This is a genomic window from Nocardioides sp. (genome assembly GCF_964228225.1).
Taxonomy (GTDB): domain Bacteria; phylum Actinomycetota; class Actinomycetes; order Propionibacteriales; family Nocardioidaceae; genus Nocardioides.
Genome location: NZ_CAXQZB010000078.1, coordinates 1 through 56227 on the forward strand (window position 1 = coordinate 1; position 56227 = coordinate 56227).

A 56227-nucleotide genomic window follows, 5' to 3' on the forward strand; every position below is an offset into this window, starting at 1 on the left:
CGGGCGAGAGCACCGGCGAGGTCACCCAGGCCGAGATGCCGGGCGTCCTGGTCGCCGGGGACGACGCGGCCCCCGCGCCGCCCCCGCCCTTCGAGGAGCCGCCCGCCCGACCCCTCTTCGCCCCCGACCCTCCCGAGGGCGCCCCGGTGCGCCGCAGCCGGCAGCCCGATCCCGGCAGGGACTCCCAGCAGTACTGGCCGTGGGACACCGAGGCCGGCTCCCGCACCGGCGGTGCCGGCGGGGGTGCCGGCGGCGGCTGGGTCGACACCGGGTGGCCCACCGGCACCGGGCCGGTCGTGGAGGAGGAGGTCCCCGGTCGCAGCTCGTTCCGGGTGGCCGCGATCCTGCTCGCCGCCCTCGTCGTCCTCGTCGCCGTGACCGTCGCCTTCAACCTCGGACGCGGCCGCACCCCCCTCGGGACCGTCCCGGAGGAGGAGTCACCCTCGGCCACCGCCTCCGCCCCCGCCGAGGTCGGCCCGCTCGACGTCGCGTCGGTGAGCGACCTCGACCCGCAGGGCAGCGACGGCGGGGAGTACCCCGAGCTCACCGGTCTGGTCGTCGACGGCGACCCCGCCACGGCGTGGCGCACCTCGACCTACAAGCAGGACTTCGGTCCGGGCGGGCTCAAGGACGGCGTCGGGCTGGTGCTCGACCTCGGTGAGGCCCGCAGCGTCGCCGAGGTGGCGCTGCGCCTGGTGGGGTCGCCCACGGACCTCGAGCTGTACGTCGTCGACGAGGCGCCCACCGGCGTACCCTCCGAGCAGGGGCTGTCCCCCGCCGCCACCGTCTCCGCCGCCTCGGAGGAGACGGTCGTGCTCGACGAGCCCGCGTCGGGCCGCTACCTCGTCGTGTGGATCACCTCGCTGCCCACGGTCCCCGACGGGTTCCGCAGCGAGGTCGCCGAGGTGGTCCCGCGCGGATGAGCACCTCCACCGGGCCGGAGGCCCCCACGGACTGGTCCGCCCTCGAGGACCGCGCGCTGCTCGCGGCGCACGTCGAGGGACGCGACGGCGCCTTCGCCGAGCTCTTCCGCCGCCACCGCGACCGGCTGTGGGCCGTCGCGCTGCGCACCACCGGCAACCCCGAGGACGCCGCCGACGGTCTTCAGGACGGCATGATCGCGGCCTACCGCCGCGCCGGCTCCTTCCGCGGCGATGCGGCGGTGACGACCTGGCTGCACCGCGTCGTCGTCAACGCCTGCCTCGACCGCCTCCGCGCGGCCAAGGTCCGACGTGCCCAACCGCTGCCCGAGGACCTCGAGGAGTACGGCGCTCGGCTGGCCGGCCCGAGGGAGGCGGCCGCACCCGAGCAGCCCGACGCGGCCGCGGTCCGGGCCGACGAGCGGCGACTGGTGCTGGGTGCGCTCGCGGCGCTGCCCGCGGACCAGCGTGCGGCGCTGGTGCTGGTCGACATGGAGGGCTACCCCGTCGCCGAGGCCGCCGTGATCCTCGGCTGCGCCGTCGGCACCGTGAAGTCGCGGTGCTCACGCGGGCGGGCGCGCCTGGCCACCGTGCTGGCACCCTTGTTGGCGGACATCGAGGCGGGTGAGCGGGGACACGCCCGGTCACGGAACCCCTCGGCGGAGCCGGACGTCGGACCCACGGACGCACGCGGGCCGCCCACCCCGCAGACCTGATCCCCCACCGACACGTACCGCCAGCACCAGCCCCGAAGACGACCACCAGGAACGAGGAGCCGTCGTGGCCGAGCACCTGAGCCCCGAGCAGGAGGCGCGCCTGCGCCGGCTGCTGGCGCGCTCACGCCACGACGAGCGGGTCCCCGACGACGTGGCCGAGCACCTCGACGGCGTCCTGGCCCGTCTGGAGGCGGGTGACCCCGAGCTGACCGGGCCCCGTGCGCGCAAGGCCGAGGTCTACGCGCTGGCCGCGCGCCGTCGTCGTACCGCCGCGACGATGCTCGCCGCGGCTGCCGCCGTCGCCGTGGTCGGCGTCGGCCTGGGGCAGGTCGTCGGCAGCAGCGCCGGCGAGGACTCCCTCATGGCCGAGTCCGACACGGCCGCCAGCGACGACAGCGCCGAGTCCGCCGACCGGTCCGAGGGCCGAGCCTCCGGCGAGGACCTCGACGCCACCGGCGGCGGGGAGATCGACGACCAGCTGGACGAGGGGCTCGACGAGGAGCTGGCCGCAGGCGCCGAGATGCTCTCGGACGGTGCCGTCTCCGACTTCTCCGCGCTGGAGGACCTCGTGGTCCTCCGCGGCAGGCTGGCCGACGTCCGCGAGGAGCGCTTCACCCGGGCCGCGACCCGCATCCAGCGCCTGGTGATCGGCGGCGACGCCGAGGTCGCCCCCCAGGACACCACCTCCCTGCGCCGCGCCGCGCCGCGGGTGCAGCGCGCCTGGCAGGGCTGCGCCCCGGCCGACTGGGGTCCTGGCACCCCTGTCGCGGTCCTCTACGAGCGCTCCCCCGCGGTGCTGGTCTTCCGTCCCGCCACCGGGGACGCCCAGGTCGCCGACCTGGTGCAGTGCGGCACCGGCGAGGTCCTGCGCTCTGTCACCCTCCCCGGCCGCTGAGCGCCGCCTGCCGGCGCCGGCCCGTCGCCTGCCGGTCGCCGGCAGCAGGTGTCCACCCGGTGAACGGGGGTGAGCCCGACCGCACTGCGCCCGGGGAAGGAATGCCGCTCGCCTACGATCGGTTCCACCCCCGTGCGGCCGACCGGTCGCCCACCGTCTGCCACCGAGGCGAGGAGAGCAGGACACCCATGTCCGACAGCATCCGCAACGTGATCATCATCGGCTCAGGACCCTCCGGGTACACCGCCGCCGTCTACGCCGCCCGGGCCAGCCTCGAGCCGCTGGTCTTCGAGGGCTCCGTGACCGCCGGCGGCGCGCTGATGAACACCACCGAGGTCGAGAACTTCCCGGGCTTCCGCGACGGCATCATGGGCCCGGCGCTGATGGACGAGATGCGCGCCCAGGCCGAGCGCTTCGGCGCCGAGCTGGTGGCCGACGACGTCGTCGAGGTCGACCTCACCGGCGACCTCAAGGTCGTCCGCACCGCCACCGACACCTACACGGCGCGGTCGGTGATCCTCGCGACCGGCTCGGGCTACCGCAAGCTCGACCTGCCCCGCGAGGACGAGCTGTCCGGGCGCGGCGTGTCGTGGTGCGCGACCTGCGACGGCTTCTTCTTCCGCGAGCAGCACATCGCGGTGGTGGGCGGCGGCGACTCCGCCGTCGAGGAGGCCACCTTCCTCACCCGCTTCGCCTCGAAGGTCTCGATGATCGTGCGCCGCGACGAGCTGCGGGCCTCCAAGATCATGCAGGAGCGGGCCTTCGCCGACCCGAAGCTGGAGATCGTCTGGAACTCCGCGGTGGACCAGATCCACGGCGAGGACCGACTCGAGGGGCTCACCCTGCGCGACACCGTCACCGGTGAGACCTCCTCGCTGCCGGCCACCGGCCTGTTCATCGCGATCGGCCACGACCCGCGCTCGGAGCTGCTCGCCGGCCAGGTGGACCTCGACGCCGACGGCTACGTCGTCGTCGACCACCCCTCGACGCGCACCAACCTGCCCGGCGTGTTCGCCTGCGGCGACCTGGTCGACCACCACTACCGCCAGGCCATCACCGCCGCCGGCACCGGCTGTGCGGCCGCGCTCGACGCCGAGCGCTACATCGCCGAGCTCGACCAGCTGGCCGCCGCGGCCCGCTGAGGCCCGCTGAGGCCCGGACCTGCACCACGACGGCCCGCCACACCCCGGCGGGTCGTCCCCGGGAACAAGCCGCGATGCGCGGTTGTTCTCCTGACATCCGACTCACGCAGAGTCGCACCACCGATCCGAAAGGCACCACCGTGGGCAACATCGCTGCCGTCACCGACGCCGAGTTCGACGCCACTGTCCTGAAGTCCGACAAGCCCGTCCTCGTGGACTTCTGGGCCGAGTGGTGCGGCCCGTGCCGCCAGGTCGCCCCGATCCTGGAGGAGCTCGCGGGCGAGCACGGCGAGAAGCTGACGTTCCTCAAGATGAACGTCGACGAGAACCCCGTGACGCCCTCGACCTACCGGGTCACCGGCATCCCGACGATCAACGTCTACCAGGGCGGCGAGGTCGTCCGCTCGATCGTCGGCGCGAAGCCGAAGGCCGCGCTGCTGCGCGACCTCGAGGAGTTCGTGGGCTGATCCCCCCGGGTCGTCGCGACCCGCTCCGCTCCACGCCACCGGGCGTCCCGCACCGTCGGGGCGCCCGGTTCGCGTCGGGGCCGCACCACCTCGACCACCCGGTCCACCGCCGCGCCCAGCTCCTCGCGCCAGGACACCGCCGCCCGGAGGTCGAGCCGCAGCCGCGGGGTCGAGGGGTGGGGGCGCTGCACGTGGAAGCCCTGGCGTCGCAGGTAGTCGGCCGGGATCAGGCACGGCGAGCCGATCGTCGTGCCGAACGCCTCCAGGGCACGCACGCCGTCGCGGTCGACCAGGGTGCGCAGCGCCGCCCGCACGAGCAGCCGGCCCACACCGTGGCCCCGGGCGTCGGGCACGACCCGCAGCGCGGCGAGCCGCAGGGCGTCCGGCGACACCGGTGCCGTCGGACGGGCGGCCGCCCCCGGCGCCAGGTGCGGGGCGAGGACGAGCACGAGGCCCACCGGCCGGTCGTCCTCCAGCGCGACGTACGCGCACTCGTCCCACTCCCGCCGGACCGCCTCGATCCAGGCCCACGTCGTGGCGGCGGCCACCGCGACCCCGGGCCGCTCCTGCCAGGTGTGGCAGGTCAGGCAGGGGACCGCCGCCGTCCCACTGAGCTCGACGCCGGCCAGCGCGGCGTGGTGCTCCCGGGTCATCGGCACCACCCGTCGGCTCACGCGTTCGAGTCTGCCACCCGGGTCCCACGTCCCACCGGGGAACTCGGAGGCGCACGCCGCGGGTGACCTGCGAGGATGGACCGGTGCGACAGATCCGACAGAGCCGCAAGCTGAACGACGTCCGCTACGACGTGCGGGGTCCGATCCTGGTGGAGGCTCAGCGGCTGGAGGCCGAGGGTCACCGGATCCTCAAGCTCAACATCGGCAACCCCGCGCCCTTCGGCTTCGAGGCGCCCGAGGCGATCCTCGCCGACGTCAAGCACCACCTCGCCGAGGCGCAGGGCTACAGCGACTCCCGCGGCATCTTCTCCGCCCGCACCGCCGTGGCGCAGTACTACCAGGGCCGGGGGCTGCGCGACACCGCCGTGGACGACGTGTTCATCGGCAACGGCGTCTCCGAGCTCATCTCGATGGTGCTGCAGGCCTTCCTCGACGACGGCAACGAGATCCTCGTGCCCGCCCCCGACGACCCGCTGTGGACCGGTGCGGTCACGCTCTCCGGCGGCACCCCGGTGCACTACCGGTGCGACGAGGAGAACGGCTGGAACCCCGATCTGGCCGACATCGAGTCCAAGATCACCGAGCACACCCACGGCCTGGTGATCATCAACCCCAACAACCCCACCGGCGCGGTGTACAGCAAGGAGATCGTGGCCGGGCTGGTCGACATCGCCCGTCGCCACGACCTCGTCGTGTTCGCCGACGAGATCTACGAGAAGATCCTCTTCGACGACGCCGTGCACCACCACGCGGCCACCGCGGCCGGCGACGACGTGCTGTGCCTGACCTTCAGCGGGCTCTCGAAGGCCTACCGCGTGTGCGGCTACCGCGCCGGCTGGGTGATGATCTCCGGGCCCAAGGAGCGCGCCGTCGACTTCATCGAGGGGCTGACGCTGATCGCGAACATGCGGATGTGCGCCAACGTGCCGGCCCAGCACGCCATCCAGACCGCGCTCGGCGGCTACCAGTCGATCGAGGAGCTGATCGTCCCGGGCGGCCGGTTCTACGAGCAGGCGATGCTCGCCGACCGGCTGCTCAACGAGATCCCCGGCGTCAGCTCGGTGCGCCCCAGCGGTGCGCTGTACTGCTTCCCGCGGCTGGACCCCGCGGTTTACCCCATCGAGGACGACCAGGAGTTCGTGCTCGACCTGTTGCGGGCCAAGAAGATCCTGGTCACCCACGGCACCGGCTTCAACTGGTTCGAGCCCGACCACTTCCGGCTCGTCACGCTGCCCGACGTCACGGTGCTGGAGGAGGCGATCGGCCGGATCGCCGACTTCCTCGCGACCAGGCGCTGAGGAGGTCGCCCGGGCCGGGGGGCCGCGCCGTAGGATCCGGCACGTGCGCGACATCACCTACCCGCCCATCATCGTCACCGCCAAGCTCGCCTTCCGCGCGCTGGGGCAGCGGTTCCAGATGGAGGGCACCGAGCACGTGCCCCGCTCGGGCGGCGTGCTGCTCGCGGTCAACCACATCGGCTACGTCGACTTCATCTACGGCGGACTGGCCGCCAACCCCTCGGGCCGCAAGGTGCGTTTCATGGCCAAGCGCGAGCTCTTCGACCACCGCTACACCGGTCCGCTGATGCGCTCGCTGCACCACATCGAGGTCGACCGGGCCGACGGCAACCGGTCCCTGGAGGTGGCGCTGGAGTACCTCAAGGCGGGCGAGGCCGTCGGGATCTTCCCCGAGGCCACGATCTCGCGCAGCTTCGAGCTCAAGGAGTTCAAGACCGGCGCGGTGCGGATCGCCGCCGAGGCCGGCGTGCCGCTGGTCCCGGTGATCCTGTGGGGCACCCAGCGGATGATGACCAAGGGCCACCCCCGCGACTTCTCGCGCGGCAAGACCATCGCGGTGCGGGTCGGAGCACCGATGCACCCCACCGGCGCCGATCCCGTCGCGGAGACCACCGAGCTGCGCGAGCGCATGGCGGCGATGTTGGAGGAGACGATCCGCTCCTACCCCGCCGCCGAGCAGCCCCCCGGCTCCTGGTGGCTCCCCGCGGCCCACGGCGGCTCGGCCCCCACGCCCGAGGAGGCGGAGCGCCTCGACGCCGAGGAGAAGCGCGAGCGCGCGGCGAAGCGGGCTGCCAAGCGCGCCCAGGAATCTTAATCTACCAAGCAATAAGTCTCTTTGTCGATAAATAGACCGGGCGAGCGTACACCGGACCGCCCTCACCGCAGTGCGGGTGGGCACGGTGGAACGTCGCACCAAGCATTCGGCAGGTGATTCCGGCCGAGCCGGCTGCCGATTGCTGGTGACGACGACGCTCGGCCCACGTGGGGCGGACCGGCGGAGCGAGCCCGTTCAGTCGGTCTTGTCGGGGTCCATGAGCGCGACGATGCGCCGCAGGTCGTCCAGCGACGCGAACTCGACGGTGATCTTGCCCTTGCGCTGACCGAGGTCCACCTTGACGCGGGTCTCGAAGCGGTCGCCGAGACGGTCGGCGAGCTCGGCAAGACCGGGGGCCACCGGCTTGCGGCGCACCTGGCGGGCGGCGCGGCCCGGCTCCCCCACCGCGACGATCTCCTCGAGCCCGCGCACGCTGATGCCCTCGGCGATCACGCGCTGGGCGAGGCGGTCCTGCAGGTCGGGGTCCTCGATGGCGAGCAGTGCGCGCGCGTGACCGGCCGACAGCACCCCGGCGGCCACTCGGCGCTGCACGGCGGGCGTGAGCCGCAACAGGCGCAGGGTGTTGCTGATCTGGGGCCGGCTGCGACCGATCCGCTGGGCGAGCTCGTCGTGGGTGCAGCCGAAGTCCTCGAGCAGCTGTGCGTACGCGGACGCCTCCTCCAGCGGGTTCAGCTGACTGCGGTGGAGGTTCTCGAGCAGGGCGTCGCGCAGCATGTCGACGTCCTCGGTCTGACGCACGATCGCGGGGATCGCCGTCAGGCCCGCCTCCTGGGAGGCGCGCCACCGCCGTTCGCCCATGATGAGCTCGTACGACTCCGGACCGCGCGCTCGCACGACGATCGGCTGCAGCAGGCCGACCTCGCGGATGGAGTGCACCAGCTCGGCGAGCGCCTCCTCGTCGAACACCTGGCGCGGCTGCACGGCGTTGGGCACGATCTGGCCGATCGGCAGCTCGGCGAAGTACGCGCCGTCGACCGGCGCCAGCGACGTCCCGGTGCCGCCCTCCCCCGCCGCGACGGAGGCGGGGGCCGCGGGTGCGGACGACCCCGCGGCCGCCGGGTCGCCGGTGCTCTCGACGGGCGCGGTGGGGATCAGCGATCCCAGTCCCCGCCCGAGGCCGCGCTTGGCGGGCCCACTCATCGCTGTCCTCCCTTGGTCGCGATCTCCCGGGCGGCCTCGAAGTAGCTGAGCGCTCCGGGGGAGCCGGGGTCGTAGGTCATCACGGTCTGGCTGTACGACGGCGCCTCGGAGACGCGCACCGAGCGCGGGATGTTGGTCTTGAGCACGACGTCGGTGGCGAAGTGGGCGCGCACCTCCTCCGCGACGCCGGCCGAGAGCCGGGTCCGGGCGTCGTACATCGTCAGCAGCACGGTGGTGACCGCGAGGCCGGGGTTGAGGTTGAGGCGCACCATCTCGACGGTCTCCAGCAGCTGCGCCAGGCCCTCCAGGGCGTAGTACTCCGCCTGGATCGGGATCATCATCTCGTCACCCCCGGCGAGGGCGTTGAGCGTGAGCAGGCCGAGGGAGGGCGGGCAGTCCACGAGCACGTAGTCGAAGCGCTCCTCCCCCGCGGTCTCGGCGTCGCCCACGAGGGGGTGCGCCTGGATCGCCTTGCGCAGGCGGGTCTCGCGGGCGACGACACTGACCAGCTCGATCTCCGCGCCGGCCAGGTCGATCGTGGCCGGGACGACCCACAGGGACTCCAGGTCGGGGCAGGGCCGGACCACGTCCACCAGCGGCATGCCGTCCACCAGGACGTCGTAGGTCGAGGGCACCCCACGGCGGTGCTCGACACCGAGGGCGGTGGAGGCGTTGCCCTGCGGGTCGAGGTCGATCACGAGCACCCGCTGCCCCATCTGCGCCAGGGCGGCACCGACGTTCACCGTGGTGGTGGTCTTGCCGACCCCGCCCTTCTGGTTGGCGACGACGAAGACGCGGGTGCGCGAGGGGCGCGGCGCCGCAGGACGTCGGCCGACGTCCTGCCGTGCGATCACGCTGTACTGGGCCGCCCGCGCCAGCGGGGTCGCCTCGTGGTCGAGCCGGTCGTCCCACGCAGCGAGGTCACCCGCGGTCGGCACATCTCCAGCACTCATCAACTGCTCCGTTTCACGTGAAACACTCCGTCCCCTGCCTGGGGATGAAGGACCCGAATCTGTGGACAGTCCCGCTCAGCGAGCGGGCTCCACCTGGGGAAAACTTGTGGGGGACGCCGATCCGTCACGTTCTCCGGGGAGACCGGGAGCGTACCGATCCGGCCTTGCCCTTGGCGACTTTGACGACGCGCACGACGGCCGTCTCCGGGACGCCGTCGGCACCACCGACCGCGACGACCTCCGGCCGGCCTCCACCCAGACGCCGCAGCACACCACCGTGCTCCGCCACCTCGTCCGCCGCCCGGTCACCCTTGAGCGCGAGCATCTCGCCGCCCACGACCACCAGCGGCAACGACCATCCCGCCAGCCGGTCCAGCGGCGCGACCGCACGGGAGGTGACGACGTCGAAGTCCTCGACGCCCAGGATCTCCTCGGCGCGCGCCCGGATCACCGAGACCCGATCCAGGCCGAGCTCGGCGACGACCTCCTGGAGGAAGGTCGCACGCCGCAGGAGCGGCTCGATGAGCACGACCTCCAGGTCCGGCCGCGCCAGCGCGAGCGGGATCCCGGGCAGGCCGGCACCCGAGCCGATGTCACCGACGCGGACACCGTCGGCCGGCAAGGAGGCGAAGGCCGCCGAGTTGAGGATGTGGCGCTCCCAGATGCGGTCATGCTCCCGCGGGCCGATCAACCCGCGCTCCACACCCACCGTCACGAGGAGGTCCGCGTACCGCTCCGCCCGGGGGAGGCGGTCAGCAAACACCCCCTGCGCCGCGGACGGCGCAGGGGGTGTTTCACGTGAAACATCGCCCACGGGTGGCCTCAGCTCGGCAGCACCACGACGAAGCGGCGGGGCTCGACGCCCTCCGACTCCGACGCCAGCCCGGCGGCGGCGACAGCGTCGTGCACGACCTTGCGCTCGAAGGGAGACATCGGCTCGAGCGACAGCGGCGCACCGGACTCCCGCACCTGCGCGACGGCGTCGGCCGCCACCTTCTCCAGGCGGGTCCGCTTGTCGGCCCGGAAGCCCGAGATGTCGAGCATCAGGCGCGAGCGCTCCCCGGTCTCGCGGTAGACCGCGAGCCGGGTGAGCTCCTGCAGCGCCTCGAGAACCTCGCCGTCACGACCGACCAGCTGCTGCAGGTCGGCGCCCACGATCGAGACCGCCGCCCGGTCACCCTCCACGTCCATGTCGAGGTCGCCGTCGAGGTCGGCGATGTCGAGCAGCTCCTCGAGGTAGTCCGCGGCGATGTCGCCCTCGGCCTCGAGCTGCTGCACCCGGTCGGTGCTGGTGGACTCCGCGGTCATCGGCCGCCTCCCTGCTTCTTCTGGTTCTGGCGAGCACCGGCAGCACGCTGACGCTCGGCCTTGGTCTGTCGCTTCGGCTGCTGGCGGGCGGCGGGACGCGGCGCCTCCTTCTCCAGGGTCACCTCGTCCTCCACCTCCTCGCCGCGGGCCAGGGCCTTCTCACGGTCACGCTTGGACTTCGCCGCGAACGCGGGCGTGCCGGGGGCCGGGTTGTTGCGGATCACGTAGAACTGCTGGCCCATCGTCCACAGGTTCGACGTCGTCCAGTACAGGAGCACACCGATCGGGAACGCCACACCGCCCAGGCCGAAGACGACCGGGAGGACGTAGAGCAGCAGCTTCTGCTGACGCGCGTAGGGGCCCTGGAGGGCGTCGGCCGGCATGTTCTTGCTCATCAGCTGGCGCTGGGTGGTGAACGTCGTCGCGGTCATCGCGATGACCAGGATGATCGCCACGATCCGGACGGCGTTGCTGCCCTCGGGGTTGAGGAACGTCCCGGCCAGCCGGATCGTGCCACCGATCGCGGACTCACCGAAGTTCTGGGCCAGCTCCTCGTTGAGGAAGCCGTGGGCCTTGCCGCTCTTCGCCGCCTGGTCGAGCAGGCGGAAGAGGGCGAAGAAGATCGGCATCTGCAGCAGGAGCGGCAGGCACGAGGCGAACGGGTTGGTGCCGTTCTCCCGGTACAGCTTCATCGTCTCCTCGCCCAGCTTCTGCCGGTCGTGGCCGTACTTCTTCTGCAGCTCGCGCACCTTGGGCTGGATCAGCTGCATGTTGCGCTGGGACTTGATCTGCTTGACGAACAGCGGGATCAGCAGCATCCGGATCACCAGCGTCAGGCCGATGATCGACAGCGCCCAGGCGGTGCCGCCGCGCTCGTCGAGGCCGAGGGTGGTGAACAGCCAGTGCCAGCCGAGCATGATCGCCGAGATGGCGTAGTACAGCGGCGTCATGATGAAGCTGCCGATCGCACCGAAGACGTCCACGGTTCAGGCTCCTTGGGAGTGCAGATGCGCCGCGTCGGTGCGGCGTCGGGTTCGAGGGGGCGGGACCTTGTCGACCCCGCCCGGGGCCCACGGGTGGCAGCGCAGCAGGCGCCGACCCGCCAACCAGGAGCCGCGCAGGCTCCCGTGCACCTGGACGGCCTCCAGGGCGTAGGCCGAACAGGTCGGCCAGTAGCGGCACACGTCGCCGTACAGCGGCGAGATCGCGAACCGGTAGGCCCGCAACAGGCCGATGAGCAGGTACTTCACGGCGTGCCCGCCGGCGCCGGGGCGAACCGTGACCAGGCCGCGTGTGCGTCGGCGACGACGCCGTCGCCCTCGGCCCCGGGCAGCGCCCGGACGACGACGCGGACCCCGGTGGGTCGTGCGGCGACCCAGGCGCGCGCGGCATGACGGAGCCGTCGCTGCACCCGATGGCGCACGACCGAGCCCCCGACGCGCTTGCCGACCACGAACCCGACCGTAGTCGGGGCCTGGGAACCGTCGGCCAGGACGTGCAGGACCACCGATCCCCCGACAAGACGACGGCCCCGCCGGGTCACCTCACGGAACTCGGCGGGGTCGGTCAGTCGATGGGTCCGGGGGAGCACCGGCGTCGGATCGCGGTGCGACCGGTCTCAGACGGCCAGGTCCTTGCGGCCCTTGCGACGGCGGTTGGCCAGGATGGCGCGGCCGGCACGGGTCCGCATGCGCAGCCGGAAGCCGTGCACCTTGTGGCGACGACGGTTGTTCGGCTGGTAGGTGCGCTTGCTCACGGGTGGTCCTCACGGGTGTGCGATCGGGAAGCGCCGGACGGGGCCGGCGAGCGGCGCTCGGCAGGACCGCGCAACCACGGCGCTGGTCCGTGGGCGTGAGGCACCTGTCGAATGCCGGATGACCGGCTCACGGTACGCGGGCGCACGCGAGGGGGTCAAACCGACGCGACCCCCGCCCGCGGCCCCGCGCACCCCTCGCCCCGGCCTGTGGATGACGGGTTGATCCTGTGCACATCCGGGCGTTACGTTCTCGCGGTCCCACGGCGGACTCCGCGAGGGGTCCCCGCCGCGGGGCGGGGCCACCACGATGCCCGGGCGGATCGCCGAGACCGACGCTGACCTGCAGCGATGACGTGATCGGACGTGCCGGCCACGACGTCGCGACGACCCGGCGACCGCTGTTCCACAGCCTGTGGATAAAACTGTGGACGTACTGACCGACCCGCGGCCCCCCGGCCGGCCCGACGACAGCAGGGATGACACGTGAGCGACGCCGACGCCGACGCCTCGGAGCGTCCGGAGCGACCGGGCCTGGCCGAGGTGTGGCATCGGATCCTCGCGGAGCTCCAGCCCAACCAGCAGGCCTGGCTGCGCTCGAGCTCGCCGGTCACCCTGCACGAGACCACGGCGATCATCGCCGTGCCCAACAACTTCACGCGCAGCCAGCTCGAGGGCCGCTTGCGCAGCCAGGTCGAGGAGCTGCTCTCCCAGCAGTACCGCTGCGAGATCCAGCTCGCCGTCACGGTCGATCCCGGCCTGGAGACCGAGGCCGAGACCGGCGAGGGCGTCGAGCCGCCCCGACCCGTCGCCGATCCGCACGCCGCCGCCCCGGCACTGCGCGTGGTGCCCGACGACGACGCCCCGCGCACCGCCCCCGCCGCGCCGGGCCTCGCCGGCACCGCGCCCACCGGTGCGTCGAGCGCGTCCGCGGTCTCGAGCGCCGGCGGATCCGCGCTCGAGACCCGGCTCAACCCCAAGTACACCTTCGAGACCTTCGTCATCGGCTCCTCCAACCGCTTCCCGCACGCGGCGGCCGTGGCGGTCGCCGAGGCCCCGGGTCGCGCGTACAACCCGCTCCTGGTCTGGGGCGACTCCGGGCTGGGCAAGACCCACCTGCTGCACGCGATCGGCCACTACGTCCGCAGCCTCTACTCCGGGGCGAAGGTGCGCTACGTCTCCTCGGAGGAGTTCACCAACGAGTTCATCAACGCGATCCGCGACGACCGCACCGACCGCTTCAAGCGCAAGTACCGCGACGTCGACGTGCTGCTGATCGACGACGTGCAGTTCCTGGAGGGCAAGACCCAGACCCAGGAGGAGTTCTTCCACACCTTCAACACCCTCCACACCGCGAACAAGCAGATCGTGCTGACCTCCGACCGGGCCCCCAAGCGGCTCGAGGCGCTGGAGGACCGGCTCCGCTCGCGCTTCGAGTGGGGCCTGATCACCGACGTGCAGCCGCCCGACCTCGAGACCAGGATCGCGATCCTGCGCAAGAAGGCGGCCATGGACCGGCTCACCGCACCGCCGGACGTGCTGGAGTTCATCGGCTCGAAGATCCAGACCAACATCCGCGAGCTCGAGGGGGCCCTGATCCGGGTCACCGCCTTCGCCGCCCTCAACCGGCAGGAGGTCGACATGAGCGTGGCCGAGGTCGTGCTGCGCGACCTGATCCCCGAGGGCGGGGAGCCGGAGATCACCGCGTCGCTGATCATCGCCCAGACCGCGGCCTACTTCGGGCTCTCGATCGAGGAGCTCACCGGTCCCAGCCGCGGCCGGCACCTCGTGATGGCGCGCCAGATCGCCATGTACCTGTGCCGCGAGCTCACCGACCTCTCCCTGCCCAAGATCGGCGCCGAGTTCGGCAACCGCGACCACACGACGGTCATGTACGCCGACCGCAAGATCAACCAGCTGCTCGCCGAGCGCCGCGCGGTGTTCAACCAGGTCACCGAGCTCACCAACCGCGTCAAGCTGCAGGCCCGTCAGGGCTGAGTCCCACGGGCCCGGCGCCGAGCACGAGGGGCCGCACGGGCTGTGGAGAACCGGGGTGCGATGCCCCGAACTACACGGGGAGGATCTGGGGACGCACCGCGTCGTCGTCCCCGGCTCCGTGGCTCGCCCACAGCCGGACCTGTGGTCCGCACCGATCCGCCCACAGCCCCTGTGGACACCGATCCGGCCGCTGACCTGCGACGACGCTGCTCGTCCACAGTTCCCACACCACCTATGACTACGACGAGTCTCCGGTGATGCCGAGATCCTCCGAACTCCACCCGGCCCTCCCCCTGTGGACGGACGGGCGGGCGTGGCAGGATGCCAGTCCCGTCCGTCCTGCCGTCCTGCGCGCCACACGGCCCCGTCCGACCGAGGTCCCACGTTGAAGTTCCGAGTCGATCGCGATCTGTTCGCCGATGCCGTCGCCTGGGCTGCCCGCAGCCTGCCGGTGCGCCCGAGCGCTCCGGTGCTCGCCGGGCTGCTGATCGAGGCCGGCGACGCCGGGCTGGTGCTGTCCACGTTCGACTACGAGACCTCCGCGCGCGCCACGCTCACCGCCGACGTCAGCGACGAGGGCACCGTGCTGGTCAGCGGCCGACTGCTCGCCGACATCTGCCGGGCGCTGCCCGCCAAGCCGGTCGACGTCGTGCTCGACGGCGCCCGGATCTCCCTCACCTGCGGGTCGGCGCGGTTCAGCCTCCAGACGATGCCGGTGCACGACTACCCCTCGATCCCCGACCTGCCGCCCTCCAGCGGCACGGTGCCGAGCGACCTGTTCGCCCACGCCGTCGCCCAGGCGGTCACGGCCGCGGGTCGCGACGACATGCTGCCGGTGCTCACCGGTGTGCGCATCGAGATCGAGGGCGACACGATCGCGCTCCTGGCCACCGACCGCTTCCGGCTCAGCCACCGCGAGATCACGTGGAGCCCGGCCCAGCCCGACGCCTCGCTCGCCGCGCTGGTGCCCGCCAAGGTGCTCTCCGACACCGCCAAGTCGCTCACCGTCGGCCCCGAGGTGACCATCGCCCTCGCCGCCACCGGCAGCGGCGAGGGCATCATCGGCTTCGAGGGCACCGGCCCGGGCGGCATCCGCCGCACCACCACCCGGCTGCTCGACGGTGAGTTCCCCAAGGTCCGCAGCCTGTTCCCGAACGAGAAGCTCACCACCGCGCGGGTCGAGAAGGCCTCGCTGATCGAGTCGGTCAAGCGCGTCTCGTTGGTGGCCGAGCGCAACACCGCCGTGCAGCTCGCCTTCGCCGACGGCGTCCTCACCCTCGACGCCGGCAGCGGCGAGGAGGCGCAGGCCTCGGAGTCGATCGCGGCCGACATCGAGGGCGAGGACCTCACGACCGGCTTCAACCCGCAGTTCCTGCTCGACGGCCTCACCGCACTCGACCAGGACACCATCGAGCTGGCCTTCACCCAGGCCAGCAAGCCGGTGGTGATCAGCGGCCTCGGCGACGACGGCGCGATCGACACCGGGTTCCGCTACCTGCTGATGCCGCGGCGCCTGCTCTCCTAGTCGGCCCGCCGCCCCGTCCCCGCTCGACCGCCCGCTCGCCCCCTGTGGAGGAAGCCATGCACCTCGGACTCGTCGGACTCGGCAAGATGGGCGGCAACATGCGCCAGCGGCTGCGCGAGGGCGGGGTGACGGTCGTCGGCTACGACCGCGACGCCTCCCTGGCCGACGTCGGCTCGCTGGCCGAGCTGGTCGAGGCGCTGCCCGCGCCCCGCGTGGTGTGGGTCATGGTGCCGGCCGGCGACCCGACGCGCAGCACGGTCGCGGAGCTCGCCGACCTGCTCAGCGAGGGCGACCTCGTCGTCGACGGCGGCAACTCCAAGTGGACCGACGACGCCGAGAACGCCGCGCTGCTGGCCGAGCGCGGCATCGGGTTCGTCGACTGCGGCGTGTCCGGCGGTGTGTGGGGCCGCCAGAACGGCTACGCCCTGATGTGCGGCGGTGCGCCCGAGCACGTCGCGCTCGTGCAGCCCGCCTTCGACGTCCTCAAGCCCGCCGACGGCGGATTCGTGCACGCCGGCTCCAGGCCCGGCGCGGGGCACTTCGCCAAGATGGTCCACAACGGCATCGAGTACGCGATGATGCAGGCCTACGCCGAGGGCTGGGAGCTGCTCGAGACCGTCGACCTCGTGGAGGACGTGCCGGCCGTCTTCGACTCCTGGCGCACCGGCACCGTCGTGCGGTCCTGGCTGCTGGACCTGCTCGTCGACGCGCTCGGCGAGGACCCCCACCTCGACGCGCTGGCGGGCTACGCCGACGACTCCGGCGAGGGCCGCTGGACGGTGCAGGCCGCCATCGACCACGCCGTGCCGATGCACGTCATCGCCGCCTCGCTGTTCGCCCGCTTCACCTCCCGCCAGGACGACAGCCCGGCGATGAAGGCGATCGCGGCCATGCGCAACCAGTTCGGCGGGCACGCGGTGAAGGCCAAGGACGCCTGAGCCCACCCGGGCCCTGACGGAGGTCAGCGCAGCGGTCGCCCGTCGACGTCGGTGACCTTGCGCATGATGATGAGGATCAGGTCGATCAGCGCCCAGACCCCCACGCCCCCGCAGGTGAGCAGCTTGGCCACGCCCAGGCCGGTGTGGCCGAGGTAGAACCGGTCCACCCCGAAGATGCCCACGAACCACGCGAGCAGGATCGCCACGAGGTACTCGCGGTTCGAGAACAGCCCGGGGATGTCCCGGGCCGGGAACACCGGCGCACCGGGGGCCACCTGCACCGGGGCGTCGGAGCGCAGGACGCCGTCCAACGCCATCCGCGCCAGGTGCTCGATCGGGTACGGGCCCTGCGACTGGCCCAGGGCGACGAGGTAGAACTCGCCGGACATCGGCGACCCGTACGGACCCGGTGCGCTGGTCGGGAAGTGCGTCATGGCCGCAGCGTAGGGCGTGCTCCCGCGCGACGGCAGGGCCCGCGACGACGACGGCGCCCGTCCCCCGGGCACGAGGCCGGGGCGACGGGCGCCGCAGGGTCGGGACTCAGGGCCGCAGGACGCGGCCCTGGCCGTCGCGGTGCTGGGAGCCGGTGAGGATGAGGATGCCGTCGACGACGCCCCATACGACGAACGCGGGGTAGGTGAAGAAGCCCACCAGGACGCACATCAGCGGCAGGCTCACGAGCGCGCCGATCAGCTGGATCAGCCCCAGGTCGTTGCGGCCCATGTAGAGCCGACCGACGCCGGGGATGCCGACCAGCGAGAGCAGCAGCTGCAGCAGGCCCGCGGTGAGCTTCTGCTTGTCCGAGTAGGGCAGGCCGCTGACCGGGTCGACGCCGTAGTCGATGACGCCGTACGGGCCCGGCGCCGCGCCGTACCCCGGGGCCGGGGCGCCGGGGTAGCCCGCCGGCGGCGGCGTGCCGTAGCCCGGCGTGGGCGGCGCACCGTACGGCGCGGCACCGGAAGCCCCGGGAGCACCGGGCGGCGGCGGCACCGGCCCGCCACCGGCGGGAGGCGTGGGAGGATGTGGCTGCGACGCGTCGTCGCCCCGGGACTTGTCGAAATCGACCATGACGGCATCGTAGGCGGCGTCGGCCCCGGCGCGGCGTGGCTCGTGCGGCCCGTCGCCGACGACCCGTCGACCCGCTCCCCCTGCCGATCCGACGCCCGCCCCGAGGAGGTCCCCATGCACGTCGCGCACCTGGCCCTCCACCAGTTCCGGTCCTACGCGAGCCTGGATCTCGCGCTGGAGCCGGGCGTCACAGCGTTCCTGGGTCGCAACGGCCAGGGCAAGACCAACCTCGTCGAGGCGATCGACTACCTCTCGCGGCTCAGCTCGCACCGCGTCGCGTCCGAGGCGCCGTTGATCCGGTCGGGCGCCCCGCAGGCGATCGTGCGGGCGGCGGTGGTGAAGGACGGGCGGACCGCGGTGCTCGAGGTCGAGCTCAACCCAGGAAAGTCGAATAAGGGACGAATCAATAAGTCGACATTACCGCGGGTGCGTGACCTCGTCGGCCTCGTGCGCACGGTCGTCTTCGCCCCCGACGACCTCGCGCTGATCAAGGCGGAGCCGGCCGTCCGGCGGCGGTTCCTCGACGACCTGCTCGTGCTGCGCACCCCCCGCCTGGCCGGCACGCTCGCCGACTACGAGCGGATCCTCAAGCAGCGCTCCACCCTGCTGAAGACCGCCGGCGCGGCCCGGCGCGGGGGCGGGGCCGAGCTCGACAGCACCCTGGAGGTGTGGGACTCCCACCTCGTCGGTCTGGGGCTGGAGATCCTGCAGCACCGGCGTGCCCTCGTCGCCGACCTCGACCCCTACCTCGTGGAGGCCTACGCCGCCGTCGCCGACGGCGCGGTGCGCGACCGCGCCGCGCAGGAGTACCGCAGCACCGTGCCCGACGGCGAGCAGGCCGGCGTCGCCAGTGCCGAGTCCTTCCACGCCGAGCTGGCGCGTCGTCGTCGTGACGAGCTCGACCGCGGCCAGTGCCTGGTGGGGCCCCACCGCGACGACCTCGTGCTGACCCTCGGACCGGAGGACGACGCCGCGCGGCTGCCGGTGAAGGGGTACGCCAGCCACGGCGAGAGCTGGTCCTTCGCCCTCGCGCTGCGACTGGCCTCCTACCGGTTGCTGCGCAGTGAGGGTGACGACCCGATCCTGATCCTCGACGACGTCTTCGCCGAGCTCGACGCCCGTCGCCGCAGCAGCCTCGCCGGTCTCGTGGCCGATGCCGAGCAGGTGCTGGTCACGGCCGCGGTGCCCGAGGACGTGCCGGCCGCGCTGGCCGGTGCCCGCTTCCGGGTGGCCGACGGCGAGGTGCACCGTGAGTCCTGAGGACACCCCGGTGTCCGGCTCGGCGGCGGAGGGCGAGCAGCCCGCCGAGGAGCCCGGCGAGCAGTCCGGGGCCCCCGCCGCGGACGGGCTCGACCTCGCGCGGGCGGCGATGCGCGCGGCCCGGGCGGCGGGTGGCGCGCCGGCGCGCCGACGTCGTCCCGGCGCCGGTGGCCCGGGTGGGCCGGACGCCACCCGGCGCGGCGGCCGCACCACACCGGGCGCCTGGTCCGGGCCGCGGCCCGACGAGCGTGACCCGCAGCCCCTCGGTGGCGAGATCGCCCGGCTCGTCTCGGCCGGGGGCTGGGAGCTGGACCTGCGGGTGCGCGGGATCTTCGCGCGCTGGGCCGAGATCGTGGGGGCCGAGATCGCCGAGCACGCACGTCCGGAGTCCTTCGCCGACGGCGTCCTGGTGCTGCGCACCGACTCCACCGCCTGGGCCACCCAGCTGCGGCTGCTGCTGCCCACCCTGCTGGTCCGCATCAACGACGCGCTCGGGGCGGGCACGGTGACCGTCGTCGAGGTGCAGGGACCGCGGGGCCCCACGTGGAAGCGCGGACCGCGCAGCGCGCGCGACGGCCGGGGGCCTCGCGACACCTACGGCTGAGCTCGATCGAGGTGCCCGATCGAGGTGCCCGGGCGGGTCCCGCGGATCTCCGGGCGACCTGCGGGTGACCTCCTGGGGACGACGGCGCCCTCAGCCGTCCTGTGCGTCCCTGAGGGACCCGGGGCCGAAGGGGGACCCACCTGACGGTGCGTTCGTGGCTCAGATCGGGCCCGGAACGGCTCTCGAACGGCATCAGGATCCCGAATCGACCCCGATCCGAGACCTCTCACGCGTGAATCCGACCCCCCGACGGGGTAGGATGACCGAGGGTCGATGCCACGACGCCTGCGACGACCGCGGCGGGGTGACGCGGCCTTCGTCATGTCCTGGCCGGCTCGCCCGGTCGCCTGCCGCGAAGAGGTCCTGCGTGTCCGAACAGTCTGCTGAGTCCGCCGAGCCGATCCAGTCCCCGGAGACCGCAGCCGCCGCGACCCCGGGCACCACGGGCGGGACCGTGTCCGCCCCGGTCGAGACCGAGTACGACGCCTCGGCGATCCAGGTGCTCGAAGGACTCGAGGCGGTGCGCAAGCGCCCCGGCATGTACATCGGGTCCACGGGTGCCCGGGGTCTGCACCACCTGATCTGGGAGATCGTCGACAACGCGGTGGACGAGTCCCTCGCCGGGCACTGCGACACGATCAAGGTCAGCCTCAACGCCGACAACTCCGTGACCGTCGTCGACAACGGGCGGGGTATCCCGACCGACACCGCGCCGGGCCAGGAGCTGCCGGCGGCCACCCTGGCCCTCACCGTCCTGCACGCCGGCGGCAAGTTCGGCGGCGGCGGGTACAAGGTGTCGGGCGGTCTGCACGGCGTCGGGTCGTCGGTGGTGAACGCGCTCTCCGACCACCTCAAGCTCGAGATCAAGAACCGCGGCCACCTCTGGGAGCAGGAGTTCAGCCTCGGCGCCCCCGACTACCCGCTGCGCCGGGTGCGGCCGCTCGAGGAGGGCGAGCGCACCGGCACCACCGTCACGTGGACCGCCAGCCCCGACATCTTCGAGACCACCGAGTACAACCTCGAGACGATCGCCACGCGCTTCCGCGAGATGGCGTTCCTCAACAAGGGCCTGCGCATCGAGCTGCGTGACGCCCGCCCCCAGGCCGAGGAGATCGCCGAGGCGGTCGAGGACGGCACCGCCGACGAGACCATCGCCATCGGTGAGGGCGCGGAGGTGCACGCCACCGAGGTCGACGGCCACAAGGCGCTGGAGCAGATCTTCCAGTACGAGCGCGGGCTGGCCGACTACGTCGACTTCCTCAACCGCCGCCGCACCCCGCTGAGCCCGATCATCCCCTTCGAGGCCGAGACCGGCGACGCCGTCGCCAACCCGATGAGCCTGGAGGTCGCCATGCAGTGGCAGGCCACCTCCTACAACGAGTCGGTGCACACCTTCGCCAACAACATCAACACGCCCGAGGGCGGCACCCACGAGGAGGGCTTCCGGGCCGCGCTGACCTCGCTGGTGAACCGGTGGGGCGAGGAGTGGGGCCTGATCAAGAAGAAGGAGGACCGGCTCACCGGCGACGACATCCGCGAGGGCCTGACCGCCATCATCAGCCTCAAGGTCTCCAACCCCCAGTTCGAGGGTCAGACCAAGGCCAAGCTCGGCAACACCGAGGCCAAGGGTTTCGTGCAGTCGGTGGTCAACGACCAGCTCGGCGCCTGGCTGGAGCAGAACCCCGGCGAGGGCAAGGAGATCATCCGCAAGGCGCAGGCCGCGGCCACCGCCCGCATCGCCGCCCGCAAGGCGCGCGACCTCGCCCGCTCCCGCAAGGGGCTGCTGGGCGGCGGGGGTCTGCCGGGCAAGCTGTCGGACTGCCAGTCCACCAAGCCCGAGGAGTGCGAGGTCTTCATCGTCGAGGGCGACTCCGCCGGCGGCTCGGCCCGCCAGGGCCGCGACCCCAAGGTGCAGGCGATCCTCCCGATCCGCGGCAAGATCCTCAACGTCGAGAAGGCCCGCATCGACAAGGTGCTGAGCAACACCGAGGTGCAGGCGATCATCTCGGCGCTCGGCACCGGCATCACCGACGAGTTCGACCTCGCCAAGCTGCGCTACCACAAGGTCGTGCTGATGGCCGACGCCGACGTCGACGGCCACCACATCAACACCCTGCTGCTGACCCTGCTCATACGGTTCATGCGCCCGCTCATCGAGCAGGGGCACGTCTACATGGCCCAGCCGCCGCTGTACCGGCTGCGCTGGGTCGGCCCGCCCACCGAGCACCACTTCGTCTACTCCGACGCCGAGCGCGACGCCGTCATGGCCGACGGCCTGGCGCAGGGTCGCCGGCTGCCGAAGGAGAACCCGGTGCAGCGCTACAAGGGTCTGGGCGAGATGAACGCCAAGGAGCTGTGGGAGACCACGATGGACCCCGAGAACCGGCTGCTGCTCCAGGTGACCCTCGACGACGCCGCCCACGCCGACGAGATCTTCTCGATCCTCATGGGCGAGGACGTCGAGCAGCGGCGCTCCTTCATCCAGCGCAACGCCAAGGACGTCCGATTCCTCGATATCTGAGTCTCTAGCCGCGTTCCTAGAGTCCTCTAGAGCGCTGCAGACGCACCCGGATCATCCGCGAGACCAGCAGAGAGAACGACTGTGACCCAGACGCAGAACCCCGGCGGCCCCACTCCCCCCGGCGGCCGTATCGAGCCCGTCGAGCTGCAGACCTCCATGCAGCGCGCCTACATCGACTACGCGATGGCGGTCATCGTGGGTCGTGCGCTGCCCGACGTGCGCGACGGTCTCAAGCCGGTGCACCGTCGCGTGCTCTACGCGATGTACGACGGCGGCTACCGCCCCGACCGCGGCTACTCCAAGTGCAGCCGCGTGGTGGGCGACGTCATGGGTCAGTACCACCCCCACGGCGACACCGCGATCTACGACACCCTCGTGCGCCTCGCACAGCCGTGGGTGATGCGCGCCCCGCTCGTGCAGGGCCAGGGCAACTTCGGCTCGGCGGGCAACGACGCCGCCGCGGCCATGCGGTACACCGAATGCCGGATGGACCCGCTCGCGCTGGAGATGGTGCGCGACATCGAGAAGGAGACCGTCGACTTCCAGCCGAACTACGACGGTCGCTCCGCCGAGCCGACCGTCCTGCCCTCGCGGTTCCCGAACCTGCTGGTCAACGGCTCGGCCGGCATCGCGGTGGGCATGGCCACCTCCATCCCGCCGCACAACCTGCGCGAGGTCGCGGCCGGCGCCATCTGGGCGCTGGAGCACCCCGAGGCCACCAAGCAGGAGCTGCAGGACGCGCTGCTCGAGCGGATCTCGGGCCCCGACTTCCCCAACGGCGCGCTGATCGTGGGCCGTCAGGGCATCGAGCAGGCCTACCGCACCGGCCGCGGCTCGATCACCCAGCGGGCCGTGGTGGAGATCGACGAGGAGCCCGGTGGCCGGGTGGTGCTCGTCATCACCGAGCTGCCCTACATGGTCAACCCCGACAACCTGGCCATCAAGATCGCCGACCTCGCGGTCACCGGCAAGGTGCAGGGCATCGCCGACGTGCGTGACGACACCTCCGACCGCACCGGCCAGCGCCTGGTCGTGGTGCTCAAGCGCGACGCCGTGGCGCGCGTGGTGCTGAACAACCTGTTCAAGCACACCGAGCTGCAGACCAACTTCAGCGCCAACATGCTCGCGCTGGTCGACGGCGTGCCGCGCACGCTCTCGATCGACGCGTTCATCAGCAACTGGGTGGCGCACCAGATCGACGTCATCCAGCGCCGCACGCGCTACCTGCTCGCCGAGGCCGAGCGCCAGGCCCACATCCAGCGCGCCCTGGTGAAGGCCCTCGACGCCCTCGACGACGTCATCGCGCTCATCCGCCGCTCCCCCAGTGCCGACGAGGCCCGCACCGGCCTGATGGAGCTGCTGGAGATCGACGAGATCCAGGCCCAGGCCATCCTCGACATGCAGCTGCGCCGGCTCGCGGCCCTGGAGCGGCAGAAGATCATCGACCGGCTCGCCGAGCTCGAGCTCGAGATCGCCGACTACGAGGACATCCTCGCCAAGCCCGAGCGGCAGCGCGAGATCGTCTCCACCGAGCTCACCGCGATCGTGGAGAAGTTCGGCGACGACCGCCGCACCCAGATCATCGCCTCCGACGGCGACCTGTCGATGGAGGACCTCATCCCCGATGAGGAGCTCGTCGTCTCGATCACGCGCGGCGGCTACGCGAAGCGCACCCGCTCCGACCAGTACCGGCTGCAGAAGCGCGGCGGCAAGGGGGTGCGGGGCGCGTCGCTGCGCGGCGACGACGTCGTCGAGCACTTCATCGCCACCACCAACCACCACTGGCTGCTGTTCTTCACCACCGCGGGTCGGGTCTACCGCACCAAGGCCTACAACCTGCCCGAGGCCGGCCGCGACGCCAAGGGCGGTCACGTCGCCGGGCTGCTGTCCTTCCAGCCCGACGAGTCGATCGCCCAGGTGCTGGCGATCCGCGACTACGAGCAGGCGCCCTACCTGGTGCTCGCCACGCGCAAGGGGCTGGTGAAGAAGACCCGCCTGGCCGACTACAACTCCCCGCGCCAGGCCGGCGTCATCGCGATCAACTTCCGCGACGACGACGACGCCCTGATCGGCGCCGAGCTGGTGGACGGCGGCGACGACATCCTGCTCGTCTCCCGCAAGGGCTCGGCGATCCGCTTCCACGCCAGCGACGAGCAGCTGCGCCCGATGGGCCGGGCCACCTCGGGCGTGACGGGCATGAAGTTCCGCGACGAGGGCGACTCGGTGCTCTCGATGTCGGTGATCCGCGCCGCGCAGATCGCCCACGAGAACGACGAGGCCGACGCCGCCACGCAGTACGTCTTCACCATCACCGACGGCGGCTTCGCCAAGCGCACCCCGATCGCGGAGTACCGCGTCACCAACCGCGGCGGCCTCGGCATCAAGGCGATGGCGCTGGGCAACGAGTCGCGCGGCGTGCTCGTCGGCGGATTCATCGTCCAGGAGGGCGACGAGATCCTCTCGATCACCGCCAACGGTCAGGTCGTGCGCAGCCCGATCAACGCCGACTTCCGGCCCACCGGCCGCGCCACCCAGGGCGTGCGGTTCGTCTCGCCCAAGGGCAAGGACTCGGTGGCGGTCGTGGCCCGCTCGGTGGAGAGCCGCGAGGAGGAGGGCGAGGACGGCGAGGTCGTCGCCGTGAGTGCCGACGTCGCCGACGGGGTCGAGACTGCGGCGCCCGAGGCCCCGGATGCCACAATCGAGCCCGACAGCACCCCGGACACCCCGGGTGGGGCGGAGGATGAGGACTGATGACGCAGGGATCGGCCGGTACGGGCACCTCGGGCCCCGACCTCGCCAAGGGCCGGGGCGGTGACGGCGACACCGCCGTGCGCGCCGGTCTGGCGGAGCGGGTGCAGGCCAAGCTCGCCGCGGCGGCCCAGGAGCACCAGGCCTCCGCCGCCGGCACCGACGCCCCGCGCGGGCGCGGTCCGCGCCGGGCCCGGCTGCGGCTCACCCGGATCGATCCCTGGTCGGTCATGAAGACCTCGTTCCTGCTGGCCATCGCCTTCGGCATCGTCACCGTCGTGGCGGTCGCGATGGTGTGGCAGGTGCTCGGCACCGCCGGTGTCTGGGACTCGATCAACACCACGGTCCGCGACACCATCGGCGGGCGCGACACCGCCAACTTCGACATCGAGGACTACGTCGGCACCAGCCGCGTCGTCGGCTTCACGATGCTGGTCGCCGCGCTCAACGTCGTGCTGCTCACCGCCGTCGCCACCCTGGGCGCGTTCCTCTACAACATGGCCGCCGCCCTCCTCGGCGGTATCGAGCTCACCCTCGCCGAGGACCAGTGAGCCCCACCCGGCGCCGGCCCTGACCGGTGCGGGGATGTTCCACGTGGAACGACGGGCCCCGGTTTGGGGGGCCCGTCGGACCTGCGGTAACGTTCCCTCCGGTCCGTGTCGATGCGGGCCGGTGCGGGCCTATAGCTCAGACGGTTAGAGCGCTTCCCTGATAAGGAAGAGGTCACAGGTTCAAGTCCTGTTAGGCCCACCCACTCACGTCCACCCCCTGGTGACCGAGGAGTCCGACATGAAGAAGATCCTGATCGTCGCCCTCGCCGCCGTCGGCGTCGTCCTGGCGAAGTCCAAGATCGAGAAGAGCCAGGCCGAGCAGGCCCTCTGGGCCGAGGCCACCGACGCCGTCAAGCGCGGCTGATCCACCCGCGGCTCCGGCCGCATCGGGGCCTTGGCGCAATTGGTAGCGCACCTGCTTTGCAAGCAGGGGGTTAGGGGTTCGAGTCCCCTAGGCTCCACCCGAGGAACCGCACGTCAGCCTGCGGTTTTCTTTCCTTTGTGGAGTGCTCTAGTTTCGTCCGACATCGGGCGCTAGGGGGACTGTAGGGGGAAGAGGAATCCGCCGAGGCTGTCGAGTGCATCGAGCGAGCCGTAGCCAAGCCTCTGTCTCGACGTCGACGTCTCGATAACCTGCGGGGTCATGCGCCCCTCGGATGAAGAGCTTTTCGGTCGAACCGCAAGCCTGGGGCTCACCCGTGCGGGTCTGCTTCTTCCGGACTCGCTACTGGTCGCAGATCGATACGCAGGGCCGAGATGCCCGTTTGTCCGTCGAGGCCACGCTTCCGCATCAGCTCCAGCATGTCCTCTTGGCGAGGCTGCCCGAAGGTCAGGCGGTACAGGGCAACGTCTGCCTTCACCTTGTTGTACCGCGCCTCGTCCGAACTGAGGAGGAAGGGGGCGACGTGGCGCTCGATCTTCGCGGGACCGGGGTAGACCCAGCCCGGGGTGAAGTCCCCATACTCGTGGCGGTAGTCGGTCGCGAGCTCGTAGAGGCGATCCCATGGGTTGCCATCGACCTCGGCAAGCGCAGCGGGGCCGTGCCGGTCAGCGACGTTCTTGCGGACCGCGTGTCCGCGGTAGCGGTCGACGCGTCCCTCGCGTTGTTCGAAGTCGACCGGGTTCGGCGGGGTGTTCCAATGAAAGATGGCGTGACACCACCAATGGAAGTCGATGCCCTCTTGGCCCACAGAGGTCGAGGCCAGGACCATCGGCCAGAAGGGGCTGTTGAACGAGCGCCGCACCTCCGGTTGGCGAGCGTCTTCTGCCTTCTGGTCGCGGGCGCCGTACCGCAGGGCGAAGCGGCCAACGAAGCTGAGCGGGACCGAGGCAGCCGCGGGGTCCTTCGCCCGGTAGGTGCTCGGCTTCAGCCCGATAGCCGCTGCCGCTTCTGAGGCGAGTCGACCGATTTTGGCGTCGTCGAATTCGCCGACGACGAGATCGGCCTGGAGATGGTGGAGGTATTCGTCGAGGACGGCTTCCAGGTTTCCGTTCGCGCAGTAGGTCAGCACCTTGCGCCAGTACGGCGTGCGCTCGGTGCCGAGTCGCTCGACGATCTTGGTGACATCCGGCCGGTTGAACAATGAACGGAGGCCGTTGGCGAGGGTGGCTGCGGCTTCGAACAGTCCTCGTTCGGTAACTCTGTCGACGTCCCGGCACAGGCGGTGAAGCACGCGTACGGCGATCGACCCTGGCGCAAAGAGCGCGATCTCAGCGAGCAGGTCTGCCGTCTCATGGTCGAGCGGACGCTCGGGTGAGGCCAGCTCGTCGCGGACGTGCTGGAGGTGCTGCAGCACACCGGCGTGACGCACAGTTGCGCCAGTGGACTCGTCCTCGTCATCGGACTCGGCGGCACCGGACAACGCGAGGGCGACTTCCTCGTCGCGCATCGTCGCCGGCCAGTTCCCCGCCATCGAGAACGCTGCACGCCACTGGGCGACGCGCAGGCCGGATTCGTCACCATCCGAGTCCGCCTGAGCCAATCCGGGCTCGGTATCGAGCATCGCCAAGAGGCGCGTCCTGACGTCAGAGCGAGCATCCGCGGCCGACACTTGCCCGCCACCGCGCTCGGCGACGATCTGCAGTGGGTCGGTCGCTTTAGCCAGGACGAGGAAGGGCCAATGCAGCATCAACGTTGACATGCCGTGGAGCCGGCCAGTCTGCTGGGTGACCGAGTAGTTGAGGTGCTTGACGATCCGCTTCCTGGCCTCGGGTGTGTACTCGTCGTAGTTGCTGCCAGCCGCGGCGTGACGCTCGGCCTCGAAGCTGAGGATCCCGGCAACGGCGGCAGGCGTCGCGGCCCACGACGAGAAGACGAGGCGCTTCGTCATCGACGAGGCGGCTGGGTCGGCGTATGCCCCGCCGGGTGAGAAGTAGGGGAGCGACGGCGGCACCCAGAGGAGCTGCCACCAACCCTGCCCGACAGTGGCGTCCGTGAGCGCGCGCATCCGCGCGTTCCCGGGATCCAACGGCTTGAACTGTTGGATTGCAGCTGCGTGGATGCGCTGAGTCGATGCGAAGGCCCTTCGCAGGTCGGAGCTGGGAGAGGCCTCGTCGAGCCGCCGGCCGAACTGATAGCCGTCGGCGAAATTGATGAAGTATGGCGCCGACTTCCAGAACTCTGCGGTCACCAGTCCGCGGTCCTTCTCCCGGGCAACCAATCGACCGACCTCCTGGAGGCGCGCGAAACCGACGAGGTCCGCGGCGCGTACATCGTCAGCCGGTCGACGGTGCTCAACCGTCATCGATCCGTCCGGGAGTGCCGGACGCTCAGCCCGACTCATCAGTTTGAGGAGGTCGTGGCGAAGGGCGTCCACCACCGACGCCTCACCCAGGCCGGAGGACACGAGGTCGCGGTACTCCTTGAGCCGGACGCGGATCATGTCGACGCTCACGTCACCTCGGCCTTTGGCCAGGAAGGTCAGCGTGTTGAAGAGGTCCTTCGCGTGGTCCTCCTCCTTCTCCTCCGCATAGGTGAACGGCTTGTACGGCGTTGCCGAAAGCAGGAGCACCTTGGCGGCGCCGTACTCGAAGAGGTGGTGGGCGAGCTCACCGGCCGCGGTGGACGGGTCGAGGAGGTGCCGAAACCGTTGGAATTCGTCGAGGATCACGAGGTCCGGCTCAAGCGTGTGCACACTTGCTGCAGCAAGAGCTCCGCGGAGCTCACCTTCGAGGCGGCGGTGGTCAGCGTCGAGGTGGGAGGGCACCGAGTCGCGTCTACCGATCGCGGCGATCATCTGGACGAAGCGTGTCTTGAGGCTCTCGGCTTCGCCGGCACTGATGAGGCGCTCGAACTGCTCGAGGATCGCGGGATCGAGTCCCGCCGGCCCGATCTGGCGCCGGAGGTCGTCGACCGTCCAGTCGAACCGCTCAATCTTGCGAACGTTGCCCTGCAGCAAGCGTCGACTGGCTCGCTGGCCCCAGCCGTCCATCTTGACCAGCTCTCGCATGGCCAGCAGGATCATCGCCCTCTCGCGAGACTTTCCAAGCTGGTGACCCGGGTCGAACGAGGTGCCCGGGGTGAACGACACGAGGTTGATCGGCTTGCCGACGTTTCCGGCTTGGCGGAGGCGGCGGCTGTGCTCGGCGAGCAAGGTCAAGCGGCTTGAGAACGGGATCTCGCCTTGGCCTGTCACATTGAGCCTGCGGAGGTTCTGCTTGGCGAGGTCCTCGTTTGAACAGACGTAGACGACGTCGATCCGCTCGACCGAAGGCTCGTCCTGGAGCGTCTCGATCGCGCGGGCGATGACGCCCTGCGCCACACGGGTCTTCCCCAGACCTGTCTCGTCGGCAACGAGAAAGCGCTTCGCGCCGACTGGTCCGTAGAACTGCTCGATCACGTGATCGACGCTGGCCAGCTGGAAGTCGGTGAGACCGCGAAGGTGCGGTTCCGCATCGTACCGGGTCATTCCGCAGCCCCTCCTAGCATCCGCTGCGCCTCGCGCACGGTCTCCCAGAACGCATCGAACCCGTCGGGCAACACTTTGCGGCCCTGCTCGGTGGACTGAAGCCGTCGAACGAGTCGATTGAGGTCGCCGAGAGCGGCCGGTCGCTCGGAGATCGCCCGCAACACGAGCTCGAGAATCCCGGGGCCGCCCGACTGGCCGTCGCTGAAGCCGCTGCCGTCCCCTTCTGCAGACTCGGCCAGCTGGGCGAGCAGGTGCGGGTTGCCGAGGCTGAGCAACAGGTAGAGGAAGCGAAGGAACTTGTCAGGGGTGTCGATCTGACGAGCGAGGATCTGGTCGAGTCGATCAGCGGGCGGGTTGATGAGCTCAGCGACGATGACGCACGCGACATCTAGGCCCGAATCGGTGGTGATCTGGACGACTAGGAACGGGGTGAGGTCCGCGGTGGCGATGCCGCTGAAGGCTCCAGCGAGTGCCTCGCCCTCTGCAGGGACGATGCTGTTGCCGGCCTTGGTCATCAGCCGCACGCTCGCTCGCCAGCCGGTGCGGAGCGGGTAGGGATTGCGTGCAGAGACGCGCACCTGGTGCCCTTTGGCTTCCGACGCCTCGCGATCGCCATCAACGACGGCGACGTGGTGCTCGATCTCGGCGATTTCGCGAAGCGCGTTCTCGACCTTGCGTCGCTCGTCCTCGTCGGGGTCGAGTGTGGCGCCACCCGTGGCGCGGTACGGCTCCAGCAGCACGCGGAACGGTGCGGTTTCACCCAGGAAAGAGTCGATTCCGAGGTGATCGCGATGGCCATGGAGCTCGATGATGAATTCGACGTTCCGCTGCAAGGCAGCGTCGGTTGCATTCGCCGAGCCGATGAACACGTGGGCGCTCGCCCATTTGGCCGTCGGCTCGACGACGAACATCTTGGCGTGGAGGTCACCGCCGAGGTTAGTTTCGTCGGTTTCTGTGACGACAGCCATCGAGTCGATGACGTAGGCGTCGAGGCGCTCGGCGACCCCGGGGGAAAGCCTCTCGAGCTCAGCCGCACGCGAGAGAACCGTGGTCGCGCCGTTGGGGTCCAGGAGAGCGAGTCCGGCGTCGTTGATGAAGGGAGAGACCACGAGGCGTCGACCTGGCGGCAGGTCTGGCATCGGACGGTTTTCGTCGAGGAAGTGGAAGTCAAGGTGTCGGACGGTGTCGGGCCACTGCCATTCGATACGGCGCGCCTCGCCCGCTAGTTGGCTGACCCTCTGGGCCCGCTCTGGCGCGAGCTCGCGAATCGTCCGAGTGGGCAGCGAGGCCAGGAGGTCGGCAAGCGGTGCGTTGGTGTCCTGCTCCCTCTCGCCGAGGGAGACTGAGTCAAGGCGAACAGCAAGGTCCCAGGAACGATCGTTGGTGAGGTTGCGGGTCAGCACCAACAATCGGAAAGACGCCTGTCCCGGGTCGTCGACGTACCTGACGAACCAGATCTTCGGGTGAAAGAGGCCGCCACGCGGGCGCTTCACCTCGTGGACCAGCGGCTCCAAAAAGGCGAGCAGGTCGGGCACGTGGCTGGGCGCAGCGATGTTGCCGCCCTGACAGAAGACATCGAGCCGGTCACCGGTCGCTCGGATCGCTTCGAGGAGAGCGATCGGATCGGCGGAGGATCCTGAGTAGGAGTACGAGGTGAAGGCGAGCGCTGGGATCAATGTCGCGGTCAGGTCGAGCGTGAACGTCGTCGCGACGGCTGCATCGAACCGCGAACCGGGAGGCGGCGCGAGCTGCTCCAAGAGCACGACGCGACTGTCAGGCGCCAGCATGGAGTCCCCTCAAGATGTCATTGGCGACGGACCGCACATTGACCCATCGGTACGCCAGCCGACCTACACCGGCACTTCCCGACCACGAAGCAAGCAGCTTCTCGTTGACCAGTCGCGACTGAGATCCCTTGCGCTTCTCGCGAATCCGGACCAGCTCGCGGAGTCCCTGATGGTCAGCGGGTGATGCGCCCTCGCGCAGCCCAACAATCCAACTGTCGACGAACGATCGAGTACTTGGACCGATGTTGGGGTTCTGCCCGATGGCCAGCTTCCACATCCGATCGACGTCCCACGCCGTGAGGCTCGTGCCGTACCGCTCGGAGAAGTTTGCATGCCATTGGGACAACGCGGTGCGGTAGGTCTCCACCGGATGGGGGACGTGGTCGAATCCCTTCAGCTCGTACTGCTCCCCGATCAGCAGGTTGTACAGAAGCGGCGCGCCCTCGATCACCGCGCTGAACCACTCGGCATGGTGAAGTGGTTCGAACTCCGAGGGCGGCGCGGCGTGCCACGGGTAGCGGACGTCGTCGTCGATCATCTCGTGCCGGTTCAAGAGGTGCGCCAGCACGGTGTCGGGTGCCGCGGTGACTATCCGGCCGTGAAGCCACTCAGCCTCGGCCAGGGTCATCGCGAAGCCGCCGGGGACCTCATGGGGGAATCCCGGAGGGGCCGGGGGGATTCCAGGGTCCCACTCGCCAACGACCCTCTCGCTGAGTTCCGTCGCGCTGTCGCCGCCGGGCCGACGCGCAGCCGAGCCGATCGCGCCGGGGTTCGTCCGCACCTTGTAGGTGAGCATCCCGGACCAGTAGAGGGTTGACGGCAGGTTCTTCACCTCGGGCCCGACCCGGCTTCCGATGAGGCCGGCGGCGTCATCGAAGGCCGAATCCTGAAAGGTCTTGATCAGCTGGCGTTCCTGAAGCTGACCGACGCGGAAGTTCTCCTTCTCATAGGCGTGCGCCGCCCGTCCGCTCGTGTAGCACCACGGGACGAAGAGGTAGTAGCGAGCGCGCGTTTGCAGCACGGACGTGCCCGGGAACAGGAGGTCACTGAACGCGTCCCGAACCTGGCCGATTCCCAACTCGTCACGGCTCTCTGTTTGCGAGAACAGGGCCACCAACTCGCGGGTCACCCGCCGTTCTTCGGGGGTGGAGTCGAGCCATGCGATCAGCGAGGTCACTCGGCGGCCTTGCGCCGTCGCAACTTTCTCACGAGAGGAAGATAGGGGAACCCTCCGATGTAGTGGGTCGCTTCCGGGACTGACGATCGTCAGTTCGCGCTTCACGAACGACACACACCCGCTGGCCTCAACCAGCTCATCCCGATGATGCGCCGGTGCAGGTCAGCAGTAGTGTCGTCTGCCTCCTAGCGGACTCCGTCGACGAGGCGCGCCAGCAGTGGATCGAGGTCTTGGGCCGTGACCGCGCTGACCTCGGACCCGGCCAGGCCGCGACCCCAGTCGACGAGGACATCGAGTGCCGCGATCCGTCCGCATCGCGTACCGGGCTCGGTAGGAGGATCGGTCGCGCCGGTGCGTCGTTCGAGCTCCCCGAAACCTCGTCGTCCTGCCATGGCCAGTCCCTCCCGAGAGTGCTGATTGCGTCGCTGGAATCAGTTAGCCCCTAAGGCTGGGAGCAGCACAATGGGGTGGTTAGGGGGAAGCGATGTCCGGGTCGGTCCCCGTTTAGACCCTTCTGACCTGCAGTTTCACACTGAACTCGGCAAGAGCAGGCCAATCCGAGGCATTTGCAAGCAGGGGTCAGGGGTTCGAGTCCCCGAGGGCGCAGCCCGTGATCCGATGACGGTCCGGCTGTCGCCGGATGTCCAGAAGGCGGATCAATAGGCGAAGACGTGCACGCTCAGCACGTCGATCTCGCGGCGGGGGTCGCCGAAGAAGGCACCCAGCCGACGCGCCACCGTCGGGAACGGCCGCTCGCGCGGGGAACCGTCGGCGCGCCAGTTGTGGTGAGGCACCAGCAGGAACAGATGATGCGCGTCCGGCGCGACGTGCGCCTTCCACAGGTCTTTCAGATCGTGGTTGTTGGTGATCGTCCCGCCCCGCTCGACCTCGGCGATGATCCCGCGCCCCTGCGCGAGTTCGAAGAAGAAGTCGGGACGGGCCTGGGTCACCAGTCCGCTCTGGGGGGTCAGGACCACCTCCTCTCCGAACCCGAGCTCCTGACGCAGCAGACGTGCGAAGTGGGACTGGAGGTCCTTGCTCGGAGCGCCGTGGACGTGGAGGAGCGCGATCTCGTCGCGGGTCTGAGCGATGTGGGTCCGGAGCCGGAGAGCCAGGGCGTCGACGGTCGCGAGCTCGGCAGCGTCGTCGGGCGAGATCCTCGCCCGGACATGCCTCGCGTACCCGTCCATCCGGCGCAGCTTCGCAGCTTCGCGGTCGGGAAGCTAGCGGTCCTGCGCCACCCACGCCGGCCCACCTCGGTCCGCCACCGCGACCTCTCCTAGGCTTCTCCTGATGCGTCGTGCGGTGGAGATCGGGCTCGCCGTCGCGCTGCTCCTGACCGGCTGCAGCGCGATCGGCGGCACGCCGGCGCCCGTGGACCGCGCGGGGCCGCGAGGGCCGAACGTCGTCGTGATCGTGACCGACGACCAGACCCTGGCCGAGATGCGGTGGATGCCGCGGACCCGCCACCTCATCGGGGACGTCGGGGTGACGTTCACGCAGTTCCTCGCCAACCACCCCAGCTGCTGCCCGGCCCGGGCGCAGCTGCTCACCGGCCAGTACGCGCAGAACAACGGGGTGCGGGCCAACGGCGGGCGGCTGGGCGGCTACCCCCGCTTCTCCCCCGGGACGGCGCTACCGGTGTGGCTGCAGCAGGCCGGGTACACGACGGGGCTGATCGGGAAGTACCTCAACGGCTACCGGCCGAGCGGCCCGGAGCCGGGGTGGGACACCTTCGACGTCACCGTCGACGGCCTGTACCGCTACCGCGGGTTCACGCAGTACGACGGGCGCACCGAGACCACACCCCCGGGCCACCACACCACCTACGTGCGCGACCGCTCCGCCGACTTCCTCACCGCCCGGGCACAGGACGGCGCGCCGTTCCTGCTGATCTCCTCCTACGTCGCCCCGCACCAGGTCTGCCCCGCCGAAGGCGCCTGCACCGCACCCCCGATCCCGATCCCGCGCGACCGGGGCCGGCACCGCGACGTCGTACCGCCGGTGCTCGCCTCCCCCTCGCTGCGGGAGGTGTCGAGGCCCGCGGTCCGTCCCCGGCTCGCCGAGGACGGCGTGCTGTCGCGGCGCGCGCTGCTGCGACTCGCGCGGGCCCGCCTCGACGCGCTCACCGGCGTCGACCAGGCGGTGGCGGCCACGATCACCCGGCTGCGCGACCTCGACCTGCTGCAGGACACCGTGGTGGTGTTCACCAGCGACAACGGGTTCCTCTTCGGCGAGCACCGCCTGGTCGGCAAGGACGTCGGCTACGAGGAGGCGTTGCGAGTGCCCTTCCTGGTGCGCGGTCCCGGCGTGCGGCGCGACGCCACCACCCCGACGATCGCCGCCGGCATCGACCTCGCCCCGACGATCGCCGAGCTCACCGGCGCCACCCCGCTGGTCGACGTCGACGGCGTCAGCCTGGTGCCCCAGCTGCGCGATCCAGGCCCCGCGGTCGAGCGCAGCATCCTGCTGCAGGGCGGGATCCTGGGCCCCGACCTCGCCGGACGCGGGTGGGAGTGGCGGGGAGTCCGCACGCGCCGCTACACGCTCCTGGCCTGGGCCCGCGGCGGCCTCGAGCTGTACGACCGCCGGCGGGACCGCTTCGAGATGCGCAACCTCGCCGACGACCCGCGCTACGCCGCCGTGCTCGAGGCGCTGCTCGCCCGACTGACCGAGCTCGGGTCCTGTGCCGGTGCGACCTGCCGCCCCGACGAGACCCCGCTCCCGCTCCCCGACGTCCTGGTCGCCCGCCCGCTGCCGGGCTGATCGCCGGCCGACCTGGCGCGACCGGCACGAGTCGCACCGCGATCCGTGGGACCATACGGCCGTGGTTCTGCGACGACGCCGGCGGCAGCTGCGCCTGATCCCCGCGGCCCTGGTCGTGGCCGGGGTCCTCGGTCTCGTCTCGGCGTGCGGCGACGACGCCCCGCCGATCCCCCAGCCGCCGCTCACCACCCCGGTCGACCCCGCCTACGACCCCGCCCGCGAGCCGGCGGCCGCCGCCCTCTCGCTCATCCCCGCCGACTCGGCGCTGGTGGAGGTCACCGACTTCGACCAGGCCCGGCTCGCGTTCGGCCTCAACGACGTCAGCAGCGACTCCGACGCCCGGCTGCGCGCGAAGTTCTGGGCCAAGGCCGAGCGGCGCTCCCCGCTGCTGAGCACCGGTGTGTTCCGCAGCCCCGATCTGCCCGAGCGCCGGCTCAAGCGCGTCTACGGCTTCACCCAGGACGACGTGGCCTGGGAGGCCCGCTTCGGCACCGACGACGACCAGCTCGACGGCCTCGTCGTGCGCTTCCGCGACGACCTCGACATGGCCGGGGTCCAGCGCGCGGTCGACGACGACGTCGCCGGGCTCGCCGGGGCGGTCGTCGTGCCGGACGCCCACGTCCTGGCCCTCGGCGCCACCGCCGACCCCGCCTCCAGCCTCGCCGCCGACACCGACCTGCTCGCGATGGTCGCCGACCCCGCGATCGGCACCTACCTGCGCCTGGCCTGCGAGCCGATCGTGAGCGCCCTGCCCGACAGCTCCGGCAGCGTCGACCTCAGCGGGCTCAGCGAGCTCGACGCCTACGCCCTGGGATTCGGCACCAAGCTCGTCACCGCCCACCTCTCCGGCGCCCCCCGCGACGACGTCTTCGCCCGCGCGCGGATCACCGTGGGCCTCACCGGTGCCGACGCCGCCGAGTACGACCGGCTCTACGCCAAGCCGGTGGCCGACCCCGCGGGCGCGCGGATCGGCTGGACCAGCTTCGACACCCGCGCCGCCCTCGCGCTGGCGCGTGACGGCCGGATCCCCTTCGCCGCCTGCCCCTGACGAGGTCGGTGCCGGGGCGACGCCGGTCCCTCCGGTGCGGGCGTCTCGTGACGCTCGCTGGCGCTCGCTCCTCGACGACCGTGGGGCTGGCGCTCGCTCCTCGACGACCGTGGGGCTGGCGCTCGCTCCTCGGCGACCGTGGGGCTGGCGCTCGCTCCTCGGCGACCGTGGGGCTGGCGCTCGCTCCTCGGCGACCGTGGGGCTGGCGCTCGCTCCTCGACGACCGTGGGGCTGGCGCTCGCTCCTCGACGACCGTGGGGCTGGCGCTCGCTCCTCGACGACCGTGGGGGTGGGCTCGCTCGTCGGCAGCCGTGGGGTTGGCGTTTGCTTCTCGACGGCCGTGGGGTTCCGCTACGGCGGTGGGATCCACGGTCGTCGAGGAGGCGCCCCGGCGCCGTCACGAGACGGGGTGGGGCGAGGGACGGCCGGGGTGCGCGCGCCAGCTCAGCCGGTGGGCAGGCAGTCGGCGTACAGCTGGGCGTCGTGGGCGTTGATGACCCGCACCTCGGGGGTGCCGGTGGCCAGGGCCTGCAGCCGGTCGCGCACCTCGCGGCGGGCGGCGTCGTCCTGGGCGAGGAGGCGCTGGGTGATCCGCAGCGTGCGGGCGCAGCCGGGCGGGTCCTCGATCTCGGCGCGGTCGAAGAACGCGTCACCGGCGTGCAGCAGCCAGCCGCCGTCGGGCCGGCGCACCGCCACGCCCGCGTGCCCCCGGCTGTGCCCGGCCAGGTCGACCAGCAGCACGTCGTCGCCCACGGCCGCGACGGCGCGCATCCCGAACCAGTCCGTGACGTCGGCGGCGGCGGGGTCGTGGGTCACGAAGTCCGCGCCCGCGATCTGCGCCGGCACGTAGCGCCCGTGCTCCATGCCGCGCGGGTGCCGGGCCGCCCCGAGCTCGGCGGTGGTGACGTGCACCCGCGCGCCGGGGAAGTCGAGCACGCCGCCGGCGTGGTCGAGGTCGAGGTGGGTGAGCACGATGTCGGTCACGTCCTGCGCCGACCAGCCGCGGGCGCGCACCTGGGACAGCGCCGTCTCGGTGAGCTCCAGACGGGGGCGCATCACCGCCCGGAACGCACCGCCGAGCCGCCGCGGCGCGGTGACGTCGACGGTGCCGAAGCCGGTGTCCACGAGCAGCAGCCCCTCGGGGCGCTCGAGCAGCAGGCAGTGCGCCACGAACGGGCGGCCGGTGAGCACGGGCCGGAAGGTGCCGCAGTTGAGGTGGTGGATCACGGTCCGGATCCTCCCACCCGGGCGCTCCCGGCGCGCCCGTAGGCTGGAGGTGTGCGCGCGTGGCTGACTCCCCGGATGCTCGGGGCGCATGCGCTGATGCTGGTGGCCTTGGCCATCGCCGGCTCGCTCGGCTGGTGGCAGCTCACCGCCTGGCAGGACCGCCGCGCCGCCGAGGCGCGCGACCTCACCTCGGCCGACCCCGTGCCGCTCACCGACCTCTTCGGCCCGGACGACCCGTTCCCCGGAGCCGATGTCGGTCAGCCGGTCGAGGTGGTCGGCACGTGGCTGCCCGAGGGCACCGTGCTGGTGGGCGGACGCCGGCAGGACGACGTCGACGGCTACTGGGTGGTCTCCCTGCTCAGCGTCGGCGACCCCGAGGCACCGGCCATCCCGGTGGTTCGCGGCTGGCAGCCCGACGCCACCGTGCGCCCCGCCCCCACCGGCACCGCCGACCTGGTGGGCTACCTCCAGCCGGCCGACTCCGGGGGCGAGATCGACACCGACCCCGCCGACGACGTGTTCCCCGAGCTGCGCGTGGCCGACCTCGCCCAGCGCGCCGAGCGCGACCTCTACAGCGGCTACGTCATCACCGACGTGCCCCGCACCCTGGCGGCGACGGGAGCCGACGCCGACGCCGAGGTGCCGTCCTCGGCGGGCCTCACGCCGGCCGATCTCGCGGCCCGGCCCGAGGTGGGCCGCTTCACCGCGCTGCGCAACCTGCTCTACGCCCTGGAGTGGTGGGTCTTCGGCGGGTTCGCCGCCTACATCTGGTGGCGCTTCGTGCGCGACGAGCGACACCCGGTCACCCCCGCGGACCCGGTACCGTCGACGGTGTGAACCTCTTCGGTGTCTACCGCGTCCTGGCGATCGTGGTCGGGGTGCTGCTCGCGTTCTGCTCCTTCGTCGCCCTGCCGCTGAAGTACCTCGCCAGCGAGGGCAGCAGCCTGCAGAACTTCGGCGAGGACGCCAGCATCATGTGGGTCGTGCACGGCTGGATCTTCATGATCTACGTCGTCGTCGCGTTCCTGCTCTCGCGACGGGCGGGCTGGACGGTCCAGTTCACCGTGCTGGCGCTCGCGGCCGGGCTCATCCCGCTGCTCATCTTCTGGGTCGAGCGCCGCGTCGCCCAGCGGGTGCGCACGGAGAACCCCGAGCTCGTCACCGGCTGAGCCGGATCCGGGCCCGGGGTCCCCGGGGGGTCAGTGCGCGATCACTTCTCCTCGACGTCCACCACGGTGGCGGGGTCGTCGGGGGTGGTCACGGAGTGCGGCGCCTCGACGGCGTCGGCCACGGCCTCGTCGGGGCTCGCGCCGGCGACGTCGTCGACCGGAGTGGTGGGAGCCGGGGCGGTGGGGGCCGGGGTGCTCGGACGGGCCGGGACCTCGGCGGACTGCCAGTTCTCGCCCCCGCCGGAACGCAGCTTCACCACCGCGGCGACGGCCAGGGCCACGCCACCGGCTACCAGCAGCGCCCGGCCGCGACGCTTCTTGCGCACCGGCGCCGGACGGACCTTCGCCACGGCGGCGTCGGCGGCCTCGGCCGCGGCGGCGCGCGCCTGCTCACGGGCCTGGGCGAGCGCCGGTCCGGCGGTGGCCTGCACCTGCTCGCGAGCGTGGACCAGCGCGGGCAGCGCCCGCTCCTGGGCGGTCTCGCGGGCCGACGCCGCCGCCTTGACGGCCGCCTGCTGCGCCGCCTGCTGGGCGGTGCTCTGGGCGTGGGCGAGCGCCGGCACGGCGGTGTCGTGCACGAACTCGCGGGTCTGCTCCGCGGCGGCCTCCACGTACTCGGTGGCAGCGGCGATCAGGGACTTCTTCTTGCGCCTCGACATGTCGTTCATCCTCTCCAGGCCCGCGGTGGCTGAACCCACCAGGTAACCCATCCCACATCAGCACAGTCCTCCAAGCGGGCCACGGTCCGCCACCGCCGCCGGGGTCTGGCGCAGCCGCTGGGAGGGTCTGGGAGGATCGGAGACGACCCGCCGGGCCCCGCCCGGCCGCCCGCGCGGTGCCCGTGCGGCACCACGAACGCCACGAAAGGCAGTCATGTCCGATCTGCAGGCCGTCCTCAAGACCAACCGGGGCGACATCACCCTCAACCTGTTCCCGAACCACGCGCCCGCCACGGTGCAGAACTTCACCGGCCTCGCGACCGGCGAGAAGGCCTACTCCACCCCCAACGGCCGCACCGGCCCGTTCTACGACGGCCTCGGCTTCCACCGCGTGATCTCCGGGTTCATGATCCAGGGCGGCTGCCCCCTCGGCACCGGCACCGGCGGCCCGGGCTACCAGTTCAAGGACGAGTTCCACCCCGAGCTGGCCTTCACCAAGCCCTACCTGCTCGCCATGGCCAACGCCGGCCCGGGCACCAACGGCTCGCAGTTCTTCATCACCGTGGGCCCCACCCCCCACCTGAACCAGCGCCACACCATCTTCGGCGAGGTCGCCGACCAGGCCTCGCGCGACGTCGTCGACGCGATCGCCACCACCCCCACCGGTGCGATGGACCGCCCGATCGACCCCGTCGTCATCGAGACCGTGGAGATCATCGGGGGCTGACCGGCCCGCGAGACCAGGACGAGGCCGAGCGATGTCCACCCCGCCGCCCGGAACGACGGCGTGCTACCGGCACCCCGACCGTGAGGGCAACATCCGCTGCCAGCGCTGCGAGCGCCCGATCTGCCCCTCGTGCATGCGCGAGGCGTCGGTCGGGTTCCAGTGCCCGACCTGCGTGGCCGAGGGTGCCCGCAGCGTGCGGCAGCCCACGGCGGCCTACGGCGGACGTCGCTCGGCCAACCCGATGCTCACCACCCTGGTGCTCGTCGGGATCAACGTCGCGACCTGGCTCGCCGTCGTCGCCACCGGGTGGCGGGACAGTGCCCTGATCCCCCGGCTGGCCCTGGTGCGCTCAGGGCTGTGCGAGTCCATCGGCACCCCGGGCGCGTTCTACCGCGCCACCGAGCAGGTGTGCGCCACGATCCCCGACGGCCGGTTCGTCCCCGGGATGGAGCAGGGTGCCTACTGGCAGCTGCTCACCTCGGCGTTCATGCACGTCGAGATCTGGCACATCGCGGTCAACATGCTGTCCCTGGTGGCCCTCGGCCCCCAGCTGGAGGCCATCCTCGGCCGGGCCCGGTTCCTGGTGGTCTACCTCGTCTCGGGCCTCGCCGGCTCGGTCGTGGTCTACCTGCTCGCCGACGCCGGTTTCACGGTCGGTGCCTCCGGGGCGATCTTCGGTCTGCTCGGGGCGCTGGTCGTGATCATCCACAAGGCCGGCGGCAGCCTGAACCAGATCGGCGGCCTGCTGCTGCTCAACGCCGTGATCACCTTCACCGTGCCGAACGTCTCCTGGCAGGGCCACCTCGGCGGCTTCCTCGGCGGCCTCGTGACGGCGGCGATCCTGGCCTACGCCCCCCGCGGCCCGCGTCGCACGGCCGTCCAGGCCGCCGGGGTCGCCGGGGTGCTGCTCGTGCTCGGCCTGCTGGTGGCCCTGCGCACCGTCACCCTCGCCTGAGGTCCACCGGCGGCCCGCGGGTGGGCGTCGTGCCGACCGTCTGTGCTGTTCCCCGGCCCGGAAACAGCAGGAACGGTCGGTACGACGGAAACCCCGGGCTACTCGGCGGGGCCGACGGGCTGGGCCGAGGTGCGGCTGATCGTGCCCTCGAATGCCGGGGCGTCGACGGTGTCGGTGGGCGACACCGACCAGGTCAGCTCGATGGCGGGGTCGGCCGCGTCGGCGCGGAAGCCGCCGACGTCGGCGTCGGCGTCGAGGGCGGCGAGCAGGGTGGAGGGGTCCCCCACCGCCTGGATCGTGTAGGGCTGCGGGTACGGCCGGCCCTGCAGCTGCACCGCGCTGCCGCGGCACTTGATGCCGGTGCTGCTGATGATCCGCTGTCCTTGCAGCGTGATCGCCGCGGCGCCGCCGGACCACAGCGCGTTGACCACCGCCTGGAGGTCCTGCTGGTGCACGACGAACAGGTCGAGGTCGGCGTCGGGATCGGCGATGGCGTCCTCGATGCGGTCCTCGGGTGCGTCGCCCATCGTGATCGTCAGCCCGGGACCGCTGACGGCGGTGAGGCCGGCGTCGTCGGACACCTGGGTGGCCAGCTGGCGTAGGCGTCGCACCGCGCGGTCGTCGACGGAGTCGGAGAGCCGGTCGACCTCCTCGCGCAGGTCGGCGGCCTGCCGCTGCAGGGAGGTGTAGTCGTCGGACTCGCGCTGCACCAGGCTCGCGAGGTCGGTGTAACGACCCGGTCGCAGGTCGGTGCCGTCGCTGTTGACGGCGCTGACGACGACCAGCGCACCGCTGAGGAGCAGCACCACCGGGGTGGCCAGGCGCCAGCGGCGACGGGCCCGTACCGGGTCGGATGTGCTCATGCCGACTAAGGTAACCCGCGAACGGTGGGCCGTCCGTGGCGACGCCCGCCCCCAGATCCGATCCCGGGCCCCGTGCCCGTCATGAACAGGAACCACCGTGGCCAAGTCCAAGTCCGAGAGCGCTCCCGTCACCTTCGACCCCGACCGGGGGCCGATCCTCTCGATCCGGTTCCTGATCAGCCTGGTCCTGATCCTCGGCGGCATCGCCTGGATCGCCTTCTACTACGTCGGCGTGCGGGCCCCGATCGACGAGTTCGGCGTCCCGGGCAAGGAGACCGGTCCGGGCTTCCTGCGCGACCTCGACGGCTACAACTACCTCATCGGCTTCGCCGCCCTCATGCTCGGCCTCGCCTTCTCGGCCCACCCCAAGACGCCGCTGGGCCGGGGCCGCGGCGTGGTGGTCGGCATGCTCGGCTGCTTCCTGATCGGACTGGCGTGGATCTGCGTCTACTACGCCATCAACCAGGACCCCTCGTCCGTCCCGATCTTCAACGACCTCGGCCAGAAGAACCTGTTCGTCGGGATCTCGTTCATGGCGGTCGGCTTCACCTTCGCCACCCGCTGGGAGTGAGTTATCCACAGACTTATCCACTGATGTGGACGGAATGACACGCGTGTAGTTCTCCACCGATTCCTCCACAGGCTGTGGACACAGCCCCGGACACGACACCGCCCGGCACTCCTCCTCGGAGTGCCGGGCGGTCGTGCGTCCGGGTCGTGCGGCCCGTCGGTGGGGGCCGCCGGTGCAGAACTCAGTCCCGGGGGACGACGCCGCGCGGGGTGGGCAGCACCGGGTCCGTCGGCGCCGGCGTCGGATCCGGGGTGGGCGTGGGGTCCGGCGTCGGGTCGGGCGTCGGGTCCGGCGTGGGCGGCGGCTCGACGTAGGTGGAGACGAAGATCGTGACCAGCGAGCCCTCGGGCAGGGTGGTGCCCTCGGCCGGGATCTGGTCCACGACCGTGCCGGCCGGCTCGGTGGTGTCGTCGGTTTCGCGCACGTCGGGCTCGAACCCCGCCTCGCGGATCGCGGCGGCGGCCTGCTTGCCGGTGAGGCCCAGGACGCCGGGCACGGCCTCCTGGCCGTCGCTGTAGAACAGCGTGATCCGGGTGTCGTCGGCCACGCTGGTGCCGACGTCGGGGCTCACGCCGATCACGGTGTTGGCGTCCTCGTCGGACTCCTGCACCTGCTTGTCGATCTGGTTGCGGGCGAAGCCGGCGTCGACGAGCTCGGCGATCGCCGCCTTCAGCGGCAGTCGCAGCACCGAGGGGATCTCGATCTCGGGCCGGCCCAGCGAGACCACGAGGTCGACGGTGGTGTTGGGATCCACGAAGTCGCCGCCGGAGGGGGTCTGGCTGATGACCGACCCGCTGGGCACGAGCTCGCTGGACTCGTTGGTGACCTGACCGACGATCAGGCCGGCGTCGCCGATCTCCTGACGCGCGCGGTCCTCGGTGAGGTTGACGACGGTCGGCACCGACACCTGCTCCGGCGAGGCCGGGAACAGGGAGTCCTTGACGAGGAACCAGCCGGCCACGAGCAGCGCGACCAGCAGCAGCCCGAGCAGGACCCACAGCCCGGTGCGGGGTGCGGGCTCCTCGGCCTCGGGCAGCGGTACGGGGTCGGGACCGCGCGGCGGCACCGGCACGGCCGCGGTCAGGGGGCGCACCTGCGTGGCGGCGGTGACCGGCGCGGCCACGACCGGCGGTGCGACCGCCTCGACCGGGCGGCCCGCGAGGTAGCGCTCGATGTCGGCGCGCATCGCGGCCGCGGACTGGTAGCGGTCCTCGACCCGCTTGGCCAGCGACTTCATCACGATGAGGTCGACCTCGGGCGGCAGGGCGATGTCGTGGTCCGAGGGCGGCGCGGCCTGCTCGCGCACGTGCTGGTAGGCCACGGCGACGGGCGAGTCGCCCACGAACGGCGGGCGGCCGGTGAGCAGCTCGTAGAGCAGGCAGCCGGCGGAGTAGACGTCGGAGCGGGAGTCGACCTGCTCCCCGCGCGCCTGCTCCGGGGAGAGGTACTGCGCGGTGCCGACCACGGCCGCGGTCTGGGTCATGGAGTTGGCGGCGTCGCTGATGGCCCGCGCGATGCCGAAGTCCATCACCTTCACCTCGCCCGACGGCGTCAGCATGACGTTGCCGGGCTTGATGTCGCGGTGGATGATCCCCGCGCGGTGGCTGTAGTCGAGCGCGGAGAGCACGCCGCTGGTGATCTCCAGTGCGCGCTCGGGCAGGATCTTGCGGCCCTCGCGCAGGATCTCGCGCAGCGTGCGGCCCGCGACGTACTCCATCACGATGTAGGGCTGGCCGATGCCGGTGAGCGCGTCGACCTCCTCGCCGGTGTCGTAGACCGACACGATCGAGGGGTGGTTGAGCGAGGCCGAGGACTGCGCCTCGCGCCGGAACCGGGCCTGGAACGTGGCGTCGCTGGCGAGGTCGGTGCGCAGGCGCTTGACCGCGACGGTGCGGCCGAGCCGGGTGTCGGTGCCCTTGCGCACCTCGGCCATGCCGCCGCGTCCCAGCAGCTCGCCGAGCTCGTAGCGGCCGCCCACCAGGGGCGCGCCGCCGGGAGTGCTCGCGTCGTTCATCAGCCGGTACCTCCAGCGGTCGGGGCAGGGGGGGACACCGTGCCCGGGTCGGTCGGGAGGACCGGGTCCGTGGGCGTGGGGGTGGGGGTGGGAGTCGGGGTGGGCGTCGGCTCGGGGGCCGTGCCGTTGTAGGTCACCTGGATGGTCGTGCCGCGCGGCACGTCGCCGGCGGGCGTGAGGTCGGTGACCAGGCCGTCGAGGTCGGGGTTGGTGTTCTCGGCCTCGATCAGCTCGACCTCGAGGTCCAGGGCCCGCAGCGCCTGCTCCACCTGCGACGCCGGCTGGCCGACGTAGATGCCCTCGTCGACGAACACGGTGTCGTCCTCGGTGGGCTGCTCGGTGGGCTCGGTCGGCTCGTCCGTGGGCTCCTCGGTGGGCGAGGGGCTCGTGGACGGGGTCTGGCTGACCGACGTCGTGGGCTGCTGGACCACCGGCTCGTCGTCGCCGCCGGTGAACAGCAGGGTGACCACGATCGCGAGCGCCACCAGCAGCACCACCGCGGCGATCGCGAGCCAGGGCGGACCGCCAGGGCGGGTCGTGGCCACGGTGGAGGTGAGGGGGGCGGGCACCGGCACGGCGGCGGTCGTGCCGAGCACCTGGGTGGCGGTGGCGTCGGGCACGGGCACCGGCACTGGGGCGGGCGCGGGGCGCGGGGCCGGCGGCCGGACCGCCGCGGTGCGGGGGTCGCGCAGCGCGGCGGCGAACGCGGCGCCGTCGGGGTAGCGCTCGGCGGGGGACTTCGCCAGCGCGCGGGTGACCACCGCGGCGAGGTCGGCCGGCACGCTCGGCGGCAGGGCGGGCACCGGCTCGCGCAGGTGGGCCAGCGCGGTGGCCACCGGCGAGTCGGCCTCGAACGGGCGGCGTCCCACGAGGCACTCGTAGGCCACCACGCCCAGGGCGTAGACGTCGGAGGCGGCGGTCGCGGGCTTGCCTTCGGCCTGCTCGGGCGCGAGGTACTGGGGGGTGCCCATCACCGCGCCGGTGCGGGTGATGGCGGCGGCGTCGGCGGCGCGGGCGATGCCGAAGTCGGTGACCTTCACCTGCTGGTCGGGGGTCACGATCAGGTTGGCGGGCTTGACGTCGCGGTGCACGATCCCGGCCCGGTGGGCGGCCCCGAGGGCGTCGCCGACCTGCGTGAGCAGGGTCGTGACGGCGGCGGGGGCCAGCGGCCGGTCGGGGATGAGCAGCGCCGAGAGCGGCTGGCCGGGCACCAGTTCCATCACGAGGAACGGCTGCGGGTGGTTCGGGCCGTCGACGGTGGTGCGCTCGCCGACGTCGTAGACCGCGGCGATGCCGGGGTGCTGCAGCGCGGCGGCGTTGCGGGCCTCGGTCTCGAAGCGGGTGCGGAACAGGGCGTCGTCGGCGTACTCGGCCTTGAGCAGCTTCACCGCGACCTCGCGGCCCAGGAGGGTGTCGGTGGCGCGCCAGACCTCGCCCATGCCGCCGGTGGCGATCCGCCCCTCGAGGCGGTAGCGGCCGGCGTCGTCGGCGTAGCGGGCGGCGGGGGTGGGCTCGTTCACTGCAGCACCGCTTCCATCACGGCCTTGGCGATGGGGCCGCCGAGCTGACCGCCGGCGATCTCCCGGCCCGGGGCCTGCTCGATCATGACCGCCACCGCCACCTGCGGGTTGTCCGCGGGGGCGAAGGACACGAACCAGGCGTAGGGGGCCAGGCCCTCGGCGCGCTGGGCGGTGCCGGTCTTGCCGGCCACGGGCACGCCCGGGATGGCGGCCGGCAGTGCGGTGCCGTTGTCGACGGTGGAGACCAGCACCTCGGTGAGGGTCTCGGCGGTCTCGGGGCTGATCGCCTCCGAGAGCTCCTCGGGATCGGTCACCTCGGCGTCGTACTCGGGGGACTGGATCTGGTTCACGACGTAGGGGCGCATGACGACGCCGTCGTTGGCGATGCCGGCCACCACCATCGCCATCTGCAGCGGCGTGGCCTGCACTTCGAACTGGCCGAACCCGGACTGGCCCAGCTGCGGCGGGTTGGGCTTCTCGGGGAAGACCGACTCGGCCTGGCCGGGCAGGTCCTCCAGGGCGGTGGAGTTGAAGCCGAACTTCTCGGCCTGGCGCAGCAGGTCCTCCGCACCCACGTCGATCGCGAGCTGGGCGAAGGTCGTGTTGCACGACTGCTCCATCGCCTGGCGCAGGGTGATCTCACCCGACCCGCAGTCGCGGCCCTCGTTGTCGACCAGGCCGGACTCGCCGCGGGTCTGGGGCAGCTGGAACGTCGCCCCGCCCGGCACGAGCGCGTCGGGACCGCGGTAGCGGCCCGACTCCAGGGCCGCGGCGGCGGTGACGATCTTGAACGTCGAGCCCGGGAAGAGCCGCTGCTGGATGGCGCGGTTGAGCAGCGGCTGGGAGTCGTCGGCGTCGAGACGCTCGTAGTCCTCGGCGGAGGCGGTGAAGTCGTGGGTGGCGAGCTTGTTGGGGTTGAAGCTCGGGATCGAGACCATCGCGAGCACCTTGCCGGTGTCGGGCTCGATCGCGACCACCGAGCCGCGCACGCCGTCGGCCAGCGCCGCGAGGCCGTCGTAGGCGGCCTGCTGGGCGTCGGGGTCGATGGTGAGCTGCACGTTGCCGCCGCGCTGGGCCTGGTTGCTGAACAGGTCCACCAGGCGCGGCAGGAACAGCCGCTCGTCGTCGCCGGAGAGCACCGAGTTCTGCGACAGCTCGATGCCGGTGGCGGAGCCGCGCGTGAAGTAGCCCGTGAGCGGGGCGTAGACGAACGGGGTGGGGTAGGTGCGCAGGTACTGGAACTCGTCGTCGACCTTCACGCTGCGCGCCACCGGGGTGCGGCCCACCAGGATCGCGCCGCGCTCGCTGGAGTAGGCGGCGTTGAGCACGCGGCCGTTGCGCGGGTCGTCGTTGAGGCTGCCCGACTTCACGAACTGCAGGTAGGTGGCGTTGAGCATCAGCGCCAGGAACAGGAACAGCGAGAACACCGCGACGGTGCGGATCGGCTTGTTCACAGCTTGATCACCTGCGTCGACTCGTCGTCGGCGGGCGCGCTCTCCAGGTCCGGCAGCGGCCGGCGGGCGGCGTCGGAGATCCGCATCAGCAGCCCGATGATCACCCAGTTCGCCACCAGCGAGGAGCCGCCGTAGGACAGGAACGGGGTGGTGAGACCGGTGAGCGGCACGAGCCGGGTGACGCCGCCGATCACCACGAAGACCTGCAGCGCGAACACGCTGGCCAGGCCCACGCACACCAGCTTGCCGAAGTTGTCGCGCGAGATGAGCGCGATGCGGAAGGCGCGCTCCACGATCAGGCCGTAGCAGAGCAGCACCGCCAGCACCGCGGTGAGGCCGAGCTCCTCGCCGATCGCGGACATGATGAAGTCGCTCTCGACGTAGGTGACGCGGGTGGGGTCGCCGTTGCCGAAGCCGCGCCCGAGCAGGCCGCCCCAGCCCATGCCGAAGATGCCCTCGACCAGCTGGTCGGAGTAGGGCGGGCGCGGGGCGCGGTAGTAGTCGAAGGGGTGCAGCCAGATGTCGACGCGGTTCTGCACGTTGCCGACCACCCGCCACGCCGCGAGCGCGCCGCCGAAGAACAGCCCGGCGCCCACGACCAGCCAGCCCGGCCGCTCGGTGGCGACGTAGAGCATCACCAGGAACAGGCCGAAGAACAGCAGGCTGGAGCCCAGGTCGTTCTGGAACACCAGGATGCCGAGGCTGATCAGCCACATCGCCAGGATCGGGCCCAGGTCGCGCCCGCGCGGCAGGTCGACGAACAGGATCCGGCGTCCGGCCAGGGCGAGCGCGTCGCGGTGCAGCACGAGGTAGCCCGCGAAGGCGATCACCAGCAGCACCTTGGCGACCTCGCCGGGCTGGAAGCTGAACGGGCCGACGGCGATCCAGATGTTGGCGCCGTTGATGCTCGTGCCCAGCCCCGGCACGCGCGGGGTGAGCAGCAGCACGATGGCGGCCAGGCCCAGGGTGTAGGTGAAGCGGGCGAGCACGCGGTGGTCGCGCAGGATCAGCAGCGCGCCGATGAACAGCACGACCCCGAGGGTCATCCAGATCAGCTGCTTCTGGGCGAAGTCGGTGGTGCGGCCGTCGGCGGCGTAGCCGAGGTCGATGCGGTGGATGACCGCCAGGCCCAGGCCGTTGAGCGCGGCCACCAGCGGCAGGAGCACGGGGTCGGCGTAGGGCGCGACCATCCGCACCGCCACGTGGGCGGCGAGGATCAGCACGCTCAGCCAGCCGCCGTAGCCGGCGAGGTCGGGCGGGATCCGGTCCTCCACGCCGAGGCCGACGGCGGCGTAACCGCCCACGCCGACGGCGAGCGCGAGCAGCAGCAGGAACAGCTCCGCACCGCGACGACGGCGGTGGACGAAGCCCTGGACGGCAGGGTCGAGCGTGCTCATGGGTCCGGCCGCCTCAGCCGCCGCTGCCCGACGCCGTCGGGGACGGCGTCGCGGTGGGCTGGTCGGTGGGCTGGTCGGTGGTGCCGCCGGGCTGGTCGGGGGTGCTCACGGCCACCCGGTCCAGGCCCTCGACGGTGCGCTGGGCGTCGGCGAGGCTGTCGGCGGGGATGCCGTCGGTGACGGTCTCCATGTCGAACTCCGAGAGCTCGTCGAGGGAGATGTCGGAGCGCACGACCACCTCCGAGAGCGGGAAGCCGGGCAGCGAGGCGTCCAGACCGCGGTAGATCACGACGACGCCGTCCTCCTCGCCGACGTAGTACTGCTGCTGGACGTACACCCAGGTGGCGGCCAGGCCGGCCCACACCAGGCCGGCCACGACGACCAGACCCATCAGCATCCGCAGCGCGCGGAACCGGGGCGGGGCCTGGGGGGCGTAGCGCAGCGACTCGGGGTCGTAGACGGGGTCGGTGGGGATGACCCAGCCGATGCCCTCGGGGATGCCGGGGATGTCGGCGAGCTCGGCCTCGATCGGCTCCAGCTCGCCGGTGTCGCCGGAGCGGTGGCCGCGGAACAGCCCGCGCGGCAGTCGGCGCTTGAGCTCGGCGGCGGCGCCGACCAGCAGTGGCTCGAGCTCGGCGACGTGCGGGTCGGCGGCGGCGTCGGCCTCGGTGAGCACGTCGGCCACCAGGCAGGTGACGTTGTCGGAGCTGCCGGCCTCCAGGCTGGCCCGCACGAGCTCGACGGCGGCGAAGTCGGGGGAGCCGGTGGACAGGATGTCGGCGAGGCGGCCGTCGTCGAGCACCCCGCTGGCGCCGTCGGAGCACAGCAGCAGCCGGTCGCCGGGCACCAGCTCGAGCACGAACAGGTCGGGCTCGGCCTCGTGCACGCCGTCGAGGGCCTTGAGGATGAGGTTGCGGTGGGGGTGGGTGCGGGCCTCGGCCTCGGTGATGCGGCCCTCGTCGATCAGGGTCTGCACCAGCGTGTGGTCGGTGGTGAGCTGGGAGATCTCGCCGCTGCGGAAGAGGTAGGCGCGGCTGTCGCCGACGTGCCCGATGCCGACGCGGTGGCCGTCGAAGAGGGCGACGGTGGCGGTGGTGCTGGTGCCGTTGAGGGTGGCGTCGGCGTCGACGACGCGGCCGATCTGCTCGTGGGCCTCGTGCAGCGAGCGGCCCACGCGGTCCAGCAGGGAGTCGCTGGTGTTGGGCGGGGCGGCGTCCAGCATGCGCAGTGCGGAGATCGCGGTGGAGGAGGCGATGTCACCGCGCGCGGCGCCGCCGACGCCGTCGCAGACCGCGAGCACCCACGCGCCGGCGTACCCGGAGTCCTGGTTGTCCTTGCGCACCCGGCCGACGTCGGAGATGGCGGAGTAGGACAGCGCCAGCCGCTGCGGGAGCTCGGTGCCCCGCGGCTGGGTGTCGGGCGCGGTGTCCGGGCCGTCGCCGCCCGCCTCGGTCACTTCTTGAGCTCCAGCACGGTCTTGCCGATCCGCACCTGGGTGCCGAGGGTCAGCGTGGTGGGCTGGGTGATCCGCACGGTGCCGATGTAGGTGCCGTTGGTGGAGCCGAGGTCCTCCACGAACCACTGGTCGCCCGAGGCGGCGATCCGGGCGTGGCGGGTGGAGACGTAGTCGTCGTCGAGGCGGATCTGGGCGTCGTTGCCGCGGCCGATCAGGATCGGGGCCTCGGCCAGCGGCACGGCGATGCCGGCGTTGCTGCCGGCGGTGATGACGACCTGGGTGGGGGCGCCCCGGCGCGGCTTGGCGCGGGCGGCCTTGGCGGGGCGTGCCTGGGCGCCGCGGGCGGCGGGCGCGGCGTTGCGGTTGGAGTCGGGCACCCGGGCTCCGAACATGTCGGAGCGGATGACCGAGATCGCGGCGAGCACGAAGATCCACAGGATCGCCAGGTAGGCGACCCGGATGACGAAGAACGTGAGCTCGTCAGACACCCGACCAGCCTCCTGCGATGGGTCCGGCGTCGACGATGCGCAACCGGATGACGGTGGTGCCGGCCCGGACCTCGGTGCCCTCGCGCAGCGTGGCGCGGGGGACCTTGCGGCCGTCGACCAGCAGGCCGTTGGTGGAGCCGAGGTCGTGCACCTCCACCTGCGGGGGCTGCCCGTCGCGGCCGGCGGTGACGAGGAACTCGGCGTGCCGGCGGCTGATGCCGGGATCGTTGATGCGGATGTCGGCGTCGCTGCCGCGCCCGATCACCACGCCGGGCGGCGTGAGCGGGTGCTGGGTGCCGTTGATCTCCAGCACCGCCTGCGCGCGGCCGACCTGCGTGGGCGTGGCGCTGCCGCTGACCTCGGCCTGGGCGGCGCTGCGGATGCGGAAGCGGCCGGTGGTGAGGTCGGTGGCGGGCTCGAAGTCGATCTTGACCGGGCCGGGGAAGACGTAGCTCTGCGCTTGTGCGTGCTCCTGCAGGGTCTGGCTGAGCTCGCGGGCGAGGGTGGAGTCGTAGGGCGCGAGCCGCTGCAGGTCGGTGGGGGCGAGCTCGACGTGGAAGTCGTTGGGCACCAGCCGCCGGTCGCGCGAGAGGATCTGGGCGTTGTTGTCGAGCTCGCGCTCCAGGGCCGCGGCGATCTCCACCGGCTGCACCGCGCTGCGGAAGGTGCGCGCGAAGGCACCGGAGATCATCGACTCCAGCCGTCGCTCGAAGCGCTCCAGACCACCCATCCGGGCACCTCCTCGCGCATCGTGGGGCGTCGTGCCGACCCGTGTACCGGCATGACGACAGCCGGCCCCGGGGCCGGTCGCGTCACCGATGCTACCGATCCGGCCTCCCGCTGGCCCGTCCGACGCCGCGGCGCGGCGCCGTCCGACGTGCGCCGCGCGGGCCCGGTTTGGGGAAGCGGCACGGCCTCCGATAGTCTGCGCTGGCTACTTGCGCGAGTGGCGGAATAGGCAGACGCGCACGGTTCAGGTCCGTGTGCCCGAAAGGGCGTGGGGGTTCAACTCCCCCCTCGCGCACCACACCAGGGGAAGTCGACCTGGATCACGAAGCCGGGTCCTCCCAGGGCCCGGCTTCGTGCGTTGGGGGCCGGGAGCGATCGGAGCGGGCGACCCACGAGGCGACCGTCTTTGCGCGACGGCGGTGGTCCGCGATGTCATCGGTCCCGTGGTGAGGCCCCTTGATGAGGTGGTGCGCGACCGAATGTCGCCCGTGCTCCGGGAGGCCGGCTTCAAGCGCCAAGGTCGTTGGTTCCGCCGTGAGAACGATCGCGGCGATGTGGCGTCCGTGTACGTGCAGCCGTTCAGGCTCGGGGTCCATGACGCGGAGTTCTTCGTCAATCTGTATGTCCTGCCGAAGATCTGGCGGGACTTCACCGCCAGGAAGGGCTCGAGCGAGGCCATGGGGCTGTGGCAGGACCGGCTCCGGGTGCCGGGCAGGCTGCCTCTACGGGCGGACCACTGGTCCTTCGACCTGTCGGACGAGGCTGCAGGCCGACTCCTGACCGACACCCTCGCGGCCCGGCTCCCGGAGCTCCTCGCGCTCCTCGATCCGCACGTGCTGCTCGACTACGCCCGCACAGCCCCCCAGGCACCAGGTCGCAAGATCACGGTCCATCGGGGGATGTCGGTGGCGGCACTGCTGGCGTCCCTCGGCCCGAGCGACGAGCTCGACCGCCTGCTGCGGGAGCTGGCCCAGGAGCCCGGCGGCGTCCTCGCGGACGTCATCTCCGACTTCGTGGACTTCGTCCCCACCTGGGTCGCCACCCATCGGCCCTCGCCCTAGGTCCGCTGCGAGGATCAGGCCGCGGGGGCCGGCGTCGCTCGACCCACCGGTCGCACTCCCTGCCGTCGAGCCGTGTGGTGCGGTCGCGATGAGCCCGAGAGCCGACCACGGTCGGAACCGTCGGTCGGCCCGGGCAGGTTGAGGAGGAGATCACGGTGAAGCTGTTGTTGACCTCGGGCGGGGTGTCGAACGAGGCGCTCCGCGCCGAGCTGGTGGGTCTGCTGGGGCGCCCGATCGAGGAGGCCACGGCGGTGTGCATCCCCACCGCGATGTACGGCCATCCGTACGCGGGACCGGGGGAGCGGGTCTGGGAGTTCGTGGCCGGCCGGTCGGCGCAGCCGATGGTCGACCTCGGGTGGCGGTCGGTGTCGTTGCTCGAGCTCACGGCGCTGCCGAGCATCGGGGGCGAGCGCTGGCGTGAGCTGGTCCGCTTGGCCGACGCACTGCTGGTCTCCGGCGGGGACGCCCTCTACCTGGCGCACTGGATGCGCGAGAGCGGGCTGCTGGACCTGGTGCCCGAGCTCGGCGACACCGTCTGGGTCGGCATGAGCGCCGGGAGCATGGTGCTGACCCCGCGGATCGGGCCTGAGTTCGTGGGTTGGGAGCCGCCAGGCGGCGGTGATGCGGCCCTCGGGCTGGTCGATTTCTGCCTGTTCCCGCACCTGGACCACCCCGACCTGACCGAGAACACCCGCGCCGCCGCCGAGGAGTGGGCGGCCGGGCTGGGCCACCCCGCCTACGGTCTCGACGACGACGGCGCGGTGGTGGTGGACGGCGACGACGTGCGGGTCGTCTCGACCGGAACCTGGTGTCGGTTCGGCTGATCGTCGCGGCCGGGGTGGGCGTCGTACCAACCGTTGGTGCTGCTTTCGGCCCGGAACACAGCACAGAAGGTTGGTACGACGGAGCCCACGGAGCCCACGGAGCCGACGGAGGCGGTCTCCACAGGCGGAGCTGGAGGCCTCGGAACTGTCGGTGGTCCCGTGTTGACTTCTCATATGGAGATGGCCACCCCGGATGCGAGTGTTGCGGTGTTGACGCATGCCGCTCGCACCGCGCTGGGCGCGGCGGTGGGTGGGGAGGTGTGGCGTCTCGGGGCTGCTGAGAGCCTGACGGTGCTGCGGGAGCTGGCCGAGCTGGAGGCCGTCACCGCGGCCCTGCGGGCGCGAGTGCTGGTGCATGCCGAGGGGATCGGCGCTCATCAGGATTCCGGCGCGGAGACCGTCGCCGTCTGGCACGCCCGCGCGACGCGCACGACGGTCGCTCAGGGGCGCGCGGTGCTGCGGGAGGCGGTCGCGCTGGAGGGCCGGCCGGACGTTGCTGCCGCGTTGGCCTCAGCGGAGGTCACGCCGGCGCAGGCGAAGGTGATCGTGGACGCGGTGGCCGAGGTGCCCGAGGTCGATCGGGATCGTGCGGCCGAGTTCCTGCTGGAGAAGGCCGCGTCTCATCACGCGAAGGACCTGCGGGTGCTGGGGCAGCGGATCTGGGAGGTGCTGGATCCGGTGGCAGCGGATGCGCGGGAGTCGGCGGCGTTGGAGCGGCAGGAGGCACGGGCCGCGGCGCGGGTGCGGTTCTCGATGGTCGAGCACGACGACGGCACGGTCGAGGGCTGGTTCCGGGTCCCGGTGCTGCACGGCGCGATGCTGCGCAAGATGCTCACCGCGATCGGCGCACCCAAGGCCAAGCGCGCCGCGGAGGGTGCCGGGTCCTACGACCCGACATTGCGTACCCCGGCACGGTGGGGCCAGGCGTTCTGCGACCTGCTCGAGCGCATCCAGGACTCCGATCTGCCCGACCGCGCTGGCTGCGGCGCCACCGTGGTGGTGACGATGACCATCGAGAACCTCACCGCCCAGCTGGACCAGGCCGGGCTCCTCGACACCGGGGAGAAGATCTCCGCCACCGCCGCCCGCAGGCTCGCCGCGACGGCCGGGATCATCCCCGCCGTCCTCGACGGCACCGGCATGGTGCTCGACTGGGGCCGCACCCGCCGCTTCCACACCAGGGCGCAGCGGATGGCGATCGCGACGATGCACCGCACCTGCGTCCACCTCGGCTGCGACGTCCCCGCCAGCCACTGCGAGATCGACCACGACCCGCCCTGGGAATCCGGCGGAGGCACCGACCTCACCGGCAAGCCACGATGTCCCCGCCACCACCGCGCACGGCACCAGGATGACGGCGGGCCCTAGCCTGCGCTCATGGTCGTGATCCGCTCCCCGCTCGCCCTCGTCCCCGGAGGCCCGGTGCTCGCCGCACCCTGGCGCGCCGCGACGCCGTCCTCCGCACGGGACAGCGGGACGGACGCTGGAGCGGCCGAGGTGGTGGTGAGCCACACCGTGTTCACCCACGACCGGGTGCGCGACCTCCCGGCGATCGCCCGCGACGCCGAGCGGATGGCGCGGGTCTGGCGTCGCAGCGACGGCGCGCTGTGGCTGCGGCAGTGGACCCAGCCGACGCGGCGCCTGCTCGGCGATCTCACGGTGTGGCGCCGCGAGGAGGACCTGCGGACCTTCGTCGCCTCCGCCGAGCACCGGGTGGTCGTGACCGCCTGGCGCGCCCGGATGCGCGGCCCCCACCACACCTGGCCCGTCCCCACCGAACCTCAGGCGGACGGCTCGGTCGACCTTGACGCCGTGTGGCGGGCGGCGCTCGCTCTGCTCGGCTGAGCATCAGCCGTCGGGTGGCAGAGCGCGTTGCCCGACGACGCTCCGTCATCCGTCGTGTTCGGCATCGGTGATGCTGCCTGCCCGCCGGAATCATGGGCCTGGAGGAGCCGCAACTCGGCCGCGGCTCAGCTCGGACCCACGACACCGACCAGGACGCCGACGACCACCCCCAGGCCCGCCGCGCCGGCGAGGAGAGCACCCCGGGCGCGGCGCGACAGGTCCGCGTGGCGCCACGGGCCCAGGAATGATCCGAGCGTGAGGATCGCCAGGACCACCCCGAACACGCCGTTGGTCGGCCGTGGTGAGCCGGCCGTGACCAGGACCGTGACGAGGTAGGCCAGCACGTAGGGGAGGAGGACCCGGGCGGGCATCGTGCCCCACTGGGCAGCGGCGAGGTCGAGGCGCTCTCGTTCGGGGCTGCGGTCCGACATGGGGGCTCCTCTCGCAGGTGAGCGGTCTCGACGAGGTTGATGCCCCGGATCCGCCGCGCGATTCCTTCCGCACCCACCGACCCCGAGGGAGGGGTGCGGGAACCGTAGGCTTCTGCGTCGTGGGGGACTCTCGGCGCACCCAGCAGGAGCGGCGCGACGCCATGCGCGCGCGGCTGCTCGAGGCCGCCATCACGGTCCTCACCGAGCGCGGGTACGCCGCGACGACGGCCAAGAACGTGCTGAGCGAGGCCGGGGTGTCCGCGGGCGCGCTGTACCGCTACTTCCCGAGCCTGGTCGACCTGGTCATCGAGGCCGCCGAGGAGATCCGGCGTCGCCAGTTCGCGGCGGTCGGGGAGCGTCTCGCCGAGGGCGGCGACCTCAGCGAGGAGGTGCTGGTCGACCTGCTGCGCCGGGTGAGCCGGATGCCGGTCACCGGCGGGTGGTACGACCTGCTCGTCGCCGCGCGCACCGACGCCGACCTGCGCGAGCGGCTCGCCGCGTTCACCGAGCGCTACCACGACGACATCTGGGCCCTGGCCCGGAGCCTCCCGCTGGCGCAGCGCTGGGAGGAGCCGGCCTACCGGATGGTCGTGTTCTCGCTGGTGCACCTGTTCGACGGCGAGGCCATCGCCGCGCCGCTGCACCCGGAGCCCGAGCTCGAGGTCCGCCGCACCGAGGCCCTCGCGGCGCTGCTGCGCGGCGGTGCGATCCCGGGGTACCGCCCCGTCGATGGGCCCACCGCCTGACCCCAGCGAACCCGGCACTGAGCGAACGAACGTTCGCTATGATCGCGTCAGCCGATCGGAGTCGGGGACCTGCGGGCGCCACGCGCCATGG

The 56227-nt window shown here is 71.8% G+C and carries 53 protein-coding genes, 3 tRNA genes and 1 pseudogene; 31 read left to right on the forward strand and 26 right to left on the reverse strand.

The window, feature by feature from the left end:
- From ACERUJ_RS17730 to trxA, 5 genes and pseudogenes are all read left to right on the forward strand, one after another.
- Positions 1-923 (forward strand): annotated as a pseudogene (locus ACERUJ_RS17730) (hypothetical protein); the annotation flags it as partial.
- Positions 920-1636 carry an RNA polymerase sigma factor SigM gene (sigM, locus tag ACERUJ_RS17735; RefSeq protein ID WP_370074720.1) on the forward strand — a complete coding sequence of 239 codons (717 nt, stop codon included), beginning with the start codon at positions 920-922 and terminating at the stop codon, positions 1634-1636. The pseudogene ACERUJ_RS17730 and the gene sigM, both read left to right, overlap by 4 nt.
- A gap of 64 nt (positions 1637-1700) precedes the next feature.
- Positions 1701-2531 carry a hypothetical protein gene (locus tag ACERUJ_RS17740; protein ID WP_370037590.1) on the forward strand — a complete coding sequence of 277 codons (831 nt, stop codon included), beginning with the start codon at positions 1701-1703 and terminating at the stop codon, positions 2529-2531.
- 188 nt (positions 2532-2719) lie between these two features.
- A complete protein-coding gene (trxB, locus tag ACERUJ_RS17745; RefSeq protein ID WP_370250213.1) occupies positions 2720-3673 on the forward strand; it encodes a thioredoxin-disulfide reductase in 954 nt (317 codons plus the stop codon).
- A gap of 140 nt (positions 3674-3813) precedes the next feature.
- Complete coding sequence (gene trxA, locus ACERUJ_RS17750; RefSeq protein ID WP_370250214.1) at positions 3814-4140, forward strand: thioredoxin; 327 nt, start codon at positions 3814-3816, stop codon at positions 4138-4140.
- Here the strand turns inward: trxA and ACERUJ_RS17755 are convergent.
- Positions 4053-4814 (reverse strand): GNAT family N-acetyltransferase, encoded by a 762-nt coding sequence (locus tag ACERUJ_RS17755; RefSeq protein WP_370250215.1) that lies wholly within the window; start codon positions 4812-4814, stop codon positions 4053-4055. The genes trxA and ACERUJ_RS17755 overlap by 88 nt on opposite strands.
- Positions 4815-4897: 83 nt before the next feature.
- Here ACERUJ_RS17755 and ACERUJ_RS17760 point away from each other — a divergent pair, with 83 nt between their 5' ends.
- Both ACERUJ_RS17760 and ACERUJ_RS17765 read left to right on the forward strand, forming a co-directional pair.
- On the forward strand, positions 4898-6112 hold the full coding sequence (locus ACERUJ_RS17760) for a pyridoxal phosphate-dependent aminotransferase (RefSeq protein WP_370250216.1): 1215 nt from the start codon (positions 4898-4900) through the stop codon (positions 6110-6112).
- Between the two features lie 43 nt (positions 6113-6155).
- Positions 6156-6926 (forward strand): lysophospholipid acyltransferase family protein, encoded by a 771-nt coding sequence (locus ACERUJ_RS17765; RefSeq protein ID WP_370250217.1) that lies wholly within the window; start codon positions 6156-6158, stop codon positions 6924-6926.
- A 195-nt stretch (positions 6927-7121) separates the two neighbouring features.
- On the opposite strand, the gene ACERUJ_RS17770 is transcribed toward ACERUJ_RS17765, so the two are convergent.
- The 8 genes from ACERUJ_RS17770 to rpmH form a co-directional block, all read right to left on the reverse strand.
- On the reverse strand, positions 7122-8087 hold the full coding sequence (locus ACERUJ_RS17770; RefSeq protein ID WP_370250218.1) for a ParB/RepB/Spo0J family partition protein: 966 nt from the start codon (positions 8085-8087) through the stop codon (positions 7122-7124).
- On the reverse strand, positions 8084-9040 hold the full coding sequence (locus tag ACERUJ_RS17775) for a ParA family protein (RefSeq protein WP_370250220.1): 957 nt from the start codon (positions 9038-9040) through the stop codon (positions 8084-8086). Before ACERUJ_RS17775 ends, ACERUJ_RS17770 begins: the two co-directional genes overlap by 4 nt.
- A 124-nt stretch (positions 9041-9164) precedes the next feature.
- Entirely contained in the window at positions 9165-9854 is a 690-nt protein-coding gene (gene rsmG, locus ACERUJ_RS17780) for a 16S rRNA (guanine(527)-N(7))-methyltransferase RsmG (RefSeq protein WP_370250221.1), read from the reverse strand.
- Positions 9855-9862: 8 nt separating this feature from the next.
- Positions 9863-10348 carry a protein jag gene (locus ACERUJ_RS17785; protein ID WP_370250222.1) on the reverse strand — a complete coding sequence of 162 codons (486 nt, stop codon included), beginning with the start codon at positions 10346-10348 and terminating at the stop codon, positions 9863-9865.
- Positions 10345-11298: a membrane protein insertase YidC gene (yidC, locus tag ACERUJ_RS17790; protein WP_370250414.1), complete on the reverse strand. Its 954-nt coding sequence runs from the start codon at positions 11296-11298 to the stop codon at positions 10345-10347. Before yidC ends, ACERUJ_RS17785 begins: the two co-directional genes overlap by 4 nt.
- Positions 11299-11334: 36 nt before the next feature.
- Positions 11335-11598 carry a membrane protein insertion efficiency factor YidD gene (yidD, locus tag ACERUJ_RS17795; protein ID WP_370250223.1) on the reverse strand — a complete coding sequence of 88 codons (264 nt, stop codon included), beginning with the start codon at positions 11596-11598 and terminating at the stop codon, positions 11335-11337.
- Positions 11595-11939, reverse strand: coding sequence for a ribonuclease P protein component (gene rnpA / locus ACERUJ_RS17800; protein ID WP_370250224.1), 345 nt, complete (start codon positions 11937-11939; stop codon positions 11595-11597). Before rnpA ends, yidD begins: the two co-directional genes overlap by 4 nt.
- Before the next feature lie 27 nt (positions 11940-11966).
- Entirely contained in the window at positions 11967-12104 is a 138-nt protein-coding gene (gene rpmH, locus ACERUJ_RS17805; RefSeq protein ID WP_370250226.1) for a 50S ribosomal protein L34, read from the reverse strand.
- A 483-nt stretch (positions 12105-12587) separates the two neighbouring features.
- On the opposite strand from rpmH, the gene dnaA reads away from it, so the two are divergent.
- The 3 genes from dnaA to gnd all read left to right on the forward strand — a co-directional run bounded on the left by dnaA (position 12588) and on the right by gnd (position 16562).
- Entirely contained in the window at positions 12588-14099 is a 1512-nt protein-coding gene (dnaA, locus tag ACERUJ_RS17810; protein WP_370250227.1) for a chromosomal replication initiator protein DnaA, read from the forward strand.
- Positions 14100-14484: 385 nt separating this feature from the next.
- Entirely contained in the window at positions 14485-15624 is a 1140-nt protein-coding gene (dnaN, locus tag ACERUJ_RS17815) for a DNA polymerase III subunit beta (RefSeq protein ID WP_370250228.1), read from the forward strand.
- Between the two features lie 56 nt (positions 15625-15680).
- Positions 15681-16562, forward strand: coding sequence for a phosphogluconate dehydrogenase (NAD(+)-dependent, decarboxylating) (gnd, locus tag ACERUJ_RS17820; RefSeq protein ID WP_370250229.1), 882 nt, complete (start codon positions 15681-15683; stop codon positions 16560-16562).
- Positions 16563-16585: 23 nt separating this feature from the next.
- Here the strand turns inward: gnd and ACERUJ_RS17825 are convergent, their stop codons facing one another.
- The gene (locus ACERUJ_RS17825) at positions 16586-16996 is read right to left on the reverse strand and encodes a TM2 domain-containing protein (RefSeq protein WP_370250231.1); all 411 of its coding nucleotides are present in this window, start codon (positions 16994-16996) and stop codon (positions 16586-16588) included.
- A 106-nt stretch (positions 16997-17102) separates the two neighbouring features.
- Positions 17103-17630: a hypothetical protein gene (locus tag ACERUJ_RS17830; protein WP_370250232.1), complete on the reverse strand. Its 528-nt coding sequence runs from the start codon at positions 17628-17630 to the stop codon at positions 17103-17105.
- A 114-nt stretch (positions 17631-17744) separates the two neighbouring features.
- Here ACERUJ_RS17830 and recF point away from each other — a divergent pair, with 114 nt between their 5' ends.
- The 8 genes from recF to ACERUJ_RS17870 all read left to right on the forward strand — a co-directional run bounded on the left by recF (position 17745) and on the right by ACERUJ_RS17870 (position 25775).
- Positions 17745-18890: a DNA replication/repair protein RecF gene (recF, locus tag ACERUJ_RS17835; RefSeq protein ID WP_370250233.1), complete on the forward strand. Its 1146-nt coding sequence runs from the start codon at positions 17745-17747 to the stop codon at positions 18888-18890.
- A complete protein-coding gene (locus ACERUJ_RS17840; RefSeq protein WP_370250234.1) occupies positions 18880-19494 on the forward strand; it encodes a DUF721 domain-containing protein in 615 nt (204 codons plus the stop codon). The genes recF and ACERUJ_RS17840 overlap by 11 nt, the downstream gene beginning before the upstream one ends.
- A 367-nt stretch (positions 19495-19861) precedes the next feature.
- Positions 19862-22015: a DNA topoisomerase (ATP-hydrolyzing) subunit B gene (gene gyrB, locus ACERUJ_RS17845; protein ID WP_370250235.1), complete on the forward strand. Its 2154-nt coding sequence runs from the start codon at positions 19862-19864 to the stop codon at positions 22013-22015.
- 156 nt (positions 22016-22171) lie between these two features.
- On the forward strand, positions 22172-24766 hold the full coding sequence (gene gyrA, locus ACERUJ_RS17850; RefSeq protein ID WP_370250416.1) for a DNA gyrase subunit A: 2595 nt from the start codon (positions 22172-22174) through the stop codon (positions 24764-24766).
- Positions 24766-25314, forward strand: coding sequence for a DUF3566 domain-containing protein (locus tag ACERUJ_RS17855; protein ID WP_370250236.1), 549 nt, complete (start codon positions 24766-24768; stop codon positions 25312-25314). Before gyrA ends, ACERUJ_RS17855 begins: the two co-directional genes overlap by 1 nt.
- A 125-nt stretch (positions 25315-25439) precedes the next feature.
- Positions 25440-25513 (forward strand) — tRNA-Ile (locus tag ACERUJ_RS17860).
- A 39-nt stretch (positions 25514-25552) separates the two neighbouring features.
- Entirely contained in the window at positions 25553-25678 is a 126-nt protein-coding gene (locus tag ACERUJ_RS17865) for a DLW-39 family protein (protein ID WP_370250237.1), read from the forward strand.
- A gap of 24 nt (positions 25679-25702) precedes the next feature.
- Positions 25703-25775, forward strand: a tRNA-Ala gene (locus ACERUJ_RS17870).
- A 231-nt stretch (positions 25776-26006) separates the two neighbouring features.
- On the opposite strand, the gene ACERUJ_RS17875 is transcribed toward ACERUJ_RS17870, so the two are convergent.
- The 4 genes from ACERUJ_RS17875 to ACERUJ_RS17890 all read right to left on the reverse strand — a co-directional run bounded on the left by ACERUJ_RS17875 (position 26007) and on the right by ACERUJ_RS17890 (position 33376).
- On the reverse strand, positions 26007-29222 hold the full coding sequence (locus ACERUJ_RS17875) for a hypothetical protein (protein WP_370250239.1): 3216 nt from the start codon (positions 29220-29222) through the stop codon (positions 26007-26009).
- Positions 29219-30985, reverse strand: coding sequence for a phospholipase D family protein (locus ACERUJ_RS17880; protein WP_370250240.1), 1767 nt, complete (start codon positions 30983-30985; stop codon positions 29219-29221). The genes ACERUJ_RS17875 and ACERUJ_RS17880 overlap by 4 nt, the downstream gene beginning before the upstream one ends.
- Positions 30986-30995: 10 nt before the next feature.
- Positions 30996-32186 carry a DUF6361 family protein gene (locus ACERUJ_RS17885; RefSeq protein WP_370250241.1) on the reverse strand — a complete coding sequence of 397 codons (1191 nt, stop codon included), beginning with the start codon at positions 32184-32186 and terminating at the stop codon, positions 30996-30998.
- A 656-nt stretch (positions 32187-32842) separates the two neighbouring features.
- On the reverse strand, positions 32843-33376 hold the full coding sequence (locus ACERUJ_RS17890) for a hypothetical protein (RefSeq protein WP_370250242.1): 534 nt from the start codon (positions 33374-33376) through the stop codon (positions 32843-32845).
- 103 nt (positions 33377-33479) lie between these two features.
- Between ACERUJ_RS17890 and ACERUJ_RS17895 the strand changes: the two genes are divergently transcribed.
- Together ACERUJ_RS17895 and ACERUJ_RS17900 are read left to right on the forward strand one after the other, a co-directional pair.
- On the forward strand, positions 33480-34952 hold the full coding sequence (locus ACERUJ_RS17895; RefSeq protein WP_370250243.1) for a sulfatase: 1473 nt from the start codon (positions 33480-33482) through the stop codon (positions 34950-34952).
- A 61-nt stretch (positions 34953-35013) separates the two neighbouring features.
- Complete coding sequence (locus ACERUJ_RS17900; protein WP_370250244.1) at positions 35014-36000, forward strand: hypothetical protein; 987 nt, start codon at positions 35014-35016, stop codon at positions 35998-36000.
- A 444-nt stretch (positions 36001-36444) separates the two neighbouring features.
- Here ACERUJ_RS17900 and ACERUJ_RS17905 read toward each other — a convergent pair whose 3' ends face one another.
- On the reverse strand, positions 36445-37227 hold the full coding sequence (locus ACERUJ_RS17905; RefSeq protein ID WP_370250245.1) for an MBL fold metallo-hydrolase: 783 nt from the start codon (positions 37225-37227) through the stop codon (positions 36445-36447).
- A 51-nt stretch (positions 37228-37278) separates the two neighbouring features.
- Between ACERUJ_RS17905 and ACERUJ_RS17910 the strand changes: the two genes are divergently transcribed.
- Both ACERUJ_RS17910 and ACERUJ_RS17915 read left to right on the forward strand, forming a co-directional pair.
- On the forward strand, positions 37279-38064 hold the full coding sequence (locus ACERUJ_RS17910; protein ID WP_370250246.1) for an SURF1 family protein: 786 nt from the start codon (positions 37279-37281) through the stop codon (positions 38062-38064).
- Complete coding sequence (locus ACERUJ_RS17915; RefSeq protein WP_370250247.1) at positions 38061-38396, forward strand: DUF3817 domain-containing protein; 336 nt, start codon at positions 38061-38063, stop codon at positions 38394-38396. Before ACERUJ_RS17910 ends, ACERUJ_RS17915 begins: the two co-directional genes overlap by 4 nt.
- 41 nt (positions 38397-38437) lie before the next feature.
- Here ACERUJ_RS17915 and ACERUJ_RS17920 read toward each other — a convergent pair whose 3' ends face one another.
- A complete protein-coding gene (locus tag ACERUJ_RS17920; protein WP_370250248.1) occupies positions 38438-39055 on the reverse strand; it encodes a hypothetical protein in 618 nt (205 codons plus the stop codon).
- Between the two features lie 214 nt (positions 39056-39269).
- Between ACERUJ_RS17920 and ACERUJ_RS17925 the strand changes: the two genes are divergently transcribed.
- On the forward strand, positions 39270-39782 hold the full coding sequence (locus ACERUJ_RS17925; protein WP_370250249.1) for a peptidylprolyl isomerase: 513 nt from the start codon (positions 39270-39272) through the stop codon (positions 39780-39782).
- A gap of 31 nt (positions 39783-39813) precedes the next feature.
- Positions 39814-40737: a rhomboid family intramembrane serine protease gene (locus ACERUJ_RS17930; RefSeq protein WP_370250250.1), complete on the forward strand. Its 924-nt coding sequence runs from the start codon at positions 39814-39816 to the stop codon at positions 40735-40737.
- A gap of 98 nt (positions 40738-40835) precedes the next feature.
- On the opposite strand, the gene ACERUJ_RS17935 is transcribed toward ACERUJ_RS17930, so the two are convergent.
- Complete coding sequence (locus ACERUJ_RS17935) at positions 40836-41600, reverse strand: DUF881 domain-containing protein (protein WP_370250252.1); 765 nt, start codon at positions 41598-41600, stop codon at positions 40836-40838.
- A gap of 97 nt (positions 41601-41697) precedes the next feature.
- On the opposite strand from ACERUJ_RS17935, the gene ACERUJ_RS17940 reads away from it, so the two are divergent.
- A complete protein-coding gene (locus ACERUJ_RS17940; protein WP_370250253.1) occupies positions 41698-42171 on the forward strand; it encodes a cell division protein CrgA in 474 nt (157 codons plus the stop codon).
- A 181-nt stretch (positions 42172-42352) separates the two neighbouring features.
- Here ACERUJ_RS17940 and pknB read toward each other — a convergent pair whose 3' ends face one another.
- The 7 genes from pknB to ACERUJ_RS17975 are packed head-to-tail and all read right to left on the reverse strand — an operon-like array spanning position 42353 to position 51230.
- Positions 42353-44185, reverse strand: coding sequence for a Stk1 family PASTA domain-containing Ser/Thr kinase (gene pknB, locus ACERUJ_RS17945; protein ID WP_370250254.1), 1833 nt, complete (start codon positions 44183-44185; stop codon positions 42353-42355).
- Entirely contained in the window at positions 44185-45705 is a 1521-nt protein-coding gene (locus ACERUJ_RS17950) for a protein kinase (RefSeq protein WP_370250256.1), read from the reverse strand. The genes pknB and ACERUJ_RS17950 overlap by 1 nt, the downstream gene beginning before the upstream one ends.
- The gene (locus ACERUJ_RS17955; protein ID WP_370250257.1) at positions 45702-47159 is read right to left on the reverse strand and encodes a peptidoglycan D,D-transpeptidase FtsI family protein; all 1458 of its coding nucleotides are present in this window, start codon (positions 47157-47159) and stop codon (positions 45702-45704) included. Before ACERUJ_RS17955 ends, ACERUJ_RS17950 begins: the two co-directional genes overlap by 4 nt.
- Positions 47156-48556 (reverse strand): FtsW/RodA/SpoVE family cell cycle protein, encoded by a 1401-nt coding sequence (locus ACERUJ_RS17960; protein WP_370250258.1) that lies wholly within the window; start codon positions 48554-48556, stop codon positions 47156-47158. The genes ACERUJ_RS17955 and ACERUJ_RS17960 overlap by 4 nt, the downstream gene beginning before the upstream one ends.
- 13 nt (positions 48557-48569) lie before the next feature.
- Entirely contained in the window at positions 48570-50012 is a 1443-nt protein-coding gene (locus tag ACERUJ_RS17965) for a PP2C family serine/threonine-protein phosphatase (RefSeq protein WP_370250259.1), read from the reverse strand.
- Complete coding sequence (locus tag ACERUJ_RS17970; protein ID WP_370250260.1) at positions 50009-50500, reverse strand: FHA domain-containing protein; 492 nt, start codon at positions 50498-50500, stop codon at positions 50009-50011. The genes ACERUJ_RS17965 and ACERUJ_RS17970 overlap by 4 nt, the downstream gene beginning before the upstream one ends.
- Positions 50493-51230 (reverse strand): FhaA domain-containing protein, encoded by a 738-nt coding sequence (locus ACERUJ_RS17975; protein WP_370250261.1) that lies wholly within the window; start codon positions 51228-51230, stop codon positions 50493-50495. The genes ACERUJ_RS17970 and ACERUJ_RS17975 overlap by 8 nt, the downstream gene beginning before the upstream one ends.
- A 210-nt stretch (positions 51231-51440) precedes the next feature.
- On the opposite strand from ACERUJ_RS17975, the gene ACERUJ_RS17980 reads away from it, so the two are divergent.
- From ACERUJ_RS17980 to ACERUJ_RS18000, 5 genes are all read left to right on the forward strand, one after another.
- Positions 51441-51527: transfer RNA gene (locus ACERUJ_RS17980), tRNA-Leu, on the forward strand.
- A gap of 121 nt (positions 51528-51648) precedes the next feature.
- Positions 51649-52290 carry a DUF4304 domain-containing protein gene (locus ACERUJ_RS17985; RefSeq protein ID WP_370250262.1) on the forward strand — a complete coding sequence of 214 codons (642 nt, stop codon included), beginning with the start codon at positions 51649-51651 and terminating at the stop codon, positions 52288-52290.
- Positions 52291-52445: 155 nt separating this feature from the next.
- The gene (locus tag ACERUJ_RS17990) at positions 52446-53114 is read left to right on the forward strand and encodes a Type 1 glutamine amidotransferase-like domain-containing protein (RefSeq protein WP_370250263.1); all 669 of its coding nucleotides are present in this window, start codon (positions 52446-52448) and stop codon (positions 53112-53114) included.
- Between the two features lie 210 nt (positions 53115-53324).
- Positions 53325-54482, forward strand: coding sequence for a DUF222 domain-containing protein (locus tag ACERUJ_RS17995; protein WP_370250264.1), 1158 nt, complete (start codon positions 53325-53327; stop codon positions 54480-54482).
- A 9-nt stretch (positions 54483-54491) separates the two neighbouring features.
- Positions 54492-54959 carry a hypothetical protein gene (locus ACERUJ_RS18000; RefSeq protein ID WP_370250265.1) on the forward strand — a complete coding sequence of 156 codons (468 nt, stop codon included), beginning with the start codon at positions 54492-54494 and terminating at the stop codon, positions 54957-54959.
- A gap of 125 nt (positions 54960-55084) precedes the next feature.
- Here the strand turns inward: ACERUJ_RS18000 and ACERUJ_RS18005 are convergent, their stop codons facing one another.
- Positions 55085-55390, reverse strand: a complete 306-nt coding sequence (locus ACERUJ_RS18005) for a hypothetical protein (RefSeq protein WP_370250267.1) — start codon at positions 55388-55390, stop codon at positions 55085-55087.
- A gap of 119 nt (positions 55391-55509) precedes the next feature.
- Between ACERUJ_RS18005 and ACERUJ_RS18010 the strand changes: the two genes are divergently transcribed.
- Positions 55510-56136 carry a TetR/AcrR family transcriptional regulator gene (locus ACERUJ_RS18010; protein WP_370250268.1) on the forward strand — a complete coding sequence of 209 codons (627 nt, stop codon included), beginning with the start codon at positions 55510-55512 and terminating at the stop codon, positions 56134-56136.
- Positions 56137-56227: the final 91 nt, after the last annotated feature.

Bases quoted from the DNA above. Each gene is read 5' to 3' on its own strand.
- sigM (WP_370074720.1), top strand. From the start codon at position 920: ATGAGCACCTCCACCGGGCCGGAGGCCCCCACGGACTGGTCCGCCCTC.
- trxB (WP_370250213.1), top strand. From the start codon at position 2,720: ATGTCCGACAGCATCCGCAACGTGATCATCATCGGCTCAGGACCCTCC.
- ACERUJ_RS17770 (WP_370250218.1), bottom strand. From the start codon at position 8,087: ATGAGTGGGCCCGCCAAGCGCGGCCTCGGGCGGGGACTGGGATCGCTG.
- ACERUJ_RS17775 (WP_370250220.1), bottom strand. From the start codon at position 9,040: ATGAGTGCTGGAGATGTGCCGACCGCGGGTGACCTCGCTGCGTGGGAC.
- ACERUJ_RS17785 (WP_370250222.1), bottom strand. From the start codon at position 10,348: ATGACCGCGGAGTCCACCAGCACCGACCGGGTGCAGCAGCTCGAGGCC.
- yidC (WP_370250414.1), bottom strand. From the start codon at position 11,298: ATGACGCCGCTGTACTACGCCATCTCGGCGATCATGCTCGGCTGGCAC.
- gnd (WP_370250229.1), top strand. From the start codon at position 15,681: ATGCACCTCGGACTCGTCGGACTCGGCAAGATGGGCGGCAACATGCGC.
- ACERUJ_RS17825 (WP_370250231.1), bottom strand. From the start codon at position 16,996: ATGACGCACTTCCCGACCAGCGCACCGGGTCCGTACGGGTCGCCGATG.
- ACERUJ_RS17830 (WP_370250232.1), bottom strand. From the start codon at position 17,630: ATGGTCGATTTCGACAAGTCCCGGGGCGACGACGCGTCGCAGCCACAT.
- recF (WP_370250233.1), top strand. From the start codon at position 17,745: ATGCACGTCGCGCACCTGGCCCTCCACCAGTTCCGGTCCTACGCGAGC.
- gyrA (WP_370250416.1), top strand. From the start codon at position 22,172: ATGCAGCGCGCCTACATCGACTACGCGATGGCGGTCATCGTGGGTCGT.
- ACERUJ_RS17855 (WP_370250236.1), top strand. From the start codon at position 24,766: ATGACGCAGGGATCGGCCGGTACGGGCACCTCGGGCCCCGACCTCGCC.
- ACERUJ_RS17865 (WP_370250237.1), top strand. From the start codon at position 25,553: ATGAAGAAGATCCTGATCGTCGCCCTCGCCGCCGTCGGCGTCGTCCTG.
- ACERUJ_RS17875 (WP_370250239.1), bottom strand. From the start codon at position 29,222: ATGACCCGGTACGATGCGGAACCGCACCTTCGCGGTCTCACCGACTTC.
- ACERUJ_RS17890 (WP_370250242.1), bottom strand. From the start codon at position 33,376: ATGGACGGGTACGCGAGGCATGTCCGGGCGAGGATCTCGCCCGACGAC.
- ACERUJ_RS17895 (WP_370250243.1), top strand. From the start codon at position 33,480: ATGCGTCGTGCGGTGGAGATCGGGCTCGCCGTCGCGCTGCTCCTGACC.
- ACERUJ_RS17920 (WP_370250248.1), bottom strand. From the start codon at position 39,055: ATGTCGAGGCGCAAGAAGAAGTCCCTGATCGCCGCTGCCACCGAGTAC.
- ACERUJ_RS17925 (WP_370250249.1), top strand. From the start codon at position 39,270: ATGTCCGATCTGCAGGCCGTCCTCAAGACCAACCGGGGCGACATCACC.
- ACERUJ_RS17930 (WP_370250250.1), top strand. From the start codon at position 39,814: ATGTCCACCCCGCCGCCCGGAACGACGGCGTGCTACCGGCACCCCGAC.
- ACERUJ_RS17935 (WP_370250252.1), bottom strand. From the start codon at position 41,600: ATGAGCACATCCGACCCGGTACGGGCCCGTCGCCGCTGGCGCCTGGCC.
- pknB (WP_370250254.1), bottom strand. From the start codon at position 44,185: ATGAACGACGCGAGCACTCCCGGCGGCGCGCCCCTGGTGGGCGGCCGC.
- ACERUJ_RS17960 (WP_370250258.1), bottom strand. From the start codon at position 48,556: ATGAGCACGCTCGACCCTGCCGTCCAGGGCTTCGTCCACCGCCGTCGT.
- ACERUJ_RS17975 (WP_370250261.1), bottom strand. From the start codon at position 51,230: ATGGGTGGTCTGGAGCGCTTCGAGCGACGGCTGGAGTCGATGATCTCC.
- ACERUJ_RS18000 (WP_370250265.1), top strand. From the start codon at position 54,492: ATGGTCGTGATCCGCTCCCCGCTCGCCCTCGTCCCCGGAGGCCCGGTG.
- ACERUJ_RS18005 (WP_370250267.1), bottom strand. From the start codon at position 55,390: ATGTCGGACCGCAGCCCCGAACGAGAGCGCCTCGACCTCGCCGCTGCC.